This window comes from Methylobacterium sp. 174MFSha1.1 (genome assembly GCF_900116815.1).
Classification (GTDB): Bacteria; Pseudomonadota; Alphaproteobacteria; order Rhizobiales; family Beijerinckiaceae; genus Methylobacterium.
Window position 1 is genome coordinate 1 of sequence record NZ_FPCB01000036.1, and the last position, 54,890, is coordinate 54,890.

The window sequence follows — 54,890 nt, forward strand, 5'->3', positions numbered from 1 at the left end:
GACCAGTGATGGTGCGATCGGCTCGGCCTCCGGCAACCTCGCCATGACGCTGACCGCCGGCACCGGCTCCGCCACCCTGGACACCACCGCCAACATCGGTGCGATCTTCGGCAGTAACAACTCCACCACGGTCAGCCTCGACGGCGTCAACATCACCCTGACCAAGGGCATCGACGACGCCACTCCCGCTGCGCTGACGACCTCCATCAACAACCAGCTCAAGGCCGCCGGATCGAGCGTCGTCTTCTCGATCGCCAGCAACAAGGCCGTGCTCACTGGCACGAACGATGGTGGCGTGTTCCAGATCGGTACCGACACCGCGACGCAGTTGCTGATGGGCACCGCCCAGACGAAGGCGAACGGCACCTCGACCACGTTCGTGCCGACCGCCACGACACTCGCGACGGGCCTCGGCTTCGCTGTCGGCGACAGCTTCACCGTCAACGGTCAGATGGTGTCTGTTGGGCGGACCGACACGGTGACCTCGCTCGCACAGAAGGTCAGCACGGCCACTGGCGGCACGGTCAGCGCTACTTTCGATTCCTCCGCCCGCAAGTTCAACTTCACGGCGGCGGATTCCTCGACCGCGATTGTGCTTGGCGACGGCAGCACCTCGACCGCCAAGGTGTCCAACCTCGGCTTCTCGCTCCTCAAGAGCTTCGGCGCCGGCCAGGGAAACACGGTCGCGACGGCCGGCACCCCCCCGACCCAGACCTTCACCAAGAGTGCGCTGGACAGCAAGACGATCAGCGTCAAGGTCGCCGGCAGCAACACGATCAACCTGACGTTCGGCACCGCTGCGGGCCAGATCTCGACCCTCAATCAGCTCAACGCCGCCCTGGCCCCGGGCAATGCGATGGCGAGCATCGACAGCACGACCGGCGCGCTGAAGATCAGCACGACCAACGAGTCGGGCGCCGACAACCTGACCCTGTCGGCGAGCGGCACCGGTAACCCGTTCAGCTCTGCGACCTCGAGCGCAATCATCAGCGGTGACGGCGCGAACACCCGCAACAACCTGGTGAGCACCTACAACAACCTGCTCAACCAGATCGACCAGATGGCTGCGGATTCGGGCTTCAACGGCACGAACCTGCTGGCGGGCGACACGGTCAACGTCAGCTTCAACGAGAAGGGCACTTCCTCGCTCAAGATCTCCGGCACGCAGGTCTCCGCCTCGCTGCTCGGCATGGTCGCGGTCGGCCAGACCGACTTCCAGGACAGCAACTCGATCAACAGCGTGATCTCGACGATCAACAGCGCGTCGAGCCAGCTGAAGAACCAGGCCTCGACCCTGGGTGCCAACTTGGCGGTGGTGCAGAACCGGCAGGACTTCACCAAGCAGATGATCAACGTGCTCGATGCGGGCGCGGCGAACCTGACGAATGCCGACCTGAACGAGGAGGCGGCGAACTCGCAGGCTCTCTCGACCCGCAACTCGCTCGGCATCTCGGCCCTGTCCCTCGCCAACCAGTCGCAGCAGGGCATCCTGCAGCTCCTGCGCTGATCGGCGGGTTTCAGTCTCACCAAAGAAGCGGCCGGGGCTCACGCCCCGGCCGTTCCCTTTTGAGGCACGCTTCAGCCGAGGGCCGCCAGCCCCTCCGGCTTCTTCACCTCGATCTCCACGAAGGCGATCGGGTGGTCGGAGCCGTTCTGGACGTCGTGGCGGATGCCGGCCGGGCGGCGGTAGGACTGGCCGTGGGCGAGCGGCACCTCGGTGACCTGCATGCCGTCGTGGATCCGCAGCGTGCCCGCGGTGATCATCACCACGAAGTAGGGCCAGCCGTGCTCGTGCCAGCCGGTGACGGCGCCGGGCGGAAAATCCCAGCGGGTGATGCGGACGGTGTCGTCGTCGTGCTGGACGGTCGGGACCGCGGGAATCGTGCAGGCGAAGGCCATCGTACAAAAATCCTCAGCGGGCGGATTCGAAGCCGGCGAGCACGGCGGTCAGGTTCTCGCCGAGCAGGTCGGAGAGGTAGCCGCCCTCCTGCACCAGCACCGTCGGCAGGCGCAGAGCGGCGAGCACCGCGCCGATGCGGCGGAAGCCCTCCGTGGTGATGGCGAGACCCGCGAGCGGATCGTGCTCCGAGGCGTCGAGGCCGAGCGCCACCACCAGCGCCGTCGGGGCGAAGGACCGGATCGTGCGGGTGGCCGCGCCCTCCAGCACCGCCAGGTAGTCGTCGTCGCCGGTGCCGAGCGTCAGCGGCAGGTTGAGGTTGGCGCCGATCCCCTCGGCCTCCCCGCGCTCGTGGGCGTAGCCCCAGACGAAGGGGTAGAAGCCGCGCGGGTCGGCGTGGAGCGAGACCGTGAGCACGGAGGGATCGCGGTAGAAGATCCCTTGCGTGCCGTTGCCGTGATGCACGTCGACGTCGAGCACCGCGACCCGGGCGTGGCGCTGGCGCAAGTGCGCGGCGGCGACCGCGCTGTTGTTGAAGTAGCAATGGCCCCCGGCCCGGTCGCGATAGGCGTGGTGGCCGGGCGGGCGGCAGAGGGCGTAGACCGCGTCCTCGCCGTCGAGGACGGCTTGCGCCGCGCTCGCCGCGACGTCCGTCGCCGCTGAGGCCGCCGCATGGGTGCCCGGGCCGATCGGGCAGGCGGTGTCGACCGTGTGCCAGCCGAGCCGCCCGACGATGTGGGTCGGGTAGGTCGCGGCGTCCCGCACCGGGTGGATGTTGGCGATCATCTCGGCGCCGTGGTCGGGCAGGGCCTCCCAGGCCTCCCAGGCCTCGGCCATGAAGGCGAGGTAATCGGGGCTGTGCACCCGGGCCCGGGCGCCGGTGCCGTGGGCCTGCGGCGCCACGACCGTGTGATTGCCGGCCTTCAGCCCGGCGAGCAGGCGGTCGGCCCGCTCGGGCTGGTCGGCGGCGGGCTTCACCTGGCCGCGGACCAGGAAGAACTTCGGGTCGTGGCTGCGGTGGTCCTCGGAGTGGACGGCCTTCATGGGATCTCCAGGGTCAAGAGGCAGGGGTGAGGCTTCGCACCAGCCGGCCGACCTCGCGGCGCGCGACGCCGAGATGGTAGTCGACATGGGCGACGATCCGCTCCGGGTGGCCGGCCTCGATGGCCTCCAGCACCGGCTCGTGCGTGCGGGCGATTTCTTCGGGGTCGTCGTAGAGACGGCCGATCAGCCCGATCACGATCCGCAATTCCGAGGCCAGTCCGTCGAACAGGCGCAGCAGGCGGCCGTTGCCGGAGGCCGCGCAGATCAGCCGGTGGAACTCGTAATCGGCCTCGACGATCAGCGCAGGGTCGTCGTGCCGGGCGAGATCCCGCATCAGGGCGAGCTGGCGGCGCAGGCCGTCGCGGATCGCCGGCGTCAGGCGGCGCGCCGCCTCGACCGCGGCGTGGCGCTCGACGCAGAGGCGCAGGTCGTAGAGCTCGTCGACGTCCTGCGCGGAGAGTTCGCGCACGAAGAAGCCGCGCCGCGGCGAGGCCCTGAGCAGGCCCTGGCTCTCGAGCAGGCGCGCGGCCTCCCGCACCGGCGCCCGGCTGATGCCGAGCTCGCGGGCGACCGCCGCCTCCGCCACCTTGGCGCCGGGAGCGAGCCGCCCCTGCACGATCGCGTCGGTGAGCCGGCGCGCGACCTGGCGCACGAGATCGCTCTCGGCCAGCACCGGCAATCCGACGGGTTGGGACATCGCGCGCATCGCACCTCCGTGCCTCCATTGTGCAATGCGTAGGCGTCGATTGTCGACACTTTCAGCTTGATCGCCGCGCAAGGCCGGGTCAGTCTAGGCATATGCCGGGCGATGTCGTGTTCCGTCCCGCTCCTGCATCCGGTCGCCGGCGTGCGAGTTGTCGCGCCGCGCCGCTCACACACGCGAAGTCGTCGCGGCGCGCTCCGCCGCCGATACTCGCCCGCGAGGAGGTCCGATGCCGTCATCCGCTCATCCGCACGCCGACGAGGTGCAGCGCATCCGCGTCGATCTCGCGGCGGCCTACCGGCTGATCCACCGCCTCGGTCTCGACGACAGCATCTACACGCATATCTCGGCCCGGTTGCCGGGGCCGGAGCACCGTTTCCTGATCAATCCTTACGGATTGCGGTTCGAGGAGGTAAAGGCCGGCAACCTCGTCACCGTCGATCTCGAGGGCCGGGTGGTCGACGACCCCTGCGGCCTCGGCATCAACCCGGCGGGCTTCACCATCCACAGCGCGGTCCACGCCGCCCGCGAGGACGCGCTCTGCGTGCTCCACACCCACACGGTCGCGGGCGTCGCCGTGTCGTGCCAGGAGGAGGGGCTGCTGCCGCTCAACCAGTGGTCGATGCAGTTCCACGGCCGCCTCGCCTATCACGACTATGAGGGCATCGCCCTCGACCTCGACGAGCGCGAGCGCCTGGTGGCCGACCTCGGCGACAAGCCGGTGATGGTGCTGCGCAACCACGGCATGCTGACCTGCGGCCGCTCGGTCGCCGAGGCGTTCAAGCTGATGCACAACATCGAGCGCTCGTGCCGGGCGCAGCTCGCGCTGCAGGCCGCCGGCGCCCCGCTGATCCGCCCCCCGGCGGCGGTCGCCAGCAAGACCGCGGGCCAGTACGCCTCGTTCTACGACAAGATGGAGACGGGCCAGCTGCCCGACACCGAGTGGGACGCGTTCAAGCGCATGCTGGACCGCAGCGAGCCGGATTACAAAGAATAAACTGACAAAACACACCCGCTGCCGAGCAGAGCGCGGGCATCCTCCTCTCCCCGCGGGCGGGGAGAGGGCCGTGTTCCTGTTCAAGGAACACGGCAAGCCCGCAGGGCGAGGGTGAGGGGGGCTCGACGAGTGAGGCTCCTCCGGAAGCACCCCCTCACCCCCGGCTGCCGCCTCGCCGCGTCTCCTGAACGGAGACACGGCCCTCTCCCCGCCCGGCGGGGAGAGGAGGATGCGCGCGACCCAAAGCGTATGCACTTCTCAACGCCGCGACAGGGACCAAGGGAAACTCGACCGATGCTCAAGACGATTCTGGCCGGCACCGTGCTCTCCCTGGCGCTCGCCGGCACGGCTCTGGCTCAAGGCACGCCGAAGCCCGGCGGCATCGCCAACGCGGTGATCCAGCCCGAGCCGCCCGGCCTGATGCTGGCGATGGTGCAGAACGGCCCGACCCAGATGGTGGCCGGCAACATCTACGAGGGCCTGCTGCGCTACGACTTCGCCCTCAAGCCCCTGCCCGGCCTCGCCGAGAGCTGGAGCATGAGCGAAGACGGCAAGACCTACACCTTCAAGCTCGTCAAGAACGCCACCTGGCACGACGGCAAGCCGTTCACCGCCGACGACGTGGTCTTCTCGGTCGAGCTGCTGCGCCAGACCCATGCCCGCGCCCGCGGCAACCTCACCCGGGTGGCGAGCGTGACGGCGTCCGACCCCCACACGGTGGTGTTCACCCTCTCCGAGCCGTTCGGACCGTTCCTCGGCATCTTCGAGGTCGGCTCGCTGCCGATGATCCCGAAGCACATCTATGCCGGCACCGACTACAAGACCAACCCGGCCAACAACACGCCGATCGGCACCGGCCCCTACATGTTCAAGGAGTGGAAGAAGGGCTCCTACATCCGGCTGGTGAAGAACCCGAACTACCACGTCGCCGGAAAACCCTACCTCGACGAGATCTACTGGCACGTGATCCCCGACGCCGCCGCCCGGGCGGTAGCGTTCGAGACCGGCAAGGTCGACATCCTGCCCGGCGGCTCGGTCGAGAATTTCGACGTGCCGCGCCTGTCGAAGATCAAGGGCGCCTGCTCGACCACCAAGGGCTGGGAGTTCTTCAGCCCGCATTCCTGGCTCTGGCTCAACAACCGCAAGGGCCCGACCGCCAACAAGGCCTTCCGCCAGGCGGTGTCCTACGCCCTCGACCGGGACTTCGCCCGCGACGTGGTCTGGAACGGCCTCGGCAAGCCGGCCACCGGCCCGTTCTCCTCGACCGTGCGCTACCACGACCCGAAGGCCGCGAAGTATTCCTTCGACACCGCCAAGGCCAAGGCGCTCCTCAAGGAGGCCGGCTACAAGGGCGAGACCGTGCGCCTGCTGCCGCTGCCCTACGGCGAGACCTGGCAGCGCTGGGCCGAGGCCGTGAAGCAGAACCTCGAGGATGCCGGCATCAAGGTCGAGATGGTGGCCACCGACGTCGCCGGCTGGAACCAGAAGACCTCCGAGTGGGACTACGACATCGCCTTCACGTATCTCTACCAATACGGTGACCCGGCGCTCGGGGTCGGGCGCAACTACGTCTCGTCGCAGATCGCCAAGGGCTCGCCGTTCAACAACGTCGAGGGCTATTCGAATCCGAGCGTCGACGAGGCCTTCGCGAAGGGCGCGGTCGCGGTCGGCGACGGCGAGCGCCGGCCCATCTACGAGGCGGTGCAGAAGACCCTGGTCGAGGACGCGCCGATGGCCTGGCTGCTCGAACTGGAGTTCCCGACCATCACCCGCTGCAAGGTCCACGACCTCGTCACCACCGGCATCGGCGTCAACGACGGGTTCCGCGACGCCTGGATCGAACGCTGAGGAATAACGGCATGGTGGGCTTTCTCGCGCAGCGGGTGGCGAAGGGCGTCGTGGTGCTCCTCGCCATCGTGGTCCTGAACTTCTTCCTGATCCGCCTCGCCCCCGGCGATCCGGCCCTGGTGATGGCCGGCGAGGCGGGGGCCGGCGACGAGGCCTTCATCGCGCAGCTCAGGGAAAAGTTCGCCCTCGACCAGCCGCTGCCGAGCCAGCTCGGCGCGTATCTCGGCAACATCGTCAAACTCGATCTCGGCTACTCGGTGCGCCAGCAGATGCCGGTGGCGACGCTGATCGGCGAGCGGCTGCCGGCGACGTTGCTGCTCACCGGCAGCGCCTTCGCGGTCTCGCTCTCGCTCGGCGTGCTGCTCGGCGCGCTCGCCGCGCGGCGGGCCGGGACGCTGGCCGACACCGCGATCACCGGGCTCGCGCTCCTGTTCTACGCCACGCCGCTGTTCTGGGTGTCGCTGATGGCGATCATCCTGTTCTCGGTCAGGCTCGAATGGCTGCCGAGCTTCGGCTTCGAGACCGTCGGCGCCGGCTATACCGGGCTCGCCCGCGCCCTCGACATCGCCCACCACCTGGTGCTGCCGGCCCTCACGCTGGGGCTGTTCTTCATGGCGGTCTACGTGCGGATGACCCGCTCCTCGATGCTCGAGGTCTCGCGGCTCGACTTCGTGAAGACCGCCCGGGCCAAGGGCCTGACCGAGGGGGTGATCCAGCGCCGGCACATCCTGCGCAACGCGCTCCTGCCGGTGGTGACGCTGGCCGGCCTCCAGGCCGGGACGCTCGTCGGCGGCGCGGTGCTCACCGAGACGGTGTTCGCCTGGCCGGGGATCGGGCGCCTGATGTACGAGGCGCTGCTCCAGCGCGACTACAACCTGCTGCTCGGCGTCTTCGTGGTCTCCTCCGCGATGGTGCTGGTCTTCAACCTCGTCACCGACGTGGTCTACCGCGCGGTCGATCCCCGCATCGAGGTGGCGTGATGAGCAAGGCCGTTCCCCTGGCCGCCCCGGCCCGGTCGCGCCGCCGCGGACCGCTCGCCGCCTTCCTGCGCCATCCCGGCGCGGTGCTCGGCCTCGTGATCCTCTGCCTGGTCGTCGCCGCGGCGTTCCTCGCCCCGGTCCTCTACCCGACCTCGCCCTGGCGCATGGTGCAAAGACCCTTCGTGCCGCCCTTCACCCTGGAGCGGGTGCCGCTCGGCACCGACGCGCTCGGGCGCGACATCGCCGCCGGGCTGATGCACGGGGCCGGCGTCTCGCTGATCGTCGGCCTCGTCTCGACGCTGGCCGCACTCCTCATCGGCGTGCCGCTCGGGGCGCTCGCGGGCTATCTCGGCGGCCGGGTGGATGATGCCCTGATGCGCTTCACCGAGCTGTTCCAGACCGTGCCGAGCTTCGCGCTGGCCATCGTGCTCGTGGCGATCCTCCAGCCCTCGCTCTCCTCGATGATCCTCGCCATCGCGCTGGTCAGCTGGCCGCCGGTGACCCGGCTGGTCCGGGGCGAGGTGCTGTCGTTGCGCTCGCGCGAATACGTCCAGGCGGCGATCGTGACGGGGCAGACCACCTTCACCATCCTGCGCCGGGAGGTTCTGCCCAACACCCTGTCGCCGATCGTCGTCCTGGCCTCGCTGATGGTGGCGACCGCGATCCTCCTCGAATCCTCGCTCTCCTTCCTCGGCCTCGGCGATCCGAACCGGATGTCCTGGGGCTTCATGGTCGGGGCCGGCCGCACGGTGATCCGGCAGGCCTGGTGGATCACCGCCTTCCCGGGCCTCGTCATCCTGCTCACCGTGCTCGCCCTCAACCTGATCGGCGAGGGGCTGAACGACGCCCTCAACCCGCGCCTGTCCCGGGAGCGCTGACGATGAACGCCGTGAGCGACACCCGTCGGATCGCCGTCGCGGTCCGGAACTTGAGCCTCGCCCTGCCCGAGGGCGGCGACCGGGCGAACGCCGTCGACGGCGTCTCCTTCGATCTCGTCGCCGGCGAGATCCTGTGCCTCGTCGGCGAATCGGGCTCCGGCAAGTCGATGTGCGCCCACGCCCTGATGGGCCTGCTGCCGAAGGCGGTGCGGCCGGTCTCCGGCACGATCCGCCTCGGCGACACCGACCTGCTCGCGCAGGACGATGCCGCCTGGCGCGACACCCGCGGCCGGCGGATCGCAATGATCTTCCAGGAGCCGATGACGGCGCTGAACCCCCTGATGCGGATCGGCGACCAGATGGCCGAGATGTTCGAGGCCCACGGCCAGCTGACCCCGAAGGAGCGCCGCGCCCGCGCGGTCGCGCTCGCCGGGGAGGTCGGGCTGCCGAACCCGGAGCAGATCGTCCGCTCCTATCCCCACCAGGTCTCGGGAGGGCAGCGCCAGCGGGCGATGATCGCGATGGCGCTCGCTCTCGAACCCGCGGTGCTGGTGGCCGACGAGCCGACGACGGCCCTCGACGTCACGACCCAGGCCCAGATCCTGAAGCTGATCCGCGACCTCCAGCGCCGCCGCAATATGGCGGTCCTGTTCATCACCCACGATTTCGGCGTGGTGGCGGAGATCGCCGACCGGGTGCTGGTGCTGCGCCACGGACGGGTGGTGGAGGAGGGAGCGGCGCATGCCGTGCTCGGCCGGCCGCAGGCGCCCTATACCCGGACGCTGCTCGCCGCGGTGCCGACCATGGACCCGCCCTCCCGCCCGCCCCTCTCGGGGCCGAAGGCGGTCGAGGTGACGGGCCTGCAGAAGACCTACGTCACCGGCGGCGGGCTGTGGCGGGCCAAGAGGCGCACCGCGGCGGCCCGGGACGTGGCCTTCGCGCTCCATCGCGGCGAGACGCTCGGCCTCGTCGGCGAATCGGGTTCGGGCAAGTCGTCGGTCGCGCGCCTCGTCATGCGGCTGATCGAGCCCGATGCCGGCCGCGTGCGCCTCGGCGACACCGACCTGACCGGGCTCAGGGGCGAGGCCCTGCGCCAGGCCCGCAGCCGCATCCAGATGGTGTTTCAGGACCCCTTCGCCTCGCTCAACCCGCGCCGCAGCGTCGGGCGCATCATCGCCGACGGGCCGGTGGCGCACGGGGTGCCCCTGGCGGAGGCGATGGAACGGGCGCGCCGCCTCCTCGGTCTCGTCGGCCTCGACGAGAAGGCGCTGGAGCGCTTCCCGCACGAATTCTCCGGCGGCCAGCGCCAGCGCATCGGCATCGCCCGGGCGCTGGCGCTCGAACCCGAGGTCCTGGTCGCCGACGAGGCGGTCTCGGCCCTCGACGTCTCGGTCCAGGCGCAGGTGCTGGCGCTCCTCGAGGATCTGAAAGCACGGCTCGGGCTGTCGATGCTGTTCATCACCCACGACCTCCGGGTGGCGGCGCAGATCTGCGACCGGATCGCGGTGATGCGCCAGGGCGAGATCGTCGAGCTGAAGACCGCGAGTGCGCTCTTCGCCAATCCCGAGCATCCCTATACCCGTGCGCTGCTCGACGCGGTGCCGGGACGGGTGCGGCAGGCGGCGTGATGATGGACCGTCTGCCCTGCGTGCTGCTCAGCGCCACCACCGACATCCGCGGGCTGTACGGCGACGCGCTCGAGGCCATCGCCGACCGGGTCGAGATCCTCGACCATCCGGCGGAGAACCCCGAGCGGGTGCGCCTCGCGCTGGGCTGGCGCCCGCCCGCCGACGCGCTGCCGCGCTACCCCAACCTCGCGGCGCTCTGCTCGATCGCGGCGGGCGTCGACAACCTGCTCGCCTGCCCGGGCCGCCCGCCCGACCTGCCGGTGGTGCGCGTCGTCGATCCCGACCAGGCGCGGGCGATGTCGGGCTTCGTGCTCTGGCACGTCGTCGGCCACCAGCGCCGCTTCGATGCCTACATGCAGAACCAGCGCGACCGGGTCTGGCGCCGCCTCTGCCCGCGGGACGCGAGCGCGGTGCCGGTCGGGCTCCTCGGCTACGGCAAGATCGGCCGGCGCGTCGCGGCGGATCTGGCCGCCCTCGGCTTCCCGGTGCGGGCCTGGAGCCGGAACCCGCAGAGCCCGGATCCCGGCGTCACCCACTATCACGGGCCGGACGGGCTCCCGGCGATGCTCGGCGAGAGCGAGGTCCTGGTGAATCTGCTGCCGCTGACGCCGGAGACAAGCGGCATCCTCGATGCCCGGCTCCTGTCGCGCCTGCGCCCGGGCGGCTTCCTGATCCAGGTCGGCCGCGGCGAGCATCTGGTCGAGGCGGATCTCCTCGCCGCCCTCGATACCGGCCATCTCGCCGGCGCCGCCCTCGACGTGTTCGCGACCGAGCCGCTGCCGCCCGCGCATCCGTTCTGGGATCACCCAGCGATCCGCGTCACCCCGCACGAGGCCTGCGACGCGAGCCCCCAGGCCGTCGCCCGCACCCTGCTCGCCGCCGCCGAGGCGGTGCGGGAGGGGCGGGTGCCGCCGGATACGGTGAATGCGGCGCGGGGGTACTGACGGCGACTCGGGGTCGCGGAGAGGGGCTCGCGCCGATGCAGGTCCGATGAACATCGCCACCGGCCCGCACGGCCAAGCTACCCATCGTTAACCATTCGGCGCGCAGAGTCCCGGTGGCTGGGTTGACACGCCGCAGCGATATTTCGGGCGGGTGGCTTCGTTTCGCTGAGTTGCGGGGATAAGCTTCGCCATGGCGCTCCAGCCGAAGGGGGGATGGACATGCTCGGGACAGTGACGGCCTTCCTGGCAATCCTGATGGTTCTGGCCCTGCGCAACATCGCCAAGGCGGCGCTGCTGCCGGTCTATGCCGTGCGCGACATCCATCGCGGGCGCTACGTCCGCGGGCTGGTGCTGCTCTCCTGCTCGGGGCTGGCCGCCTGGTCGATCTGGGCGATGACCCACACGGCCCGGACCAAGCCCGCCCCGGTGGCGGCGGTGATGTATACCGGCTGATCGCCGGACCGCTTCACGGCTTCCCTGCACCCGCGAGGCGTCCTCGCGGCCGTCCTGCACGGCATCTGACGCAGTGCGGCATCGACGCTGGCGCTTCGCGCTGGCGTTCGGCGGCGTTCGGGCCCATATCCACGCATGCGTCGCGCGCCCGCCCCTCCGAGGCGGGCCCCCGACCGGGCGCCCGAAGGACCGCCATCACCTGATCGATCCTCCCCCTCGCGGCGCGGGCCGCACCGCAGCGTGGCTCCCAAGCCGCGCTTTCACGCCGTGTGCTCCGCCGCCAAGAAGAGTCAACGACCATGCTGCGTTCGAAGCAGAAGCCGAAGGTGCAGGATACGGGCTTCGTCCTGTTCGACGTCTACTACGAGGACGGCTCACGCCGCTCCAACCGGCGGGTCCCCCGCACCGCCACGATGGAGCATGACGTCGACGGCGCCGTCCGCCAGGTGATCGAGGAGCAGGACCGCGACATCGCGGAGAAGTCCGGCCGCCCGCCGCTCGCCATCACCAAGATCGTCCGCTCGGCCGACTGAGCGATCCGCTCCACGAGACCGGTGCCGGCCACGGGGGTCGGCACCCGCCTCAGACCCTACCGCGTCGCACCCGCCCTCGCGGCGGAGGGCTTCGACAGAGCGTGGTGGAGCCGCTTCAGGCCGGCATCGTCCCGCGCGCACAGGTCGTGGCGCGTCATCGCGTCGAGGAGATGCTGCGTCCGGGCGGTGGACGAGCCGGCATGGGCCTCGCTCACGGGCCACAGCAGGCTCAGCGCCGCCGCCAGACACGCCCCGATCCACCCGCACCGGAACAGCCAGACCATGCCGCCCTCCCTACCGCACGCTCCCGAGCGTCGGGCGAAGGCGTAAAGATTTGCCCGCTCAGGCCCGGAGCACCGCGTAGACATCCCCGGAATTCGCCGCCATCGGCAGCGCCATGAGATGCGCCGCCATCTCGTCCCGGCCGACGAGGCGCCCGAAGCTCAGGGCCTGGCTCTCGCCGAGCGCGACGTCGAACCCGTAAGCGCCCAAGGCCGCCAGCCGGTCGAGGCAGCGAAGCGCGGTGTCCCGCGCGATGGTGGTGAACTCGAAGGACAGGGCAGGGAGCGGCACCGAGAGCCCCGCCAGCACCCTGTCCTCGAATCCCTCGACGTCGATCTTCACGAAGGCCGGGCGGCCGTGCTCGGCCACCAGCCGGTCGAGGGTGGTGGCCGGCACCGTGATGCGCCGGTCCCAGACCTGTCCCTCCCAGCCCGGCGCGCCCGCCGCCCCCGCGACGAAATCGGCAGAGGCCGAGGAGACGGTGGGATTGGCCGAGTTCAGGTGGAACACGACCTCGCCGGGCGTGTCGCCCGCGGCGGCCGCCACCAGCATCACGTCCGGATCGCGACCGTGGAGCAGGCGCAGCGCCCGGGCCGGCCCGGGCTGCGGCTCCAGAGCCACGACCCGGGCGCCGAGGCGGCGGAAGGCCGCCACCCGATCGCCGACATGGGCGCCGACATCGAACACGAGGTCCCCCGGGCGCACGAAGCGGCGGTAGAGGGTGTCCATGGCGGCGTGGGGCGCGGCCTTCCCGCGATAGAGCCGCAGCGAGCGGCCGATCGCGGCGGCGGTGCCCTTCGGTCGGGTCATCGGGGAACTCCGGACGAATCTCGTCCGGAGCCGTATCAGTAGATCGCCGGCTCGGGCACCGGGGCGCCGTACTCGGTGCGCAGGAAGTCGAAGTCGCAGCCCTCGTCCGCCTGCTGGATGTGGCGCGAGAACATCACGCCGTAGCCGCGCTCGTAGCGCGGCGCCGGCGGGGTCCAGGCGGCGCGGCGCTGCTCCAGTTCCTCGTCCGAGACCTCCATGCGGATCGAGCGCGCCTCGACGTCGACGCTGACGATGTCGCCGGTGCGCAGCAGCGCCAGCGGCCCGCCGATGAAGGATTCCGGCGCGACGTGGAGCACGCAGGCGCCGTAGCTGGTGCCGCTCATCCGCGCATCCGACAGGCGCAGCATGTCGCGGTGGCCTTGCCTCAGCAGCTTCTTCGGCATCGGCAGCATGCCCCATTCGGGCATGCCGGGACCGCCCTGCGGCCCGGCATTGCGCAGCACCAGGACGTGGTCGGCGGTCACGTCGAGATTCTCGTCGTCGATCGCCGCCTTGAGGGAGGGGTAATCGTCGAAGACGAGGGCCGGGCCGGAATGCTTGAGGAAGCGCTGGTCCATCGCCGCCGGCTTGATGACGCAGCCGCTCGGGGCGAGGTTTCCTTTAAGCACCGCGAGCGAGCCCTGGCCGTAGACCGGGTTCGACAAGGGCCGGATCACGTCGGCATTGTAGACCTTCGCACCCTCGATCACCTCGCCGAGGGTCTGGCCGCTCACCGTCAGGCAGTCGAGATGCAGGTGCTCGCGGATCTCGTTCATCAGCGCGCGGATGCCGCCGGCGTAATAGAAGTCCTCCATCAGGTAGGCGTTGCCGCTCGGCCTGACATTGCCGATCACCGGCACCTGGCGGCTGTAGCGCTCGAAATCGTCGAGGCCGATGGCGTGGCCGGCGCGGCGCGCCATGGCGATCAGGTGGATGATCGCGTTGGTCGAGCAGCCCATCGCCATCGCGACCGCGATCGCGTTCTCGTAGGCCTCGCGTGTCTGGATCCGCTGCGGGGTCAGGTCCTCCCACACCATGTCGACGATGCGCCGGCCGGATTCCGAGCACATGCGAATGTGGCCGGCATCGGCCGCGGGGATCGACGAGCCGCCGGGCAGCACCATGCCGACGGCCTCGGCGATCGCCGTCATGGTCGAGGCGGTGCCCATGGTCATGCAGGTGCCGTAGGAGCGGGCGATGCCGCCCTCGATCCCGAGCCAGTCCTGGTCGGTGATCTTGCCGGCGCGCAATTCGTCCCAGTACTTCCAGCTGTCGGAGCCCGAGCCCAGCACCTTGCCCTGCCAGTTGCCGCGCAGCATCGGCCCGGCCGGGATGTAGATCGCCGGCAGGTTCATGCTGGTGGCGCCGAGCAGCAGGCCCGGGGTGGACTTGTCGCAGCCGCCCATCAGCACCGCGCCGTCGACCGGGTGGGAGCGCAGCAGCTCCTCGGTCTCCATCGCCAGCATGTTGCGGTAGAGCATGGTGGTCGGCTTGACGAAGCTCTCGGAGACCGAGATCGCCGGCAATTCGACCGGGAATCCCCCCGCCATCAGGATGCCGCGCTTCACGTCGTCGACGCGGTGCTTGAAATGGGCGTGGCAGGGCTGGAGGTCGGACCAGGTGTTGAGGATCGCGATGACCGGCTTCCCGGTCCATTCCTCGGGCGTGTAGCCCATCTGCATCGCCCGCGAGCGGTGCCCGAAGGAGCGCAGGTCCGCCGGGCCGAACCAGCGCGCGGAGCGCAAGGAGGCGGGCTCGCGGCGCAGGGCCTGCGGGCCGTCCGGAATGCTGCCGGGCTCGAGTTCGGGCGGGGTGAGCGGGTCGCGGGCCATGGTTTTCGGCTCCTGTTGGTTGTTGTCTTCTAGCTTGATCGGCCCCGCGACGCCCATTCCCTCCCCCTTCTGCGGGGGAGGGTGGCTCCTGCGTCAGCAGGGGCCGGGAGAGGGACGCCGCTTCCGGAAATGACTGAACCGTTCTGACGGGCGCCCTATGGACCAGCGTCGCGGTCCCCTCTCCCGGCCCGCTTCGCGGGCCACCCTCCCCCGCAGAGGGGGGAGGGTTTTTAAGTCAGTGCTGCAAGCCCCATTTCTGCACCGTCCGCCGCTCCAGCGTGCGGAAGATCAGGTTCTCGACCACGAGGCCGATGATGATCACGGTGAGCAGGCCCGCGAAGACGGCGGGGATGTCGAGGAGGTTGCGGTTCTCGAAGATGAACCAGCCGAGGCCACCCGCCCCCGACGACACGCCGAAGACCAGCTCCGCCGCGATCAGCGTGCGCCAGGCGAAGGCCCAGCCAATCTTGAGGCCGGTGAGGATGCTCGGAAACGCCGCCGGGATCAGGATCTTGGTGACGTAGGGAATGCCCTTCAGGCCGTAATTGCGCCCGACCATCCGCAGGGTGTTCGAGACGCCGCGGAAGCCCGAATGGGTGTTGAGCGCCACCGCCCACAGGACCGAGTGGATCAGCACGAAGACCAGGCTGCCGTTGCCGAGGCCGAACCAGATCAGCGCCAGCGGCAGGAGCGCGATGGCCGGCAGCGGGTTGAACATCGCCGTCATCGTCTCGAGGAAGTCGGTGCCGATGCGGGTCGAGATCGCCACCATGGTGAGCGTCGCGGCGAGCAGGATGCCGGCGGCGTAGCCCATCAGCAGCACCTTGATCGACGTGAAGGCACGGTTCGGGATCGTGCCGTCGAGGGTCTGCTGCCACAGCGTCGTGACGGTGTCGGAGAAGGTCGGAAACAGGAGCGGGTTGTCGAGGAAGCGGGCGTAGATCTCCCAGATCAGCGCCAGCACGATGATGATCGCGGTCTTGCGGACGAAGCCGCTGTTCCACAGGATCTCGGCGGTGCCGAGCTGGCGCTCGACCGCGCCGTCGGCGGCGGGGGCCGCATCGCTCATGATGATGCGGGCCGGCATGGTGGCGCTCATGGCTTGTGCCTCCTCTCGGGCGCGGCGATCAATGGTGATGGGCGGGCTCGTCGGTGAACAGCAGGTCGTGGATCTGCTGCTCGAGCTGGCCGGCGCTGCCGTCATGCGCCGAGACCTTGTCGACGTCGCGCACCTCGGCCTTGACCCGGCCCGGATGGGGCGAGAGCAGGAGGATGCGGTTGCCGATCTTGATCGCCTCGGCGATCGAGTGGGTGACGAAGAGCACCGTGAACTTCGTCTCCTCCCACAGCTGCAGCAGCTCGTCCTGGCAGGTGCGCCGGGTGAGCGCGTCGAGCGCCGCGAAGGGCTCGTCCATCAGGAGGATGTCGGGCTCCATCGCCATGCCGCGGGCGATCGCCACGCGCTGCTTCATGCCGCCCGACAGGGTGTGGGGGTAACTGTCGATGGCCCGCGTCAGGCTGACCTTCTCGATATAGGCCCGCGCCCGCTCCTCCGCCTCGCGGCGGGGCATCTTTCGGGCGTTGAGGAGCGGGAACATGACGTTCTCGAGCACCGTCTTCCAGGGCAGGAGCTGGTCGAATTCCTGGAAGACCATCATCCGGTCGGCGCCGGGCTCCTTGACCACCCGGTCCTTGATGCGGATCTCGCCCTCGGTCGGGTGCATGTAGCCGCCCACCGCCTTGAGCAGGGTGGACTTGCCGCAGCCGGACGGCCCGAGCAGCACGAAGCGGTCGGAGGTGTCGACCTTGAAGCTGACGCGCTCGGTCGCGGTGACGAGCACGTTGGGAGTCTTGTAGCGCAAGGTGACGCCGCGGACGTCGAGGAGCGCGGTCATGATGGCGTGTCCCTTCTCGGCGAGGTCGCGTCAGTTGCCGCTCAGGTCGTGGGCGACCGGCAGGTAGTAATCGGTCCAGGCCTTCGGCTTATTCCGAAGAGTGCCGATCCGGCCGAGATGCTCGGCGAAGCGCATCGTGCCCTGAGGCTGGAGGTTGAACTCCATCATGCCGGGCTCCTTGAGATAGCTCAGCAGATCCTCGACGCTGGTCTTGTCGCCGGTCACCTCGCGGTAGATCTCGACCGCCTTGCGCGTGTCCGAACGGATCAGGGCCTGTGCCTCTTCCGACGCGGAGCGAACCGCCTGGATGATCTTCGGGTTCGCGTCGGCGAACTTGGTGGTGGTGAAGAACTGGCCCTGCGTCAGCGGCCCGCCGATGATGTCGGGCGAGCGGGCGACGATGTGCGCGCCGGGCACGTTGCGCAGCTCGACATACTGGAACGGCGGCGCGGCGAAGTGGGTCTTGATCTCGTGGGTGGGGTTGGCGAGCGCGATCGCCGCGTCCGGATGCCCGAGCTGCACGGTGTTCGCGTCGAGCCGGCCCGACTGGTCGGCGCCCCAGATCTCGCCTGCCGCCATCTGCAGCAGGATCGCCTGCGTCGAGACCTTGACGGTCGGCACCGCGATCTTGTCGCCGGGCGCGATGTCCTTGATCGTCTTGATCTTCGGGTCGCGGCTGACGAGCAGCAGCGGCAGCGCCGAGGTGGCGACGATGCCCTTCACCCCGCCCCGGGTGCGGTCCCACAGCAGCAGCAGGTTGCCGGTGCCGGTATTGACGATGTCGACCCCGCCGGCGAGCAGCGCGTCGGTCTGGCTGCCGCCGCCCGAGAAGGTGATCCACTTCGTCTTCACGCCCGGCACGCCGAGCTTCTCGGCGTGCTTCTCGATCAGCCCCTGCTTCTCGATGATGTGGGTCGGCAGGTAGATGATGCCGGGCTGGCGCGTGATCGCGATCTCGCTCTTCTGCTGCGCGACGGCCGGGCCGAGGCCGGCCATGAGCGCGCTGACGGCAAGGAGGCCCGCCGCGAAGGCGCGGCGCGCGGGCGAGTGGATCATGAGCGTTCTCCCGGGGCCGCATCTCAGGGCGGCGCGTGCCGGCCGCTGTGGTTCTGGATCGTCGGCCTGACCTCCTCACTAAAATGGTAATGCATTAGTATGTCAACCGGGAACGGGCCGTGCTAGGCTGTCTCCGGGGCCGCTTCGGCGACTCCGTGCCGCTGTTAGAGTTCTGACCGTCATGAACGCCGTCTTCGCCGGTGCGCAGCGTCTGCGCGACCGCTCGCGCCACGCCGCCCCGCAGGTCTTCGATCTTATTCGCGAGAAGATCGTCGCGCTCGACCTCGCGCCCGGCACGGTGCTGTCGCGGCCCGAATTGCAGGCGAGCTTCGGCCTCAGTGCCACCCCGATCCGCGACGCGCTGCTGCGCCTGCAGGAGGAAGGCCTGGTCGACATCTTCCCGCAATCGGCGACGGTGGTGAGCCGCATCGACCTCGCGGCGGCCCGCCAGGCGCAGTTCCTGCGCCGCGCCGTCGAGCAGGAGGTGGTGCGCACCCTGGCGCTCGCGCCCGACCGGGCGCTCGTCGCGCGGCTCCAGGCCTTCGTGACCGAGCAGGAGATTTTTGCGGACCAGGGCGACTTCGCCCGCCTGTCGGCCAGCGACGAGGCCTTCCACCGTGCCCTGTGCGACGCGGCGGACGTGCCCGACCTGTGGGACCTGATCCGCAGCCGCAGCGGCCACATCGACCGCCTGCGCCGCCTGCACCTGCCGGTCGAGGGCAAGGCGCAGCAGATCGTGGCCGATCACCGGCGGATCGTGGCGGCGCTCGCCGAGGGCGCGGCGGAGGCGGCGCAGGAGGCGGTGCGCGACCATCTCTCGAAGTCAATCGCGCTCGGCGACGAGATCCGGGCGCGGTGGCCGGCGTATTTCGCGTGATCCGCGCGCTCAGAAGAAGGTTGCCGGACTGACGCCGAAGCGTTCCGACAGGCGCGCGATCTGGTTTTTGTTCAGCTCGCGCTTGCCGCTCAGCAACTCCGAGACGACGCCCTGGCTGCCGATCTCGGGCAGGTCGCCCTGCTTGAGCCCGTGCTGCTCCATCAGCAGGCGCAAAACCTCGGCAGGCGGTGCATCAGGCCAAGGCATCTCGGACGCCTCGTAATCGGCGACGAATTCGCCGAGGAGGCCGAGGAGTGGGGCCAGAGGGTGCGCTTCATCACCCGCGCCAGCGTCGATGAGGCCGTTCATCGCGACGATCGCCGTCTTGTACTGCGTCGCGTCGGCGATGGGATGCATAGGAGCCCGTGGCGTGAACACCTTGAACAAGGCGACGAGCATAGCATCTCACTGAAGGTAACCAAACAAAAATTTGCAACTCTCTGCGTCATCCCGGGGCTCGCCGCAGGCGAGAACCCGGGATCCATAACCGCTAACGCTGGAGTCAAGGGCGACCAGCCCTCCGCTTCATCCTGAAGCGTTGGCGGTTATGGATCCCGGGTTCCGCTGCGCGGCCCCGGGATGACGTTGGAGGATGTCAGTTCTGTCATGTGTCATGAACGATAGCCCTCGACCGTTCCTACCCCCGCCCCACCACCGTCCGGATCGCGAAGCTCGACTGGATCCGCGCCACGCCGGGCAGGCGCGACAGCACCTCCTTGTGCAGGCGTTCGTAATCGCCCGCATCCGAGACCTCGATCCGCATCAGGTAATCCGACAGGCCGGTCATCAGGTAGCAGTCGCGCACCTCCGGGCAGCGGCGCACCGCGGCCTCGAAGCGGTTGAGCGATTCCTCGGTCTGCCGCTCCAGGGTGATCTGGGTCAGCACCACCATGTGATGCTCGCGCTCGTCGGCCTCGATCAGGGCGGTGTAGCCGCGGATCGTCCCGTTCGATTCGAGCAGCCGCAGGCGGCGCAGGCAGGCCGAGGGCGACAGGCCGACCCTGGCGGCGAGATCCGCGTTGCTGATGCGCCCGTCGTCGCGCAGGACGCGCAGGATGCGCGCGTCGATCTCGTCCCGCCCGGCCACTGCGCAATCTCCTGTCGTCGCGTCGCAGAATGATGCGTGTCGTAGCATAATCTCGCATGCGATGCGCCGATCCGGCGGGAAATTCGGCGATCCTTGCGCGACACTCTCTCCATCGACCAGGCGCCGGGTCGGGCAGCGAGGCTCAAGGCGCGACAGAAGGTTTTGCGGCGATGCGCGTTCTGATCCTCGGCGGCGGCGTGGTCGGCGTCACCTCGGCCTACTATCTCGCCAAGGCCGGCCACGAGGTCACGGTGCTCGACCGCCAGCCGGGCGCCGGCCTCGAGACCAGCTTCGCCAATGCCGGCCAGGTCTCGCCCGGCTACTCGGCGCCCTGGGCCGCCCCCGGCATCCCAGTCAAGGCGATGAAGTGGCTGATGATGCGCCATCGCCCGCTGGTGCTGTGGCCGAGCCTGGAGCCCAAGCTCTACGGCTGGCTCGCGCAGATGCTGGCGAACTGCACCGAGGACGCGTACCGCCGCAACAAGGGCCGGATGGTGCGGCTCGCCGAGTACAGCCGCGACGTGCTGCGCGACCTGCGCACCGAGACCGGGATCGCCTACGATCACCGGGAGAAGGGCACGCTCCAGCTCTTCCGCACCCAGAAGCAGCTCGACCATGTCGGCGACGACACCGGCGTGCTCGACGAGTATGGCGTGCCCTACGAGGTGCTGGACCCGGCGGGCTGCATCGCGGCCGAGCCGGCGCTCGCCCGGGTCGCCGGCACCTTCGTCGGCGGCCTGCGGCTCCCCGGCGACGAGACCGGCGACGCGCATCTCTTCACCAAGCGCCTCGCGGCGATCTGCGAGCGCATGGGCGTGACGATCCGCTACGGCGCCACCATCACCAGCCTTCGCCAGGAGGGCGGCCGGATCGCCGGCGTTGGTCTGGCCGGAGGAGAGGTGCTGACGGCGGACACGTACGTCGCCGCCATGGGCAGCTACACCCCGGCGATGGTGAAGCCGCTGGGCATCGATCTGCCGGTCTACCCGGTCAAGGGCTACTCCCTGACCCTGCCGATCACCGATGCCGAGGCCGCCCCGGTCTCGACCGTGATGGACGAGACCTTCAAGGTGGCGATCACGCGGCTCGGCGACCGCATCCGCGTCGGCGGCACGGCGGAGCTCGCCGGCTTCAGCCAGGCTTTGCGCGGCCCGCGCCGGGCGACGCTGGAGCGCTCGGTCCTCGATCTCTTCCCGCAGGGCGGCGACGTTTCCCAGGCGAAGTTCTGGACGGGCCTGCGCCCGATGACCCCAGACGGCACCCCGATCGTCGGCGCGACCGCCTACCCCAACCTCTACACCAATACCGGCCACGGCACGCTCGGCTGGACCATGGCCTGCGGCTCAGGGAGGCTGCTCGCCGACCTGATCGGCGGCCGGGCGCCGGAGATCGCGCATGGGGATCTCGCGGAGTCGCGCTACGCCAAGGCGGCGTGAGGCGTCTCACCACAGTGACTGATACCCTCCTGGTCATCCCGGGGCTCGGCGCAGCCGAGAACCCGGGATCCATAACCAGTGACGGTGCCGAATAAGGCGGAACGCGATCCGCTCAATCCTGAAGCGTTGGCGGTTATGGATCCCGGGTTCCGCTGCGCGGCCCCGGGACGACATTGTGCGTTTGCAACGCCGATGCAGGTCCGGCCTGCCGTCACCATCGAGCAGGCGTCGCCCGCGACAAACGATCTCCGGACGCTACATCTCCGCCCCAGCGGAGAACGGCGCATGGGAAACCGCGCATGACGTGGGTCGCAGGGGTGGACGGGTGCCCGGGCGGCTGGGTCGCGGTCTCCGGCCCGCGCGACGGGCCGTCCGACACCCTCCGCGCCCGCGTCCTGCCGAACCTCTCAGCCGTCTGCGACGCAGCCGAAGCGCCCGCGATCGTCGCCGTCGACATCCCGATCGGCCTGCCCGACCGGGTCGGGCCGGGCGGCCGCGCGGCGGAAGTGCTGGTCCGCGCCCTCCTCGGGCCGCGGCGCGCCTCGGTCTTCCCGACCTCGTCCCGCCGCGTCGTCTACGCGCCCGACTACACCGCGGCCATCGCCCTGTCGCGCCGGCCCGAGACCCAGCCCTTCGCCCCCTCGCCGCCCGCCAACGCGATCTTTCCCCGCATCCGCGAGGCGGATGAGTTGCTGCGCGCCCGGCCGGAGCTGCAAGACCGGGTCTACGAGGTGCACCCCGAACTCGCCTTCCTCTGCCTCAACGGCGGCACCCCGCTCCCCGAGCCGAAGCGCAAGCCCGCCGGCGCGGCCCTGCGGCGCGATCTCCTGGCGAGAGCCGGCCTGCCGGCCGACCTCGCGGCCCCGCGCGGCGCAAAGCCCGACGACCTCCTCGACGCGCTGGCGGCGTTCGCCGTCGCGCGGGCCATCGCCAACGGGCGCGGGGTGCCGTATCCCGATCCGCCGGAGCGCGACGCCCACGGCCTGCCGGCCGCGATCTGGACGCTTCCCCACAGCGAGGCACCCGCATGACCGAAGCTCCGACTGATCTCGCGACCCGCGACATCGCCCGCGCCCTGGTGCTCGACCCGGCGGGCCGGCTCCTGCTGATCGCCTACGAGGCCTCCCGCGACGTCGATCCGGGCCGGCCGGGGGACCGGACCTTCTGGTTCATGCCCGGCGGCGGCATCGAGCCCGGCGAGACGCCGGAAGAAGCCTGTCGGCGCGAGCTGGAGGAGGAGATCGGCGTCAAGGACGTAGCCCTCGGGCCCCAGGTCGCCCGCTGCGACGGGCCGTTCACGCTGTTCAACAAGTCGCGCTTCGCCCGCGAGCGCTACTTCGTGGTCCGGCTGCCCGATGACAAGGTGGATACCAGCCGCCTCGCCGAGACCGAGGACAACCCGGTCTACGGCACCCGCTGGTGGCCCCTCGACGAGCTCGCCGCGACCCACGAGCGGGTCGAGCCGCAGGGGCTCGCGGACCTGGCGAAGCGCCTCGTCGCCGGCGAGACGCCGGAGGTGGTGACGTTGTCGTGGGGGCCGGGCGCAGCGTAAGCCGGATTCTTCCGAGAGGAGCACGATCATGACCGACGCGACCCCCTTCCCCCCGGCGCTGACGGAGGGCTACCGCGCCTTCCTCGACGACCGCTTCGTGCGCGAGCAGGACCGCTACGCCAGCCTCGCCGAGGGGCAGAGCCCCGAGATCCTGATCATCAGCTGCTGCGACAGCCGGGTCTCGCCGGAGGTGATCTTCGACGCGCGGCCGGGCGAATTGTTCGTGGTGCGCAACGTCGCCAACCTCGTCCCGCCCTTCGAGACCGGCGGCGAGTATCACGGCACCTCGGCGGCGCTCGAATTCGCCGTGCAGGCGCTCAAGGTGAAGCACATCGTGGTTCTGGGCCATGCCCGCTGCGGCGGCGTGCGGGCCTTCGCGGACGATGCCGCGCCCCTCTCGCCGGGCGACTTCATCGGCCGCTGGGTCTCGCTGATCCGCCCGGCGGCGGAGGCGCTCGGCGACGAGCCGCGCGGGCCGGACTACCTGGAGCAGCTCGAATACGCCACGGTGACGAACAGCCTCAGGAACCTGATGACGTTCCCCTGCGTGCGCATCCTGGTCGAGCGCGGCAAGCTGCAGCTCCACGGCGCGCATTTCGGCATCGCCACCGGGCAATTGCGCATCCGCGACCCCGAGACCGGCGAGTTCCGCCTCGCCGAGCCCGACCGGGCCGCCGGCGCGACGAAGCTGATCCGGTGCCAGGACGAGGCGGGCAGCGGGGGCTGAGCGCGGATCGACCGGGGCCCGGGCCGCGAAAGGGCCTGGGCGACGCTTGGCCGGTCGATGCAGGGCGAGGAGAGGGAGCAAGGGGCGGCCCCGTGCCGGATCCGCGGCCGCCCATCGTGCCCGGCCCCGGTCCGCACGGTTTTGGGATGAAGATTCGAACGAAGCGAGCGGTCTCGCTTACCGCCGCAGCCGCTCCGCCACCGCCAGCAGCTCCGCCGCGCGGTGCGCGCAGGTGTGCCGCGCCCGGATCGTCCGCAGGCCGTGAGCCACGAGTTCGGCCCGCAAGCCCGCATCGCGTGCCAGGTCGCGCAGGTGCCGTTCCATCGCCGCGCCGTCCGGGGCCACCAGGAAATCGCTCCCCGGCGTGAACAGGCCCTCGCTGTCGCGCCACGGCGCCGAGACCAGGGGGATGCCGCAGGCCAGCGCCTCGAACACCCGGATCGTCGGGATGCCCGGCAGGGCCTCGACGTAGAAGCGCCGCGGCACGTGCACGGTGGCGAGGTGGCGGGCGAACACCTCCGGGGCGCGGGCATTGGGCAGCCAGCCGCGGTAGCGCGCGCCGTGGCGCTCCAGCGTCGCGAGCGCGGCGTCCGGATAGCGCACGCCCCAGACGTCGAGGGGCAGGCCCGCCCGCTGCGCCGGCCCGAACAGGAAGTGCTCCAGCTCGGCGCTGCGCTCGCCGTCGCCCCAGTTGCCGATCCAGACCAGCCCCGCGCGGGGGCCTTCCGACGCCGGCGGCTGGAACAGGCGGGTATCGGCGGCCTCGTGCCAGACGACAACGCGGTTCCCCCAGCCCCAGCCGCGATAGACCTCGGCCAGCGTCTCGCCGAAGGCCAGCACGCCGTCATACCCCGAGAGGTCGTAGGCCCGCATCGCGTCGGGCTCGCTCACCGCGCGGTGGTGGGTGTCGTGGAAGAGCAGGGTGAACCGGCCGCCGTTCCGCCGCGCCGCGCCGATGCGGGCGACGAGGGCCGGCTCGTTCCATTCGTGCACCAGCACGAGGTCGGCGCCGTCGAGCGCGGCGTCGAGGTCGAAGCCCGGCGGGTCGACCGTGGCTCTCAGCTCCGGGTAGGGCGCCAGCGACGAGGCGAGGCCCGCCTCGCCGTGGTCGCGACGGAGATTCTCGACGCTCCAGGCGCCCGCCGGCTCGTGGGCGGCGACCGCGTGGCCGAGGGCCTGCAGCTCGCGCAGCACGCCGCGCAGGAAATGGGCGTTGCCGTGGTTCCAGCACGAGCGCAGGGAATGCGTGAAGGCGACGATCCTCACGCCGGCATCCCGGCCCGCAGGGGCGGAGCCTCGAGCACGGCCCGGTAGGCGTCGAGTACGCCCGCCGTCATCGCCTCGACCGTGAACGCCTCGGCCCGCATCCGCGCCTCGGCGCCGAGCCGCGCCCGGATGGCGGGGTCGGCCGCCACCATCTCGATGGCGTGGGCGAAGCCCGCCTCGTCGTCGGGCGCGATGAAGATCGCCGCCTCGTCCCACAGCTCGCGGAAGGTCGGGATGTCGGAGAGCACGAGGGCGCATCCGGCGCTCGCCGCCTCCAGCACGCCGAGGCCGAAGGGCTCGTAGCGCGAGGCGGAGGCGTAGATCGGGCTGCCGGCGAGCCAGCGCGCCACGTCCTGGTCGCTCAAGCGGCCGAGCGGCCGCAGGTGCTCGGGGGTAAACTGTGCCGCGTTCGGGCCTTTCAGGTCGCCGGCGGCGAGCAGCGGCAGCTGCATCCGGGCGGCGGCCCGGTCGAGGGTGCGGGCGTTCTTGCCCTCGTCCCAGAGCCGGCCGGCGGTGAAGGCGAAGGGCGAGGCGGCCGTGCCCGCCGGGGTGCGGTGCCCGCGGGAGGCGGGCGTGCGCCGGCCGTTCCGCACCACCCGGGGCGGGGCGATGCCGTAGGTCGCGGCGGTGGCCTCCGCGAAGGCGCGGGTCGGGCTGAGCAACGCGTCGACCCGGCGGTAGCCCTCCGCCGTGAGGCTCGCCCGCCAGGCGAGGTCCGGCGGCAGCGGGCCCGGGCGCATCGCCGCCCACCAGGTCGCCACGCAGGAATGCGCCACCGCCACCACGGGAGCGCAGAACTCGGTGAGCGCCGCGAGCGCCGGGCTGTTGAGGTGGATCAGGTCGGCGCCGGCCCGCTCGGCCTCGCGGGCGACCATCGCGGCGGCGGCCTCGACCTCGCCGGGGGTCAGCGCCGTCCAGTCGAGGCTCGCCCCGAGGGGGCAGAGGGCGAGGCCGCGGATGGCGCGGGCGGCGCGGAGCTGGTCCTGGCTCGGCTCGGGCCCCAGCACAGCCAGCGTCACCCCGACGCCCTGGCGGGTCAGCTCCTCGGCGAGGTCGAGCCCGTATTGCCAGACGCCGCCGACCGCATCGACGGTCATGAACAGGTTGAGAGCCGGCGCCCCCCGGTAGGGGAGGGGACGTCCGGCCGGGACCGTCAGGCTGGGCAGCATGCCGCCTCCAACTCGCGCAACGGGGCCGGCCGCTCCTCTTGGATGTCGCTGAAGCGGTCGAACTGGCCGAGGTAATGGGCGTGCGCCCGCTCCCAGGCCTCGCCGTCCGGCTCGCCCCAGAGGCGGCGGTAATCCGGCGAGGACGGATAGGGGTAGAGCGGCACGGGATCGTTGGCCCAGACGCCGGCGGCGCGCAGGCGGTCCCGCCAGGCCGCCACCAACTCCGGATCGTCGCCCGCGACCTTGATGAGGTTCGCCTGCACGAACGGCACCGAGCGGCGGGCATGGATCAGGCGCTCGGCGAGGTCGTCGGTCGAGGCGCGGCACTTCTTGTCGAGCAGCGCGCGGCCGGCTTCCGTCAGGCTCTCGACGCCCGCCTCGATCGAGACGCAGCCCGCAGCCCCGAGCAGGTCGAGCATGTCGGGCTTCCACAGGTCGATCCGCGTCTGCACCCCGAACTCCACCTTGCGTGCGGCGAGGGCCTCCAGCAGCGGCTTCTGCGGCAGGAAGATCTCGTCGATGAAGTAGAGGTAGGTCGTCCCTTGCGCGATCAAGCGGTCGACCTCCTCCAGGACATGCGGCAGCGCGCGCCGCCGATACGCGTCCCGGAAGTCGATCTTGGCGCAAAAGGTGCAGGAATAAGGGCAGCCGCGCGAGGCCTCGATCTCGGCGCCCGGCCCCTCCGGCGCCCGGTCGAAGCGGTGGTGGTGGTGGGTGTGGCGCGCCACCCAGGCGTCGGGCCAGGACAGGGCCGGGAGATCGACGAAGCGCGTCGCCGCCGGTCCGCCGGTGACGACCGTTTCCCCGCGATCGCGGAAGGCGAGGGCCGGCACGGCATCGAGCCGGGCAAGGCCGCCCTCGGCCAATCGCGTCACCACCTCCTCGCACTCGCCGCGCACCACGATGTCGCAGGCGAGCTTGGCGAGCGTCGTCTCCGGCGTGACCGAGCCGTGCGGGCCGACTGCGACGGTGCGGCCGCCGCGATCCCCGAGCGCGTCGAGGAAGGCGCGGGGCACCCGCAATTCGGGCTGGGCGCAGCGCCAGAACAGGTAGGTCGGGGCGGTGGTCACCACCGTCATGTCGGGGGCGAACTCCGCCACCCGCTCGGCCAGGGCCGCCAGCGAGAGCCCGTCGAGGGCCCCGTCCAGCATCAGCACCGCGTGGCCCGCCCGTTCCAGCAGAACCTTGCAGGCCCCGAGCTCGATCGGCAGGTGCGGGGAACGGCACCCGAAATAGATGCTGTTCTCGAAGCTCCAGGTCGGGTTGACGAGGGCGATTCTCAAAGCGGCTGTCCTGGACCGGGAACGGGCATCGCAGATACTGGGGGCGACTATTGAGAAGTGGCGGGGCCGCTCCGGACGACAAGGGCTTTTCGCCCGAATGCGGTTAAGCGATTGATACCAATGGGCCGACTGGCATGCCGCAGGCGCATGGCGCGTCGGGCGCCATGCCGTTTTCGCAGGCTCGAGGCGGGAACCGGATCGCCTCTCGCGCGTGGCTCAGGCCGGCACCGCCCGGGGATTGAGGCGCAGGCCCCGGCTCTCGGCGAGCCATTCCGCCAGCCGCGTCAGCCCCCGGTGCCAGGGCAGCGGCGCCCCGAGCCCAAGATCGGCGGCGGCGCGGCGGGTGTCGGAGACGTAGTAGCGCTGGTCGCCGGCGCGCCACTCCTCGAAGCCCAGGTCGAGGGGATGGCCGACGAGGCCCTCGATGGCCGCGAGCACCCGGCGCAGCGACACCGCGTTGGCCGGGCCCCCGCCGAGATTGTAGGCCCGGCCCGTCACCTGCCCGATCCGCGCCAGCGCCGCCCGGTAGGCCGCGACGGCGTCTCCAACATCGAGCACGTCGCGCACCTGGCAGCCGTCGCCGTAGACCGTGATCCGCTCGCGCTCCAGCGCCCGGATCAGGAAATGCGCGACCCAGCCCTGGTCCTCGGTGCCCATCTGGCGCGGGCCGTAGATGCAGCTCATCCGCAGGACGCAGGTCGGCACCGAGAAGCTGCGGGCGTAGTCGAGCACGTACTGGTCGGCCCCGCCCTTCGAGCAGCCATAGGGCGTGTGGAAATCGAGGGGGCGGTCCTCGCCGACGCCGTGGGCCAGGATCGCCGGATCCTCCGGCGCGTAGGCGTCTCCCACCCGTCGGTAGGTCAGGTCGGCGAGGTCGCCGTAGACCTTATTGGTCGAGGCGAAGACGAGCGGCGCCGGGTCGGGGCGCCGGCGCAGGGCCTCGAGCAGGCTCAGCGTCCCGCCGAGATTGACGGCGAAATCCGCCGCCGGATCGGTCAGGCTCGTCGTCACGGCGACCTGGGCGGCGAGGTGGACCACCGAGGAGGCCTCCGCCGCCGCGGCCGCGAGGGAGCCGGCATCGCGCAGATCCGCCGTCACGGCGGAGATCCGCTGCGGGTGGCGCTCCTTCAGCCAGGCGAGGTTGGCCTCGACGCCCGGGCGCAACAGGGCGTCGTAGACGAGCACGTCCCGCCCCTCCGCCGCGAGGGCATCGGCGAGGTTCGAGCCGATGAAGCCGGCGCCGCCGGTGATCAGGACCGGGCGCCGTCCGGTGACGGCGGGAGGGGTCGTGGTGTGACCCGTCATCACGCCACCAGCCCGCGCCGGTCGAGCTCGCGGCGCGCCTCCTCGACCCGGTCGCGGGCCTCCTCCTGCTCCGCCACCCAGGCGGCGAGTTCCCTGAGCCCGTCCGCGAAGTCGCGGGCCGGGCGGTAGCCCAGCTCCTCGCGCGCCTTGGTGATGTCCGGGATGCAGTGGCGGATGTCGCCGGCCCGGGCCTTGCCGGCGATCTCCGGCGTCAGCTCCGGCCGGCCCATCGCCTGGGCCAGAAGCGCCGCGACCTCGCGCACCGACCGGTCCTCGCCCGAGCCGATGTTGTAGACCTGGCCGGCGGCCCTGGGCCGGTCGAGGGCGAGCAGGAAGGCCTGGGCCACGTCGTCGACCTGCACGAAGTCGCGCCGCTGGTGCCCGTCCTCGAAGATCACCGGGCTCGCGCCGTTGTGCAGGCGCGAGGCGAAGATGGCCAGCACCCCGGTATAGGGGTTCGAGAGTGCCTGGCCCGGCCCGTAGGCGTTCCAGAGGCGCAGGGCCACGCCCTCCATGCCGTAGGCCGGGGCCAGCATCAGGGTCAGGCGCTCCTGGGCGTACTTGCCCAGCGCGTAGACCGAGGCCAGGGCCGGGCGCTTCCATTCCGGGGTCGGCACCGGCACGAGCGGCCGCCCCTCCTCGTCGAGGGGGTCCCAGGGCGCGTCGGGGCCGGAGCGGGGCTGGCGCACGACCTCCTCGCGCACCCGCTCGTCGGCGCCGCGATACAGCCCCTCGCCGTAGACGCTCATCGAGGAGGCGACCACCACCCGCCGCACCGGACGCTCGATCAGGGCCTGGAACAGGATCGCGGTGCCGTGCTCGTTGACCGCGACGTAGCGGTCGACGTCGTACATGCTCTGGCCGACCCCGACCTCGGCGGCGAGGTGGATCACCGCGTCGACGCCGGCCACGGCATCGGCCACCGCGCGCCCGTCGCGGATGTCGCCGCGGCGCAGCTCGACCGCGTCCGGCAGCCCCTCGGGCCTCGCCCGTGTCCCGTGCACCTGCTCGATCAGGCTGTCGAGCACGCGCACCCGGTCGCCCCGGGCGACGAGGGCCCGCGCCACGGCCCGGCCGATGAAGCCGGCCCCGCCGGTGATCAGGATGGTCTGCGGCACAAGTCGCGCTCCTTTCGCTGCCGGCCTGGGGCGGCCGATACCTCCCTCCCGTATCTATGGGGCGCGAACGCCGCGAACAGGTGTCATCGTTCTGGCGTCATTCAGCCCGATTGCTCCAAGAGATGTCAGCGGGATAGCGCCTGGACGGCGCTCGACCGGCGTCCCGCTTCGGCTCCCCTCCACCGAGTTCACGCGACCCCTCCATGCCCCTCGTTCCCTCGTCGCACGATGCGGTGCCGGCTGCGCCCGGCGCGGAATTCACCCAACGGCAGGACGTCCAGGAAGACGCCCGGCGGGAGGCCGCGTCCCTGCGCCGCCGCCGCCTGGCCCTCTTCGTGCCGACCGTCGCGACGGCGCTCGCCCTCGCCCTCGCGGCGCTCGCCGCGACCGGCGTGCCGGACGGGCCGCTCGAAGCGGCCGTGCTCGCGCTGTTCTGCCTGGCGATGGCCTGGCAATCCTACATCGCCTGGACCTACCTCTACGGCGCGCTCGCCGCCGGCCTCGGGGCCCGGGTGATGTCGCGGGTCGAGCGGCAGGCGGCCGTCCTGCCGCCGGTGGCGAGCGGCCGCAGCCGCACCGCCGCCGTCGTGGCGATCCACGCCGAGGACGCGGCCGCGGTCTTCGCGGCGATCCGCGTGATGGCGCGGTCGCTCGCCCGCACCGGCGGCGACGGGCGCGACCTCGACATCTTCGTCCTCAGCGACACACGCGACCCGGAGATCGCAGCGGCCGAGGAGCGCGAATTCGCCCGCATCCAGACATGGCGTGAGGAGGCTTGGCGCGAGAAAGCCGGGTCCGGCCTGCCGGCGATCCGCTACCGGCGCCGGCGGGAGAATACCGGCCGCAAGGCCGGCAATATCGGCGAGTTCTGCGCCACCTACGGCCACGAGTACGACTTCATGATCGTGCTCGACGCCGACAGCCTGATGACCGGTGCGGCCATGCGCCGCCTGGTGCGGCTGATGGAGGAGAATCCGCGCACCGGCCTGATCCAGACGGTCAGCTACGCCGCCGGGCGCGACACTTTGTTCGCCCGCATCCAGCAATTCGCCGTGCGGCTCTACGCTCCGCTCTCGATCCGGGCGCTGGAGACCTGGCAGGGGCCGGACGGCGGCTACTGGGGCCACAACGCCATCCTGCGCGTCAAAGCCTTCGCGGCCAATGCCGACCTGCCGGTGCTGCCCGGCCGCGCGCCGCTCGGCGGCGAGATCCTGTGCCACGACACGGTCGAGGGGGCGTTCCTGCGCCGGGCCGGTTGGGAGCTGCGCCTCCTGCCGGAGGAGCCCGGCACCTGGGAGGAGATGCCCACCAACCTCACCGACCTGCTCGGCCGCGAGCGGCGCTGGTGCCAGGGCAACCTGCAGCATCTCGGCATCATCGGCTTGCCCGGCCTCACCGCCGGCAGCCGTTGGCACCTCGGCGCGGGCATCCTGTCCTACCTCGCCTCGCCGGTCTGGGTCGCGTTCTTAGGCCTCGGGACCTGGCTGGCGATCCGCGACGGCGATCTCGGGCTCCTCGCCTACGGGCTCGCCGGCGAGGGTCCGGCGGCGGCGATCCTGGCGGCCTTGAGCCTCGCCGCGCTGGCGGCCCCGAAGCTCTTGAGCCTCGGCCACGTCCTCATGTCCCCTCAGCGCCGCGCCGCCTTCGGGGGCACGCGGAGCCTGCTCGTGAGCGCCGCCCTCGAACAGGCCCTGTGGGTGCTGCTCTGGCCGGTCATGACCCTGTTCAATGCCGGTGCGGTCGCGACCACCTTCGCCGGGAGGGTGGTGCGCTGGGACACCCAGGTGCGCGACGACCGCCGGGTGCCGTGGTCCGAGGCCTGCCGGCTCCAGGCCGATTCGCTGGTCGCCGGCATCCTGCTGGCGGCGGCCGTGGCCTACGCCTCCGACCCGCTGCTGACGCTCTGGATGGCGCCGCTGGTCCTCGCCCTGCTGGCGAGCCCGGCCCTCAGCGTGCTGACCAGCCGGGCCGATCTCGGCCAGGCGGCCCGCCGGCGCGGCCTGTTCCTCACGGTCGACGACACCGCCCAGGCGCTGGAGCTGCGCGACCTCGCCGCCGCCCGCGCCGCGCCATCGGTCCCGGCCCGGTCGCAGCCGGTGCGCGGCGAGGCTCCGGTCTGGCTCGCCACGGCGACCGACGACGCGAAGGCGCTGCCGTCAAGGGACATCTGAGCGGCCGGAACGCCTCTCACGATCCCCGCGTTTCGACTGTTGCGTTCGTTGCGATTGTTGCGAATAGTGGGGTCGCTTCGGTTCGGAAAGAGGGGGCCTTCATGACTGCGCCGGCCTACGTCGAACCTCTTGGTCGTCGCCTTCCCTCGGACGACGAGCGGGCGGCGGCCAACCAGCTCCGCACGATCCTGGCAAGTCACGCGACCGACCGAACGAGCCTGCGCATCCTCGACCAGGCCAAAACCCCGGTCGAGGTGACGCTCACTCCCGCCTTGTCGAACTTGCTGATCGACCTGCTGCGGCATGTCGGCAGCGGCCATGCGGTGACGCTGGTGCCGGTCGGGCAGATGCTCTCCACCCAGCAGGCGGCCGACCTGCTGAACGTCTCGCGGCCGTTCCTCATCTCCTTGCTCGACCGGCAGGAGATCCCCCACACGCTGGTCGGGCGGCACCGCCGGATCAAGGCGGAGCATCTGTTCGACTACAAGCGAGCGCGGGATGCCAAGCGGGGCGAGGCGTTGTCCGCCCTGGCGGAGATGGATGCCGAGCATCTCTGAGCGATGTTCGCCAGCCGTTTCACTGCCTTCATCGATGCCTGTGCACTCGCCGGTGCCCTGAAGCGGAACCTGCTGCTGACTCTGGCGGAAGCCGAGTTTTTCCGCGTCCGATGGTCAGACCCCGTCTTGACGGAGACGGAGCGCGCCATCGCCGAGATCCTGTCAGGCAAAGGCGTTCCCGACGCTGATGCCCATGCAACGCGCGCACGAGCCAACATGGAGGCAGCGTTCGAGGAGGCCATGGTCACAGGCTTCACGGATCTCCTGATCCACGGTGAAAGCCTGCCGGACAAGGACGATGCCCACGTCCTGGCTGCGGCTATCAAGACGCGAGCGTCCGTCATCGTGACGGACAACCTGAAGGATTTTCCGGCTGAGATTCTTCTGCCTTTGGATCTCGAGGCTCGTTCCACCGACGGCTTTCTCGCCGATACGATCGCGCTCGACATGGGTCGGGCGACTGCTGCAATCCGTACGATGCGGCTACGGTTCAAGCGGCCCGAGAAGCACCCCGAGGCGCTTCTCGTCGACATGGACGCTGCCGGCCTCATCGAGACAGTCGACGTGCTCCGCCCCTACGCTGCCGTGCTGTAGCGCCGGCCCTTACTGCGCCGGCTTGCCCAGCACCTTGATCGGATCGGTGCGCTGGCTGGGCGCCGGCTCGGCGGTGAGGCTGTCGGCGCGCTCGTTCGCGCGGCCGCGGACGCTGCCGGTGGTGGCGGGGCTGCCCTGGCCGGCGGTGGCGCCGTTGCGCGGGCTCGTCACCGGAACGCTGCCGCTGGCGAGTTCGAGGCAGGTCAGCATCTCGACGTAGCTCGGGAAGCCGCCGGCGGTCGATTGCTGCGAGCACTGGGTCTTGGCCGAGCCGGAGAACTGGCCCCAGCGCTTGCGCAGCTCGTCGCCCGCCGAGCGCTCGGAGCGCAGGCAGCCGTCCGAGCCGGCTTCCTGGCTGACCGAGGCGCGGCCGGGGGAGTTGCAGGTGCCTTCGATGTCGAGCCGCGGCGGACCATCCGCCGCGACGAGGACGAGGTGGGCGCCGAGGAGCGCGAAGGGCAGGGCGGCGGGCATGGTGGGTCTCCCGTGAACCGGAGAAGAAAAAGCTTCGCCGGTTCAACGCGCGGACAGTGCCGGAAGCTCCCGCGGCCGGATTGTCCGGCCCGTCACTCCTGTTGCAGGGCCTGGTCCAGGTCGGCGTAGAGGTCGTCCGCATCCTCGATGCCGACCGAGAGCCGCAGCAGGTCCGGCGGGCAGGGGGTGCTCGGGCCCTCGATCGAGGCGCGGTGCTCGATCAGGCTCTCGACGCCGCCGAGCGACGTCGCGCGCTTCCACAAGCCCACCCGGGCCGCCGTCCGGATCGCCGCCGCCTCGCCCGCCGCCACACGGATCGACAGCATGGTGCCGAAGCCGCCGGTCATCTGGCGCGCCGCCACCGCGTGGCCGGGATGCTGGGCCAAGCCCGGATAAAGCACCTGGGCCACCGCCGGATGGGCCGAGAGCCGCCGGGCCAGCTCCCCGGCATTCGCCATCTGGGCTGCGATGCGCACGTGCAGGGTGCGCATGCCGCGCATCAGGAGGTAGGCCTCGAAGGGCCCCAGGATCGCGCCGTTGCCGGAGCGGATGCGCTGGATCCGGGCCCAGAACTCGTCGGATTTCGCGCCGGCGAGTGCCCCGGCGATCACGTCGGAATGGCCGTTGAGCACCTTGGTGGCGGCGTGCATCACCACGTCGGCGCCGAGCATCAGGGGCCGGGTCACCACCGGCGAGCTCGCGGTCGAATCGACGGCGAGCCGCGCCCCGGCCGCGTGGGCGATCCCGGCGGCCCCCGCGATGTCGGTGACGGTCCAGAGCGGGTTCGAGGGCGTCTCGAGCCAGACGAGCTTGGTCTCGCCGGGCCGCACCGCCGCCTTCAACGCATCGAGATCGTCGGTCGCGACGAAATCGACCCTCAAACCCCAGCGGGTCGCCTCTTCGGACAGCCAGCGGCGCAAAGCCCAGTACATCACGGTCGGCGCCACGATGTGGTCGCCGGGGTCGAGGGCGCCGAACACCGCCGTGGCGGCGGCCATGCCGGAGGAGAACAGGAGCGCGCCGGCCTCGGCCTCCTCCAGCATCGCGATCACGGCTTCCGCCTCGCGCACCGTGGCGTTGTCGGGCCGGCCGTAGACGTAGCCGGAGGAATACTGGTTGTCGGGATCGCGGATATAGGTGGTGGCGACGTGGATCGGCGGCACCACCGCCTTCGTGACCGGGTCGACGTGGCCGAGCGCCTGGGCGGCGAGGCTCTTCTTCGACCATTGGCGCGGGGCGCTGCTCATGCCGGACTCCAGGATATGACGGGGATCTTTTTGCTCCCCCGCCGCCCTTGCAGAACCGGTGCCGGCGCGCAACCTCCATCCCGGTATAGCGCACCTCACAAAACTCCCGTTGCGCTGACGTCGCCAGAGCGAGCGACGACGGTGATCGGGAGTTTCGTGAGAGACACACAGCACCCGAGCCCGAGATGCCGCCGACCGCAACGCTTCACCGTCCCGCCCGGCCCGTCCTCTCGCCCGTGCCGCGCCTCCTCGCGGCGATCGCCCCCGTCGCCGCGGTGGCGGTCGTGGGAAGTCTCGCGACGACGCCGAACATCCCGACCTGGTACGCGGGCCTCGCCAAGCCCGGCTTCACGCCGCCGAACTGGCTGTTTCCGGTCGCCTGGACGATCCTCTACACGCTGATCGCCTTTTCGGGCTGGCGGGTGCTCGGCACCGCCCCGGCGACGGGGTCCTTGCGGCGCACCCGGACGCTCGCGCTGTGGGCGTTCTTCGTCCAGCTCGCCCTCAACGGCGCCTGGACCCCGGTCTTCTTCGCCCGGCACGACCTCGGCGGCGGCCTCGTCGTGGTGGTCGCCCTGCTGGTGATGATCCTGTGGACGATCCGGCTGTTCCTGCCGCTCGACCGCCTCGCCGCCCTCGTCCTCGTGCCCTACGCCGCCTGGGTGGCCTATGCGAGCGCGCTCAACGCGGCGATCTGGTGGATGAACTGAGAGCGGACCATTTGAGGGGCGGCCCGTCGAGAGCCGCCCGAATTGCCAACTCACAGGGTCATCCCGGGGCCGCGATAGCGGAGCCCGGGATCCAGAATCGCGGATCGTTCAGAATAGAGCGAAAAGCGTGCCGCTCTATTCTCTGCCACTTGCGTGTCTGGATCCCGGGCTCCGCTATCGCGGCCCCGGGATGACGCGGAGGGTTAAGAAATTCGTTGAGCGATCCGAGTTTTCCGCCCGCCTCACGGCACCAGCACGATCGCCCCGGTCACCGTCCGCGCCTCCGCCGCCTCGTGCGCCTCCACCACCCGGTCGAGGGGGAAGCGGGCCCCGATATCGACCGCGACGTGGCCGCGGCCGATCGCGTCGAACAGGTCGGCGGCGTTGGCCCGGAAGGTGGCCGGGTCGGCGTTGTGCGGGAAGACCGAGGGGCGGGTGAGGAACAGGCAGCCCTTCTTGTTCAGAAGCTCCGGGTCGATCGCCGGGGCAGGCCCCGACGCCGCGCCGTAGGAGACGACGAGCCCGAACGGGGCGGCGCAGTCGAGCGACTTCAGCAGGGTGTCCTTGCCGACCGCGTCGTAGACGACCCGGGCCTTGGCGCCGCCGGTCGCCTCCAGGAAGGCCTTGGGCCAGTCACCGTCGATGTCGATCACGGCCTTGCATCCGGCGGCGAGCGCGGCGTCGCGCTTGGCCGCGGAGCCGGTGGTGCCGATGACCGTGGCGCCGAGCGCCGTGGCCCAGCGGGTCAGGATCTGGCCGACGCCGCCGGCGGCCGAATGGACCAGCAGCAGGTCGCCCGCCTGGACCGCATGGGTCTTGCGCAGCAGGTACTGCGCCGTCATGCCCTTGAACAGCAGGGCGGCGGCGGTCTCGTCGCCGACGCCGTCGGGCAGCCGCACGAGCTTCCCCGCCGGCACGTTGCGCCGGTCGGCATAGGCGCCGACGCCGGCATTCATATACGCCACGCGGTCGCCGGGCGTCACGTCCATCACGCCGGGCCCCACCGCCTCGACCACGCCCGCCGCCTCGAAGCCGAGCCCGGTCGGCCGCTCGAGCGGGTAGATGCCCCGGCGCTGGTAGATGTCGATGAAGTTGAAGCCGATCGCGGTCTGGCGCAGGCACACCTCGCCCGGTCCGGGCGCGGCCAACTCCCCGCTCTGCAGCGTCATGACCTCTGGCGGGCCGAACTCGGTGATCACCACGCGGCGTTGGGTCGTCATGCCCTCTCCTCTGATCCGCTCCGCTCGTGGTCCCGGTATGAACCCGCCGGGGACCGTGATAAATCCGGGCCCGCATTCAAAATTCGAAACGCCGGGTTTGCAATCGATGGACCGTCTCGCGGGCATGGAGGCCTTCGCCCGGGCCGTCGAGACCGGCTCGTTCTCGGCGGCGGGCGACCTGCTCGGGCTCTCGCCGCAGGCGGTCGGCAAGCAGGTGCGCCTGCTGGAGGAGCATCTCGGCGTCCGGCTGATCCACCGCACGACCCGCCGGCAGAGCCTGACCGAGGCGGGGCGCGACCTCTACGAGCGGGTGCGCGTCATCCTGGCGGAGGTCGAGGCGGCGGAGGCGGTGGCGGCGCGCAGCCAGGCGGTGCCGCGGGGCCAGATCCGCGTGAACGCCCCGGTCACCTTCGGCGCCTACGACCTCGCCCGGGCGCTGCCCGCCTATCTGGCGGCCTACCCGCAGGTCGACGTCGAATTGACCCTCTCGGACCGGAAGGCCGACCTGATCGAAGAGGGCTACGAGGTGATCTTCCGCGTCGGTCCGCCGGCCGGGAACGGCCTGATCGCCCGCCCCTTGCGCCCGATGGACTTCGCCCTCTGCGCCGCCCCGTCCTACCTCGCGGCGCGGGGCGCGCCGCGCGCGCCGGCCGACCTCCGGCAGCACGAATGCCTGGGTTTCGCCTACATGGCGACGGGGGATCAGTGGCGCTTCGTCGGGCCGGAGGGCCCGGAGACGGTCGAGGTGTCGTACCGGCTCCTGGTCAATAACGGACAGGCGCTCCTGACCGCGGCGCTCGCCGGCCTCGGCCTTCTGCTGCAACCCACCGCCCTGGTGCGGGACGCCGTGGCGGCGGGCCATCTGGTGCCGGTGCTGCCGGATCATCGGCCCGTCTCCCGGCCGATGCACCTGCTCTACGCGCCCGACCGGCGGATCACCCCGAAGCTGCGGTCCTTCATCGATTTCGCGCTCGCCCGCTTCGCCGGCCCGGCTCCCGCGGAGTGAAGCAGGTCAGCGTGCCGCCACCGCCCCGGCGCCGCGCAGGGTGCGGGACACGGTGGCGCGCATGTCGGCGAGGGTGAAGGGCTTGGTCAGCACGTCGGCGACGATCGCGTCGAGGCCGCGGGCGCGCTCGCGCTGGTCGGCGAAGCCCGTCATCAGCAGGATCGTCAGGTCCGGATAGTCGCGCTTGGCGGCGAGCGCCAGGGCGATGCCGTCCATCAGCGGCATGCGGATGTCGGTCAGCATCAGGTCGAACGCGGTCTCGGACAGGCGGTCGAGACCGTCGCTGCCGTCGACCGCCGTCACGACCGTGTGGCCGTCCATCTCCAGCCCGCGCTTCAGGAAGCCGCGGATCGGTTCCTCGTCGTCGACCAGCAGGATGCGCGCCATGTCCTCTCGTCTCTCGTCCTCTCGTCGCTCCGGGCCGGAGAACCACGCGGACGCGGCAAGTGTGACGGGGCCGGCAGCACCGGGTCAAGCCGTTGCGGCAGCTACGGTTCCGAATTCGTGCCGCTTTCCGGAGCGCGGCGCGCCGGCGTTGCAAACGCGCACCGCTCCGGGCCCTGACACTGCGGTCCGAACCCCCGAAACCCTATACCTTGTCGAACAGGTCCGGGCCGCCGTCGCCGTAATCGACGAGGCCGACATAGGGCAGTTGCCGGAAGGCGTGGGCGACGTCCATCCCGTAGCCGACCACGAACACGTCCGGGCAGGTGAAGCCGACGTAATCCGCATCCATCGTCACCGCGCGCTTGCCGGGTTTTTCCAGCAGCACGGTGGTGAGCACGCGGCGTGCGCCGCGGGCCATCAGGAGGTCCTTGGCGTAGACGAGGGTGCGACCGGATTCGAGGATGTCGTCGATCAGGAGCACGTCGCGCCCGCGCACCTCGCTCTCGACGTCGCGCAGGATCGCCACCTGTCCCGACGACACCGTGGCGGCGCGGTAGCTCGACAGGTGGATGAACTCGACCTGTGGCGCGAGACCCGCCCGGTGCAGCGCCCGGATCAGGTCGGCGGCGAACATGAAGCTGCCCTTGAGCACCGCCACCACCAGGAGGTTCTCCAGCGGCTGGCTCGCGATGGCGCGGGCGATCTCCTCGTTGCGCTGCGCGATGGCGGATTCGTCGAACAGGACGCGGACGCGGGGCAGGGGCGGGTTCATCGATCTCGGCTGGGTCACTTGGGGTTCGTCGGAGCCCTCAGGCTGACGGCAGAATCCCCGCTGTCAACCGCGGCAAAGCGGACCAGCACGTCGCGGCCCCTGGCCGGCGCGTTCGGCAGCTCCGCCCGGAAGCGGGCGGTCTCCTCGGGTTCGAGCCGGTCCCGCGGCGCCGGGGCGGTCCAGCGGTAGACGACCTGGCCGTGCTCGTCGCGCAGTTCGAGGCGCAGCGGCGGCACCGCCACCGCCTCCTTCGCGGCGCTCACCAGGTCGCCCTCGACCACGACGCGGCCGCTGCCGGAGGTGTCCGGCACCTGGTAGGCGGCGACGTCCCGGAAGGCGAGGCCGCGCAGGTTCACCGGCAGGCCGAGCCCCGCATAGAGCCGGGCGGTCTGGGGCAGGGCGCGCACGATCCCGGCCCGGCCCGCCGGGACCAGGGCGAGCACGACGGCAACGAAGCCCGCGGCCGCCAGCGCCGCCCCGGCGAGGTGCCGGCGCGACGGCCGCCCGGTGGCGACTGCCTTCGCGGCCCGCGCCCCGGCGCGGCGGGGCGGGGCGGTCCCGGCGGCGGAGAACACCGCCTCGCCCGGGGGCGAGAGGTCGGGCCCCGGCTCCGCGGCGGGGGCGGAGACGAACCAGGGTTCGCGGCAGGCGGCGCAGCGCACGGTGCGCCCGGCCGGGCCGATCTGCTCGGGATCGAGCGTATATTCGCTTGCGCAGGCGGGACAGACGATCAGCATGGCGAATCAGTCGGGCGCGGCACCGAGGCCGGATCACGACTCCTCCCGCGTCAGCCTTAATGCGTGGTAAAGCGGGGCGGATCGCCGGGGCGCCCGCGGCGGCTTGGCGGGCGACTTGGCGGCTGACTTGGCGCTCGCGCCGGGCGGGCCCGGGCAGGCGACGCGGGATATCGAGCGACGCGGAACGTGAGGACCGGTCGGACATGGGGACCGGCGCGCAGGGAGACCGGATGGACGCGAGAAAGGACCGGGGGACCGGGGGCAGCCTGCTCGGCGGGATGGACGAGCCGGTGGTCCGGTTCGAGAATGTCGGCATGCGCTACGGGGTCGGCCCCGAGATCCTGAGCGACATCAGCTTCACCATCGCGCCGCACTCGTTCCAGTTCCTCACCGGCCCCTCGGGCGCCGGCAAGACGACGCTGCTGCGGCTGATCCTGCTCTCGGTGCGGCCGAGCCGGGGCCTCGTCTCGGTGTTCGGCGAGGAGGTGAGCGGCATCTCGAGCGGCGCGCTGACGAGCTTGCGCCGGCGCATGGGCGTGGTGTTCCAGGATTTCCGCCTGCTCGACCACCTGACGACCTACGAGAACGTCGCCCTGCCCCTGCGGGTCCAGGGCCGGGCCGAGACGAGCTACCGGGCCGAGGTGGTGGAGCTCCTGCGCTGGGTGGGCTTAGGGGAGCGCATGCACGTGCTGCCGCCGCTCCTGTCCGGCGGCGAGAAGCAGCGCGCGGCGATCGCCCGGGCGCTGATCGCCCGGCCGGAACTGCTGCTCGCCGACGAGCCGACCGGCAACGTCGACCCCCAGCTCGGCCGGCGCCTGCTGCGCCTGTTCGTCGAGCTCAACCGCCTCGGCACCTCGGTGCTGATCGCCACCCACGACTTCGCCCTGATGGACCTCGTCGACGCGCGCCGGTTCGTCCTGGGCAACAACCGCCTGCGGATCGAGGGATGAGCCGCGGGGAGGCAGATCATGTCTGAAGGAGCCACCCTGGAGCGGCCGCCGCGGCGCGAGGCGCCCGGCCCCGACCTGCCGCCCACCTTGCGCCGCAACGCGGCGCTGGTGCCGACCGACACCAGCGCCGGCCGGGCGCTCGCCGCGGTGATCGCGATCCTGACCTTCCTCGCCGCCCTCTGCGCCGGGGGCGCCGAGATCGTCGCCTCGAGCGCGGCGCAGTGGCAGGGCTCGGTGGCGCAGGAGGTGACGATCCAGGTCCGGCCGGGGCCGGGCCGCGACACCGATGCCGACGTCGCCAAAGCGGCCTCGCTCGCCGCCAGCACCCCGGGCATCGCCTCGACGCGGCCCTTCACCAAGGCGGAATCCGAGCGCCTGCTCGAACCCTGGCTCGGCAGCGGCCTCGATCTCGGCGACCTGCCGGTGCCGCGGCTCATCACGGTGCGGTTGGGGTCGAGCACCCCCGATCTCGGCGCCTTGCGCCAGCGCCTCGCCGAGGCCCTGCCGGGGGTGGCGAGCCTCGACGACCACGCGCTGTGGCTCTCGCGCCTCTCGACCATGGCGAACACGGTCGTGGGCGTCGGCGTGGCGGTCGTGGCCCTGGTGCTGCTCGCCACTGGGCTCGCCGTCACCTTCGCGACCCGCGGCGCGATGGCGGGCAACCGCGAGGTGGTGGAGGTGCTGCACTTCGTCGGCGCCGACGCCGACTTCATCGCCCGGGAATTCCAGCGCCGCTTCTTCCGCCTGGGGTTGCGCGGCGGGGCGATCGGCGCCGTCGCGGCGCTCGCGGTGATCGGGGCCGGCGGCGCGCTCGCGCGGGTGTGGCGCGCCGGGCCCGCGGGCGACGAGCTCGAGGCGCTGTTCGGCGGCTTCGCGATCGGCTGGCGCGGCTATGCCAGCGTGGTGCTGATCGGGGTCATCGCCTCGGTCGTCACCGCGGTCGTCTCGCGCCTGACCGTGCGGCGGTTCCTGGACTAATCAAGCAGGATCATCCCCGCAAGCTCCTCCCCCTTTCCCGGACGACTGCAGCGAAGCGGAAGGAGATCCGGGATCCAGGAGAGGATTGCCGCGAAGCGGCTCTGCTCTTGCAGCGTTGCAGACAAGCAAACGCTTCGCGGATTCTCGCGCTGGATCCCGGATCTCCTTCCGCTGACGCTGCAGTCGTCCGGGAAAGGGCGTGCTGATGAAAGATGTTTTGCCCGTTTGATCCGACGGCATTCACTGTCCGCGTCGCGGCATTCCGTCATGGCAGCCTTGATGCCCACGCGATCCCGGAGCGTCACGCCGCCTGCCGCAGCCCCGGCAGGTTCAGCTCCGGCAGGGCCGCGACCGTCGGCTGGGCGAAGAGGTAGCCCTGGAACAGGGTGATGCCGGCCTCGCGCAATGCCCCGAGTTCCTCGGGCGTCTCGATCCCCTCGGCGATCACCGCGACGCCGAGCGCCCGGGCGATGCCGATCACCCCCGACACGATCGCCTGTCGGGCCGGCGATCCGGCGATGCCGCGGATCAGCTCCATGTCGAGCTTGATCAGGTCAGGCTGGAAGCGCGCCAGCAGGCCGAGGCCCGCATAGCCGGCGCCGAAATCGTCCAGCGCCGTGAGGAAGCCGCGCTGGCGGTAATCCGTGACGATGCGCTGGACGTGGGCGACGTCGGTCATGCGCTCGTTCTCGGTGAACTCGAACATGATCCGCTGGTGCGCGAATCCGATGCGCCGCGCCGCCTCCAGGGTCGCCCGGATGCAGGCCGCCGGCTCGTAGACGGCGTTCGGCAGGAAATTGATCGACAGCCGCAGGTCGCCGGCCGGAAACAGCCCGCCCGCGAGCTCGATCGCCTTGGTGCGGCAGGCCTGGTCGAAGCGGTAGCGGTTGCCGTCGTCGACCTGGTCGAGGATGTACCCTGCGCCCTGACCCTCGGTGCCGCGCACCAGGGCCTCGTAGCCCCAGACGGCGCCCCGCGCGAGGTCGACGATCGGGTGGAACGCCATCGTGAAGGCGAAGGGCAGCGGCTCGCCGCTCCTGCACTGCTCGCACCCGCTGCGCTTCGTCATGGCACTGGTCCGGCTCCGTCTCCGGATACCCTCCCACCGTTGTCTTCACGCAAGATGAAGGCGGTCGCCCGGATCAGGATGATATTCCTTGCGCGTCACTCCCCCGCCCGCGGCACGGCGTTGACCCACAGCACTACGGCGATCCGGTCGGGGGACGGGTTGCGGTAGCGGTGCGGGCGCCGGCTGGCGAAGCGGAAGCTGTCGCCGGGCCCGAGCTCCGCCGTCGTCTCCTCCACCGTGAGGACGAGGGCGCCCTCCATCACCAGGCCGGCCTCCTCGCCGTCATGGACCAGGGCCTCGTCGCCGGTCCCGGAAGCGGGCGCGAGCTGCATCAGGAACAGGCTCAAGCGCCCGTCGCCCTGCGTCAGCAGCTGCTTGGTGATGCCGGCGCGCCAGAGCGTGAGCGCCGCCCGCTCGCCGGCCCGGGTGACGATCCCATCGGCCCCGGCCCCCTCGGGCCCGCCGAACAGCGCACCGATCCCGACCCCGAGGAGGTCGGCCACCTGCGTCAGCGCCCGCAGGGACGGCGAGGACAGGCCGCGCTCGACCTGGCTAAGATAGCCAATCGACAGCCCGGTCGATGCCGCTACCGCCTTCAGCGACAGGCCGCGCGCCTGCCGCAAGGAGCGCAGCCGCTGCCCGACCGCGAGATCGGCCGCCACTGGGCCGCCGGCAAGCTTGCTCACTTGCCCGCTCCCTTGCCCGTTTGATGGTCGATCTGCCGCCTGTTTCATGCGCATGAAATTCGATTGCGAGAAGCAGCGAAATATGGCCTGATGTTCATGTCAATGAAATTCGAGCGGTGAACCGCCGAAGAGCCGAACGAAGCCGGCAGGGGAGAACAGGATGAAGCGTCTCGTTCGGGCCGCAGGGGCGGCCCTGGTGCTGCTCGCAGGGAGTGCCCTCGCCCGTCCCGCCCTGGCGCAGGAGACGGTCCGGGTCGGCTCGACGCCGACGGGCGTCCCCTTCACCTTCCTCGACACCAAGACCAACACCATCCAGGGCGTGATGGTGGACGTGATCACCGCCATCGGCAAGCAGGCCGGCTTCTCGGTGCAGATCGAGCCGTTCCAGTTCTCGACCCTGATCGCGGCGCTCACCGCCAAGAAGATCGACGCGATCTCGGCCGCGATGTTCATCACGCCGCCGCGCCAGGAGGTGATCGCGTTCTCCGGCTCGGTCTATTCCTACGGCGAGGGGATGGTGGTGCCGAAGGCCGACACCAAGGCCTACACCACTTTCTCCGACCTCAAGGGCGAGACGGTGGGCGCGCAGGTCGGCACCGCCTTCGTCGATGCGCTCAAGAAGTCGGGCCAGTTCGCCGACGTGAAGGTCTACGACACGTTCCCGGACATGCTGCGCGACGTCAATGCCGGCCGGGTCAAGGCGATCTTTGCCGATTCGCCGATCATCGCCTACAACCTCAAGAGCGGAAACTTCCCCAATGCCCACCTCGTCGCCTCGTACAAGCCGGTGGTCGTCGGCTCGGTCGGCATCGGCGTGCGCAAGGACGACACCGCGCTGCTGGCGAAGATCAACGCAGGCCTCGCCAAGATCAAGGAGAACGGCGAGCTCGCCAAGATCCTGGAGAAGTGGGGCCTGCAGCCCTCCGTGAACCCGTCCTGAGCGGATCGCCGGTTCCATGGACGGCTTCCTGTCTGACGCCCGCGAGTTCGTGCCGATCCTGCTCCAGGGCGTGTGGCTGACGATCCTGATCACGGTCGGCTCGCTCGTGGTCTCGACCGCGCTCGGCCTCGTCTGGGCGATGATGCGGGTCTCAGGGATACGGGCGCTCTCGTTCTTCGCCGCGACCTTCATCAACGTGATCCGGGGCATCCCGATCATCGTGCAGCTGTTCTACATCTACTTCGTGCTGCCGGATTTCGGGCTGTCGCTCTCGGCGGTGCAGGCGGGCGTGCTGGGCCTCGGCCTCGCCTACTCGGCCTACCAGGCCGAGAATTTCCGCGCCGCCATCGAGGCGATCGACAAGGGCCAGGTCGAGGCGGCGCAGACCATCGGCATGGGCTGGGGGCTGACCATGCGGCGGGTGCTGCTGCCGCAGGCCTTCCGCACCGCACTGCCGCCCTTCGGCAACGTGATGATCATGATGCTGAAGGACTCCTCGCAGGCCTCGACCATCACGGTCGCGGAGCTGGCACTCCAGGGCAAGCTCATCGCCTCGGCGACCTTCAAGAACACCAGCGTGTTCACCCTCGTCGCGCTGATGTACCTGACCTTGAGCCTGCCGCTGATCCTGATCGTGCGCCACTTCGAGAAGCAGGCCGGCCGGCGATGATCGTGCTCGACGACGTCCGCAAGTCCTTCGGGGCGCTGCAGGTCCTGAAGGGCATCACCGCGCAGGTCTCGAAGGGCGAGGTGGTCTGCGTGATCGGGCCGTCGGGCTCGGGCAAGTCGACGGTGCTGCGCTGCATCAACGGCCTCGAGTCCTACGAATCCGGGACGATCACGGTGAACGGCCGCAAGGTCGACCGCAGCCATCACTCGATCCGCACTGTCCGGGTCCAGGTCTCGATGGTCTTCCAGCGCTTCAACCTGTTTCCCCACCGCACGGCGCTCGAGAACGTCGTCGAGGGGCCGGTCTACGTGAAGGGCGAGGACCGGAAGGAAGCCACCGAGCGCGGCCGGGCGCTGCTCGCCCGGGTCGGGCTCTCCGGCAAGGAGGAGGCCCACCCGCAACAGCTCTCGGGCGGGCAGCAGCAGCGGGTCGCCATCGCCCGGGCGCTCGCCATGCGGCCCGACGCGATCCTGTTCGACGAGCCGACCTCGGCCCTCGACCCGGAGCTCGTCGGCGAGGTCTTGAGCGTCATGCGCGGGCTCGCCGAGGAGGGGATGACCATGGTGGTCGTCACCCACGAGATGAGCTTCGCCCGCGAGGTCGCCGACCGGGTGCTCTTCCTCGACGGCGGCGTGATCGTCGAGGAGGGTCCGGCCCGCGAGGTGCTCGGCCGCCCGCAGCAGCCCCGCACCCAGGACTTTTTGAGGCGGGTGCTGAACCCGCTGTGACGAGTGTCCCATGACCGAACCCTTCCCCCTCGGGCCCGCCCTCTGGGCCACCACCGCCGCGCCCGCGCCCGCGACGACCCCGCTCGCCGAATCCGGCCGGGCCGACGTGGTGGTGATCGGCGGCGGCTTCTGCGGCCTGTCGACGGCGCTCCACCTCGCGGAAGGAGGCCTCAAGCCCGTGGTGCTGGAGGCGCGCGAGATCGGCTTCGGCGGCTCGGGCCGCAACGGCGGCCAGGTGATCCCGGGCCTCAAGCACGATCCCGACGAACTGGTGCAGCTGTTCGGGCCTGAGCGCGGCGAGCGCCTCGCCGCCTTCGGGGCCGGCACCGCCGACGCGGTGTTCGACCTCATCGCGAAGCACCGCATGGACGTGCCCCACACCCGCACCGGCTGGATCCAGGGCGCGCATACCGACGAGGGGCTGGTCCAGGCCGAGCGCCGGGCCGAGCAATGGGCGCGGCGCGGCGCCCCGGCGCGCCTCCTCGACAAGGCCGAGACCGACCGGCTGATCGGCTCGGAGCGCTACCGCGGCGGCTGGCTCGACGGGCGCGGCGGCGCGGTGCAGCCGCTCTCCTACGCCCGCGGCCTCGCCCGCGCCGCGCTGGCGGCCGGGGCCCGCATCCACACCGACACGCCCGTCACCGGCCTGTCGCGGCAGGGCGCGACCTGGACGGTGCGGACGAAGGCCGGCCCGAGCCTGACCACCGAGCGGGTGGTGCTCTGCACCAACGGCTATTCGGGCGACCTGTGGCCGAACCTGCGCCAGACCATCATCGCCGCGAACTCGTTCCAGGTCGCGACCACGCCGCTCTCCGACAACCTGCGCCGCAGCGTGCTGCCGGAGGGCCAGGTCTCCTCCGACACCCGCAAGCTCCTGCTCTACTTCCGCCTCGACCATACCGGCCGGCTGCTGCTCGGCGGGCGCGGGCCGTTCCGCGAGCCGAGGGGCCAGGGCGACTGGGCGCATCTGGAGCGGATCGTCCCAAAGCTGTTTCCGCAGCTCGCCGGCATCGGCTTCGACCACCGCTGGTGCGGCCGGGTCGCGGTCACCCGGGACTACCTGCCCCACCTGCACGCGCCCGAGCCCGGCCTCCTCATCGATATCGGCTGCCAGGGCCGGGGCGTCGGCCTCCAGACCCGCATGGGCCAGGCGATCGCCGCCTATCTCGCCCGGGGCGACGCCGACGCGCTGCCCCTCGCCCCCACGCCGATCACGCCGCTGCCGCTGCACCGGCTGCACCGGCTCTACGCCTCGGCGGTGGTCGCCTGGTACCGGTTCCGCGACGGAGGGCTGTAGCCGGGGCGGCAAGTGGAGGGGCGTCGCGGCACGGCGCCGAGCGTTCTTGGGGCTGCATCGCGGGTCTCACGCCGCTGTCCCGGTTCCGCCGGAACGCAGAGGAACCGTCGTCCTGGTGCCGGATTGTTTCCCGGTTTTCTTGCGACTTCCACGCGTCTCCGGCCGGCCGGGCACGAAGCCGCCGGATCCGTGGCGCCGCGTCGTATTCTCTCGGGCCTGCACGATCATCCCGTCCCGCCCGCCGCCGTCCGGGGGCGATCGTGGCGAAACGATCCGCCTGCCCTTGAAATCGAAACCCGGTCCTATACTCGGCCTCTCTCTCGGCGAGGCGCGATTTCGGCCTGCGGCTTCATCGCTCCTTAAGTCCCCTGGCGCATACACGTCGCATCTGCGCGTTCGCTTCGACCAGACGAGAGCTGTGGACCCGACGACTCCGATCTTGCGGCCCACCGGGGCCCCGCGCCGCCGCTCCTTCCGGATGGTGGCGGCCTCCGCCGGCCTGCTGGCGGCGCTGATCGCCGCCGCGGCGGGGCTGCTGGTCCACAACCTGCACGAGCAGGCGGTCGCGGAGACCGAGCGCAGCCTCGTCGGCCTCTCCACGATCCTCGCCGACCAGGCCGACCGGGCCCTGCAATCGATCGAGCTGGTCCAGGAGACGGTGATCGCCGAGGCCCGGACCGCTCAGGTGACGAGCGAGGAGGACTACGCCGCCTTCGCGGGCCGGGAGGCGCTGCACGAGGCGCTCAAGACCCGCATCACCGCCCTGCCGCAGGTCAACGCCGTCACGGTGATCGACCGCCGTGGCAACCTCCTGAACTTCAGCCGCTACTGGCCGATCCCGACGGTCAACATCGCCGACCGGGACTACTTCAAGGCCCTGGCGGCCGATCCCGCCCTCGACCGCTTCATTGGCCGGCCGGTGCAGAACCGCGGCGACGGGGTGTGGACGATCTACATCGCCCGCAAGGTCCGCGCCCCGGACGGGACCTTCCTCGGCCTGGTGCTCGGCGCGGTCGAGCTCGGCTATTTCGAGCGGCTCTACGGGACGATCGCCCCGACGCCGAACGACGTGATCGCTGTGTTCCGCGACGACGGGACGCTCCTGGTGCGCCATCCCCGGCACGACGGCAGCGTCGGGCAGATCTTCACGAAGGTCGGCGCGTCCAACGTCGCGCTCAAGAAGATGGCCAGCGGCGTGATCCGCACCACCAGCCCGATCGACGGGCACGACCGCATCATCGCCAGCCGGACGCTGATGCGCTACCCGATGCTCCTGAGCGTCAGCCGCACGGCGGAGGCGAGCCTCGCCGGGTGGCGCCGGCAGGCCTCGCTCGTCGGCGCTGCCGCTTTGCTGCTCGATCTCGGCCTCGGCGGGCTGGTGCTCCTCGCCTTCCGCCAGGCGCGGGCGCAGGCGCAGCTGGTGCAGGCCGAGGCCGCCCGCGCCGCCGCCGAGATGCGGGCGCGGGCCGATCGGGAGCTCAGCACCCAGCACGCCCAGTTCGGCATCGCCCTCGACCACATGACCCAGGGCCTGTGCCTGTTCGACCGCGACGACCGGCTGATCGTGATGAACGCGCGCTACGCCCAGATGCACGCCGTGCCGGCGGCCCTGCGCCGGCCGGGCGTGCCGCTCTCCGCGCTGATCGGCCATCTCGGCGCGGCCGGGCGGCTGGCAATGCCCCTGGTGGAGGCCTGCACCCGCATCGCCGCCGGCGGGACGCCGGCGAGCTTCACCTGCGACCTCGCCGATGGGCGCGCCATCGCGGTCGTGCACGTGCCGATCCCCGGCGGCGGCTGGGTCTGCACCCACGAGGACGTGACCGAGCGCCGCCGCAACGAGGCGCGCATCGCCCATATGGCCGGCCACGACGCGCTGACCGGGCTGCCGAACCGCACGCAGCTTCAGGAGCGCCTCGACGCGGTCCTGGCGGAGCGCGGTGCTGACGAAGCGGTGAGCGTGCTCTGTCTCGACCTCGATGGCTTCAAGGAGGTCAACGACACCCACGGCCACCCGGTCGGCGACGAACTCCTGCGCCTCGTGGCGCAGCGGCTCCAGGAGGCGGTCGGCGCCACGGCGCTGGTCGGGCGCCTGGGCGGCGACGAGTTCGCGGTGATCCGCTGCGCGCCCTCGCATCCGGCCGGCGTGGCGGCGCTCGCCGAGCGGATCGTGCAGCTGCTGCGCCGGCCCTTCGAGGTCCAGGGCCACGAGGTCGGCATCGGCACCTCGATCGGCCTCGCGATGACGGACGAGTCCGGCCTCACCACCGCCGAGCTCCTGCGCCGGGCCGACGTCGCCCTCTATCAGGCGAAATCCTCGGGGCGGAACGGCTGGCGCTTCTTCGACCCGGCGATGGATGCCGACCTGCAGCGCCGCCGCCAGCTCGGCATGGACCTGCGCGTCGCCCTCGCCGAAGGGCAGCTCGACCTCCACTACCAGCCGATCGTCGCCGCCGACGGGTCGGCCCTGCGCGCCCGCGAGGCGCTCCTGCGCTGGCGCCACCCGCGCGAGGGGTTCGTCAGCCCGGGCGAGTTCATCCCGATCGCCGAGGCGACCGGGCAGATCCGCCGGCTCGGCGCCTGGGCCCTCGCCCGGGCCTGTGCCGACGCCGTGTCCTGGCCGGCGGAGGTCAAGGTCGCGGTGAACCTCTCCCCGGCGCAGTTCGTCGGCGACGGCCTCGTCGAGGAGGTGACCGGCGCGCTCAAGGCCGCCGGCCTGCCGCCCGGGCGGCTCGAGCTCGAGATCACCGAATCGGTGCTGCTGCAGGACGACGAGGCCACGCTCGCCATCCTGCACCGCCTGCGGGCGCTCGGGATCGGCACGGCGATGGACGATTTCGGCACCGGCTATTCGTCCTTGAGCTACCTGCGCCGCTTCCCCTTCGACAAGATCAAGATCGACCGCTGCTTCGTGCAGGGCCTCGGGCAGGAGGCGGGCGAGGAGACCGGCAGCATCGAGATCGTGCGCGCCACGGTCGGCCTCGGCAAGGCGCTCGGCATGATCGTACTGGCCGAGGGCGTCGAGACCGAGGCGCAGGCGGCGATCCTGCGCGAGGCGGGCTGCGACGAATTGCAGGGCTACCTGTTCGGCCGGCCCTGCCCGGTGGGCGCGCTGCCGGGGGCCGCAGCGGCCGGCGGAGGGGTGTCGGCGGCGGCGTGACTTGCGCTGCGCGTGACGTTCTCGTGATCTCGGAGTCTTTGGATCGGATCCCCCAGAATTGATACTCTGCATGTCATCCCGGGGCCGCGAAAGCGGAACCCGGGATCCGTAACCGCCGACGGTGGAGGATGAAACGGGACGTATCGAGCCGGGTCTTGCACCGTCGGCGGTTATGGATCCCGGGTTCTCGACTTCGTCGAGCCCCGGAATGACCCTGTGAGGTGGGATCGCGGGCGAAGAAACGAGGTCCGCAGCCAGGTCGACTTCGGCGGCGTGGGCCTTATGCCCGCAACGCCCGCTCGATCAGCCCCGCCGCCGCGAGCGCCCGTCCGTCGTCGCCGAACCGGGCGATCACCTGCACCCCGACCGGCAGGCCGGCGGAGGTCCGGTCGACCGGCAGGGTGACGCAGGGCACCCCCATCAGGGTCCAGAGCCGGTTGAAGCGCGAATCGCCCGTCTGGTCGAGGCCAGCCGGTGCGGGGCCCGGAGCCGCGTAGGTCAGGAGCACGTCGAAGCCGTTCTCGGAAAAAACGTCCTTCAGGCCGCGGCGGGCGTGGTGGGCGGTGCGGCGGGCGGCGTCGTAGGCGGGGGTCTCGATGGCTTGCGCCGCGTCGAGGGCAGCGCGCAGGCGCGGCGGCAGCGCGTCGCGGTGGGCGGCGTATTCCCAGGCGAGCGCCTGGCGCGCCTCGTAGTCCTGGATCGTCCCGTGGGCAGCGTACGCCTCGCCGAACGGCGCCGGCAGGGCGAGGTCGCGGACCGTCGCGCCGGCCCCCTCGACCGCGCGCGCCGCCCGGGCCAGCGCCGCCTCCGCCTCCGGCTCGGGGGCGGCGCAGAAGTCCTGGCGCAGGATCCCGATCCGGGGCGTGCCGGCGTCGCCGGTGCGCGCGATGGCCGGCCGGTCGGCGAGCAGCGCGAGCGCGCAGGCCGCGTCGGCGACGCTGCCTGCGAACAGGCCGAGCGTGTCGAGGGCCCAGGAATAGCACTTCACCCCCACCGTCGGCAGCAGCCGGAACGACGGCTTGACCCCGACGACGCCGCAGAACGCCGCCGGGCGGATGATCGAGCCGCCGGTCTGGGTGCCGAGCGCCAGCGGCAGCATCCCGGCCGCCACCGCGGCGGCCGATCCCGCCGAGGAGCCGCCGGGTGTGTGCCCGGGATTGTGCGGGTTGCGGGTCGCGGTGGGGTCGAGGAAGGCGAAGGGCGTGGTGGTGGTCTTGGCCAGCGGCACCGCGCCGAGGGTCTTCAGCCGCGCCACCACCGGCGCGTCGGCGCGCGGGCGCCAGCCGTCGTAGATCGCCGAGCCCATCCGGGTCGGCAGGTCGGCGGTGTCGATGATGTCCTTGATCCCGACCGCGATGCCGGCGAGCGGGCCCGCGGCCGGGATGGCAGGGGCGGGATCGACGCAAACCAGGGCGCCGACCTCCGGCTCGCGGGACGCGATCGCCTCGCGCACGAGGCCGACCGCCCCCTCGGGCGTCAGACGGCCGGCATCGATTCGGGCGCAGAGGTCGAGGAGCGAGAGCATCGGGCCGTCCGGGCGGGAGGAGTCGGATGAACGACTTTGTAAGCGCATTGTGGCTGTGTGTTCCAGAACACGAAGTGGATCTCGCGCGCGTTGCGGCCGGGGCCCGGCTTCGGCTAAACCGGCGCCGTTCACCCGCCGCACGGCCGCCTGGGGCGGATCAGGCCGACGCGGCGGGGCGCCGGGGACCCGGCATCCTTCGCGAGTGAGCCCGTGACCTTTCCCTCCGCCCTGCCCCTGCAAGCGCACGCAACCCAGACGCCTGCCATGCCCGCCCCCCGGGCCGTCTCGCGCCTCGGGCGCCTGTTCGGCCGCGGGCGCCGGGCCGACGCCCTGGCGATGGAGCAGGACGGCGCCGCCGACGGGTTCGGCGGGCCCGGCATCCTGGCGGTGGCCGGGCTCAAGAAGAGCTACGGCGCCCGCACCGTCGTGCACGATGCCGGCCTGACCGTGCGCAACGGCGAGGCGGTGGGCCTGCTCGGCCCCAACGGCGCCGGTAAGACGACGATCTTCTACATGATCACCGGCCTCGTCTCGGCCGATCGCGGCACGATCAGCCTCGACGGCCAGGAGATCACCCGGCTGCCGATGTACCAGCGGGCGCGGCTCGGCATCGGCTACCTGCCGCAGGAGGCCTCGATCTTCCGCGGCCTCAACGTCGAGGACAACATCCGGGCGGTGCTCGAAGTGGTCGAGCCCGACCGCAAGACCCGCGAGCGCAAGCTCGATGCGCTCCTCGAGGAGTTCAACATCACCCGCCTGCGCAAGTCGCCCTCGATCGCGCTCTCGGGCGGCGAGCGGCGGCGCTGCGAGATCGCCCGGGCGCTCGCCTCCTCGCCCTCCTTCATGCTGCTCGACGAGCCCTTCGCGGGCATCGACCCGATCGCGGTCGGCGACATCCAGGAACTGGTGATGCACCTCAAGGGCCGCGGCATCGGCGTGCTCATCACCGACCACAACGTGCGCGAGACGCTCGGCCTGATCGACCGGGCCTACATCGTCCATTCCGGCCGTATCCTCACCGAGGGCACGCCCGACGAGATCGTGGCGAACGAGGACGTGCGGCGGCTGTACCTGGGTGAGGATTTCCGGCTGTAGGGCGGGGAGCGCGTGCGGGAGTGCGGTCTGCCCGTCGCGCCTCTCTCGGCGTGTATGACATCCACTTGGTCATCCCGGGGCCGCGCAGCGGAACCCGGGATCCATAACCGCTGACGTTGGAGAATGAAGCGGATCGCGCTCCGCCTTGTCCTGCACCCTCAGCGATTATGGATCCCGGGTTCTCGCCTCCGGCGAGCCCCGGGATGACGTCGAGATAGGACGATGTCCGCTGGTCTTCCGCCGGGTGCGAGGCAAGTCCGAGGGCCGCAACGAAACCCCGCTGGGTTCGTAGTGCAGCCTGCCGTTCGGTGATCGCCTCCGTAGGCGTCTCTTCCTCTGCGTCCCGGTGCCGGTGAGTCGTTTTTCCACTGGCACCCGTTGCGATCCTGCCCCACCCTCGCGCGCAACCAGCCGAGCCCTCACGATCGCTTTGACGCGTGCCACGCTTCGGTTTAAAGCTGCTGTCAGATGTCTGAAGCAAGACTTGTGCCGACCCCGGCGAGACCCGGGGCGTCGCATGGCGGGGCTGGCTGATGGGATTGCTGCAACGGCTCGAGATGCGCCAGGGCCAGGCCCTGGTGATGACGCCGCAACTCCTGCAGGCGATCAAGCTTCTGCAACTGTCCCACCTCGACCTCGCGACCTACGTCGATGCCGAGCTGGAGCGCAACCCGCTCCTGGAGCGGGCCGAGACCGAGGCGCCGGAGCCGGGCGAGTCCCGCGGCGAGGCCTCCGATTCGGGGGGCGACGGCGACGGGTTCGACGGCGCAGGATACGACGGAGACTCGGCGGCCGAGCCGTGGCTCGCCCACGACCTCAATCCGAGCCGCAGCGAGATCGAGAGCGACCTCGGCACCCGCCTCGACAACGTATTTCCCGATGACGGCCCGGTCGGCCGCGAGGCGCCGGCGGCGGGCGGGGAGGGGCTGTCGCTCACCCCGGCGCCCTGGAGCGGCAGCGGCGGCAGCTTCGACGGCGAGGCGCCGGATTTCGAGGCGACGCTCACCGCCGAATCCTCGTTGCACGACCACCTCGCGGCCCAGCTCGACATCGCCACCCGCGATCCCGTCGAGCGCCTGGTCGGCGGCTTCCTGGTCGATGCCATCGATGAGGCCGGCTACCTGCGCGAGGACCTCCCCGCCCTCGCCGAGCGCCTCGGCGTCGCCTTGGCCGTCGTCGAGCGGGTGCTGGGCCTCGTCCAGGGCTTCGATCCCTCCGGCGTCGGCGCCCGCGACCTCGCCGAGTGCCTGGCGATCCAGCTGCGCGAGCAGGACCGGTTCGATCCGGCGATGCAGGCGCTGGTCTCCCGCCTCGACCTCGTCGCCAAGCGCGATTTCTCGGGGTTGCGCCGCCTGTGCGGCGTCGACGACGAGGACCTCGCCGACATGCTGGCGGAGCTGCGCCGCCTCGATCCCAAGCCCGGCCGCGCCTTCGGCGCCGGCCCGGTCGAGGTGCTGGTGCCGGACGTGTTCGTGCGCCCGGCCCCCGACGGCTCCTGGCTCGTCGAGCTCAACAGCGAGGCGCTGCCGCGAGTTCTGGTCAACCAGAGCTACTACGCCACCGTCTCGCGCGGGGCGGCGACCGACACCGACAAGGCCTTCCTGTCGGAATGCCTCCAGACCGCCAACTGGCTCACCCGCAGCCTCGAGCAGCGCGCCCGCACCATCCTGAAGGTGGCGAGCGAGATCGTGCGCCAGCAGGACGGATTCTTCGTCAACGGCGTCGCCCATCTGCGGCCGCTCAACCTGAAGACCGTCGCCGACGCCATCGGCATGCACGAATCCACCGTCTCGCGGGTGACCTCGAACAAGTCGATCGGCACCAGCCGCGGCACCTTCGAGATGAAGTACTTCTTCACCGCCGCGATCCCCGGGGCGGCGGGCGCGGCGGCCCATTCGTCGGAGGCCGTGCGCCACCGCATCAAGCAGCTCATCGACGGCGAGACCGCCGACGACGTCCTGTCGGACGACGCCCTGGTGCAGCGCCTGCGCGGCGAGGGCGTCGACATCGCCCGCCGCACCGTGGCGAAGTACCGGGAATCCCTGCGCATCCCGTCCTCGATCGAGCGCCGGCGCGAGCGCGCGGCGATGCCGGCGCGCTGAACGTCGCGGCCACGCCCTCCTTCCGCAACTGAGCCGGCTTCGTTGACTTCGCGTCCCGGCGTTCTTAGCTCTTGAGGGCTGGCCCTGGCGCCGGAGACGTCCCCGGAGCAAGGGCCGACGAACGACGAGACCGGAGGGAGCTGATGGCAGCGTTGCGCGTGTCGGGTCGTGGCGTGGATCTCGGGGAAGCCCTGAGAACCCGGGTGGAGGAGCGGATT

At 71.1% G+C, this 54,890-nt stretch carries 54 protein-coding genes (1 of these 54 running past the window's edge); 29 read left to right on the top strand and 25 right to left on the bottom strand.

Annotation, left to right across the window (positions count from 1 at the left end; genetic code table 11):
- On the top strand, window positions 1-1,507 hold a 1,507-nt coding region (locus tag BM430_RS26355), incomplete at its 5' end, for a flagellin (protein ID WP_143132137.1).
- Between the two features lie 71 nt (window positions 1,508-1,578).
- Here the strand turns inward: BM430_RS26355 and BM430_RS26360 are convergent.
- The 3 genes from BM430_RS26360 to BM430_RS26370 are packed head-to-tail and all read right to left on the bottom strand — an operon-like array spanning window position 1,579 to window position 3,638.
- Window positions 1,579-1,899, bottom strand: coding sequence for a cupin domain-containing protein (locus BM430_RS26360; protein WP_093570207.1), 321 nt, complete (start codon window positions 1,897-1,899; stop codon window positions 1,579-1,581).
- A 13-nt stretch (window positions 1,900-1,912) separates the two neighbouring features.
- Window positions 1,913-2,941, bottom strand: coding sequence for a histone deacetylase family protein (locus BM430_RS26365; protein ID WP_093570208.1), 1,029 nt, complete (start codon window positions 2,939-2,941; stop codon window positions 1,913-1,915).
- 13 nt (window positions 2,942-2,954) lie between these two features.
- Window positions 2,955-3,638: a GntR family transcriptional regulator gene (locus BM430_RS26370; protein WP_244539671.1), complete on the bottom strand. Its 684-nt coding sequence runs from the start codon at window positions 3,636-3,638 to the stop codon at window positions 2,955-2,957.
- Between the two features lie 235 nt (window positions 3,639-3,873).
- Between BM430_RS26370 and BM430_RS26375 the strand changes: the two genes are divergently transcribed.
- The 8 genes from BM430_RS26375 (at window position 3,874) to BM430_RS26410 (ending at window position 11,905) form a co-directional block, all read left to right on the top strand.
- Complete coding sequence (locus BM430_RS26375) at window positions 3,874-4,641, top strand: class II aldolase/adducin family protein (protein WP_093570210.1); 768 nt, start codon at window positions 3,874-3,876, stop codon at window positions 4,639-4,641.
- A 294-nt stretch (window positions 4,642-4,935) separates the two neighbouring features.
- A complete protein-coding gene (locus tag BM430_RS26380) occupies window positions 4,936-6,489 on the top strand; it encodes an ABC transporter substrate-binding protein (protein WP_093570211.1) in 1,554 nt (517 codons plus the stop codon).
- A gap of 11 nt (window positions 6,490-6,500) precedes the next feature.
- Window positions 6,501-7,469, top strand: a complete 969-nt coding sequence (locus BM430_RS26385; RefSeq protein WP_093570212.1) for an ABC transporter permease — start codon at window positions 6,501-6,503, stop codon at window positions 7,467-7,469.
- Entirely contained in the window at window positions 7,469-8,347 is an 879-nt protein-coding gene (locus tag BM430_RS26390; RefSeq protein WP_244539672.1) for an ABC transporter permease, read from the top strand. The genes BM430_RS26385 and BM430_RS26390 overlap by 1 nt, the downstream gene beginning before the upstream one ends.
- 2 nt (window positions 8,348-8,349) lie before the next feature.
- Window positions 8,350-9,975 (top strand): ABC transporter ATP-binding protein, encoded by a 1,626-nt coding sequence (locus BM430_RS26395; RefSeq protein ID WP_093570213.1) that lies wholly within the window; start codon window positions 8,350-8,352, stop codon window positions 9,973-9,975.
- Window positions 9,975-10,919, top strand: coding sequence for a 2-hydroxyacid dehydrogenase (locus BM430_RS26400; RefSeq protein ID WP_093570214.1), 945 nt, complete (start codon window positions 9,975-9,977; stop codon window positions 10,917-10,919). The genes BM430_RS26395 and BM430_RS26400 overlap by 1 nt, the downstream gene beginning before the upstream one ends.
- A 219-nt stretch (window positions 10,920-11,138) precedes the next feature.
- A complete protein-coding gene (locus BM430_RS26405) occupies window positions 11,139-11,372 on the top strand; it encodes a hypothetical protein (RefSeq protein ID WP_093570273.1) in 234 nt (77 codons plus the stop codon).
- 299 nt (window positions 11,373-11,671) lie between these two features.
- A complete protein-coding gene (locus BM430_RS26410) occupies window positions 11,672-11,905 on the top strand; it encodes a hypothetical protein (RefSeq protein WP_093570215.1) in 234 nt (77 codons plus the stop codon).
- 56 nt (window positions 11,906-11,961) lie between these two features.
- Here BM430_RS26410 and BM430_RS26415 read toward each other — a convergent pair whose 3' ends face one another.
- From BM430_RS26415 to BM430_RS26440, 6 genes are all read right to left on the bottom strand, one after another.
- On the bottom strand, window positions 11,962-12,189 hold the full coding sequence (locus BM430_RS26415; RefSeq protein WP_093570216.1) for a hypothetical protein: 228 nt from the start codon (window positions 12,187-12,189) through the stop codon (window positions 11,962-11,964).
- A 58-nt stretch (window positions 12,190-12,247) separates the two neighbouring features.
- The gene (locus BM430_RS26420; RefSeq protein ID WP_093570217.1) at window positions 12,248-12,997 is read right to left on the bottom strand and encodes an FkbM family methyltransferase; all 750 of its coding nucleotides are present in this window, start codon (window positions 12,995-12,997) and stop codon (window positions 12,248-12,250) included.
- Between the two features lie 35 nt (window positions 12,998-13,032).
- Complete coding sequence (gene araD, locus BM430_RS26425) at window positions 13,033-14,829, bottom strand: L-arabinonate dehydratase (RefSeq protein WP_093570218.1); 1,797 nt, start codon at window positions 14,827-14,829, stop codon at window positions 13,033-13,035.
- Between the two features lie 235 nt (window positions 14,830-15,064).
- Window positions 15,065-15,928, bottom strand: a complete 864-nt coding sequence (locus tag BM430_RS26430) for an ABC transporter permease (protein WP_210188460.1) — start codon at window positions 15,926-15,928, stop codon at window positions 15,065-15,067.
- Between the two features lie 28 nt (window positions 15,929-15,956).
- Window positions 15,957-16,724 (bottom strand): ABC transporter ATP-binding protein, encoded by a 768-nt coding sequence (locus tag BM430_RS26435; RefSeq protein WP_093570219.1) that lies wholly within the window; start codon window positions 16,722-16,724, stop codon window positions 15,957-15,959.
- A 30-nt stretch (window positions 16,725-16,754) separates the two neighbouring features.
- On the bottom strand, window positions 16,755-17,780 hold the full coding sequence (locus BM430_RS26440; RefSeq protein WP_093570220.1) for an ABC transporter substrate-binding protein: 1,026 nt from the start codon (window positions 17,778-17,780) through the stop codon (window positions 16,755-16,757).
- 181 nt (window positions 17,781-17,961) lie between these two features.
- Between BM430_RS26440 and BM430_RS26445 the strand changes: the two genes are divergently transcribed.
- On the top strand, window positions 17,962-18,657 hold the full coding sequence (locus BM430_RS26445) for a GntR family transcriptional regulator (protein ID WP_093570221.1): 696 nt from the start codon (window positions 17,962-17,964) through the stop codon (window positions 18,655-18,657).
- Window positions 18,658-18,666: 9 nt separating this feature from the next.
- On the opposite strand, the gene BM430_RS26450 is transcribed toward BM430_RS26445, so the two are convergent.
- Together BM430_RS26450 and BM430_RS26455 are read right to left on the bottom strand one after the other, a co-directional pair.
- Window positions 18,667-19,056: a helix-turn-helix domain-containing protein gene (locus BM430_RS26450; RefSeq protein ID WP_093570222.1), complete on the bottom strand. Its 390-nt coding sequence runs from the start codon at window positions 19,054-19,056 to the stop codon at window positions 18,667-18,669.
- Window positions 19,057-19,294: 238 nt separating this feature from the next.
- On the bottom strand, window positions 19,295-19,744 hold the full coding sequence (locus BM430_RS26455) for an Lrp/AsnC family transcriptional regulator (protein ID WP_244539673.1): 450 nt from the start codon (window positions 19,742-19,744) through the stop codon (window positions 19,295-19,297).
- 56 nt (window positions 19,745-19,800) lie between these two features.
- Between BM430_RS26455 and BM430_RS26460 the strand changes: the two genes are divergently transcribed.
- The 4 genes from BM430_RS26460 (at window position 19,801) to BM430_RS26475 (ending at window position 23,459) form a co-directional block, all read left to right on the top strand.
- Window positions 19,801-21,180 carry a D-amino acid dehydrogenase gene (locus BM430_RS26460; RefSeq protein WP_143132138.1) on the top strand — a complete coding sequence of 460 codons (1,380 nt, stop codon included), beginning with the start codon at window positions 19,801-19,803 and terminating at the stop codon, window positions 21,178-21,180.
- Between the two features lie 299 nt (window positions 21,181-21,479).
- Entirely contained in the window at window positions 21,480-22,211 is a 732-nt protein-coding gene (locus BM430_RS26465) for a DUF429 domain-containing protein (RefSeq protein ID WP_093570225.1), read from the top strand.
- Entirely contained in the window at window positions 22,208-22,732 is a 525-nt protein-coding gene (locus BM430_RS26470) for an NUDIX hydrolase (RefSeq protein ID WP_093570226.1), read from the top strand. The genes BM430_RS26465 and BM430_RS26470 overlap by 4 nt, the downstream gene beginning before the upstream one ends.
- 28 nt (window positions 22,733-22,760) lie before the next feature.
- Complete coding sequence (locus BM430_RS26475; RefSeq protein WP_093570227.1) at window positions 22,761-23,459, top strand: carbonic anhydrase; 699 nt, start codon at window positions 22,761-22,763, stop codon at window positions 23,457-23,459.
- Between the two features lie 177 nt (window positions 23,460-23,636).
- On the opposite strand, the gene BM430_RS26480 is transcribed toward BM430_RS26475, so the two are convergent.
- The 5 genes from BM430_RS26480 to BM430_RS26500 all read right to left on the bottom strand — a co-directional run bounded on the left by BM430_RS26480 (window position 23,637) and on the right by BM430_RS26500 (window position 29,600).
- The gene (locus BM430_RS26480; RefSeq protein ID WP_093570228.1) at window positions 23,637-24,725 is read right to left on the bottom strand and encodes a CgeB family protein; all 1,089 of its coding nucleotides are present in this window, start codon (window positions 24,723-24,725) and stop codon (window positions 23,637-23,639) included.
- A complete protein-coding gene (locus BM430_RS26485) occupies window positions 24,722-25,894 on the bottom strand; it encodes a glycosyltransferase family 4 protein (protein ID WP_093570229.1) in 1,173 nt (390 codons plus the stop codon). The genes BM430_RS26480 and BM430_RS26485 overlap by 4 nt, the downstream gene beginning before the upstream one ends.
- Complete coding sequence (locus tag BM430_RS26490; RefSeq protein WP_093570230.1) at window positions 25,879-27,177, bottom strand: TIGR04295 family B12-binding domain-containing radical SAM protein; 1,299 nt, start codon at window positions 27,175-27,177, stop codon at window positions 25,879-25,881. Before BM430_RS26490 ends, BM430_RS26485 begins: the two co-directional genes overlap by 16 nt.
- 216 nt (window positions 27,178-27,393) lie before the next feature.
- On the bottom strand, window positions 27,394-28,482 hold the full coding sequence (locus BM430_RS26495) for an NAD-dependent epimerase/dehydratase family protein (protein WP_093570231.1): 1,089 nt from the start codon (window positions 28,480-28,482) through the stop codon (window positions 27,394-27,396).
- Window positions 28,482-29,600: an NAD-dependent epimerase/dehydratase family protein gene (locus BM430_RS26500; protein ID WP_093570232.1), complete on the bottom strand. Its 1,119-nt coding sequence runs from the start codon at window positions 29,598-29,600 to the stop codon at window positions 28,482-28,484. The genes BM430_RS26495 and BM430_RS26500 overlap by 1 nt, the downstream gene beginning before the upstream one ends.
- 203 nt (window positions 29,601-29,803) lie before the next feature.
- Here BM430_RS26500 and mdoH point away from each other — a divergent pair, with 203 nt between their 5' ends.
- The 3 genes from mdoH to BM430_RS26515 all read left to right on the top strand — a co-directional run bounded on the left by mdoH (window position 29,804) and on the right by BM430_RS26515 (window position 32,922).
- Complete coding sequence (mdoH, locus tag BM430_RS26505; RefSeq protein ID WP_093570233.1) at window positions 29,804-31,771, top strand: glucans biosynthesis glucosyltransferase MdoH; 1,968 nt, start codon at window positions 29,804-29,806, stop codon at window positions 31,769-31,771.
- A 101-nt stretch (window positions 31,772-31,872) separates the two neighbouring features.
- Complete coding sequence (locus BM430_RS26510; RefSeq protein WP_093570234.1) at window positions 31,873-32,328, top strand: helix-turn-helix domain-containing protein; 456 nt, start codon at window positions 31,873-31,875, stop codon at window positions 32,326-32,328.
- Window positions 32,329-32,331: 3 nt separating this feature from the next.
- Entirely contained in the window at window positions 32,332-32,922 is a 591-nt protein-coding gene (locus BM430_RS26515) for a PIN domain-containing protein (protein WP_093570235.1), read from the top strand.
- A gap of 9 nt (window positions 32,923-32,931) precedes the next feature.
- Here BM430_RS26515 and BM430_RS26520 read toward each other — a convergent pair whose 3' ends face one another.
- Window positions 32,932-33,396: a hypothetical protein gene (locus BM430_RS26520; protein ID WP_093570236.1), complete on the bottom strand. Its 465-nt coding sequence runs from the start codon at window positions 33,394-33,396 to the stop codon at window positions 32,932-32,934.
- Between the two features lie 92 nt (window positions 33,397-33,488).
- Complete coding sequence (locus BM430_RS26525) at window positions 33,489-34,643, bottom strand: trans-sulfuration enzyme family protein (protein ID WP_093570237.1); 1,155 nt, start codon at window positions 34,641-34,643, stop codon at window positions 33,489-33,491.
- Between the two features lie 185 nt (window positions 34,644-34,828).
- On the opposite strand from BM430_RS26525, the gene BM430_RS26530 reads away from it, so the two are divergent.
- Complete coding sequence (locus BM430_RS26530) at window positions 34,829-35,353, top strand: TspO/MBR family protein (protein WP_093570238.1); 525 nt, start codon at window positions 34,829-34,831, stop codon at window positions 35,351-35,353.
- 242 nt (window positions 35,354-35,595) lie between these two features.
- Here BM430_RS26530 and BM430_RS26535 read toward each other — a convergent pair whose 3' ends face one another.
- Window positions 35,596-36,573, bottom strand: coding sequence for a quinone oxidoreductase family protein (locus tag BM430_RS26535; protein WP_093570239.1), 978 nt, complete (start codon window positions 36,571-36,573; stop codon window positions 35,596-35,598).
- A gap of 106 nt (window positions 36,574-36,679) precedes the next feature.
- Here BM430_RS26535 and BM430_RS26540 point away from each other — a divergent pair, with 106 nt between their 5' ends.
- The gene (locus tag BM430_RS26540) at window positions 36,680-37,579 is read left to right on the top strand and encodes a LysR family transcriptional regulator (RefSeq protein ID WP_093570240.1); all 900 of its coding nucleotides are present in this window, start codon (window positions 36,680-36,682) and stop codon (window positions 37,577-37,579) included.
- A gap of 6 nt (window positions 37,580-37,585) precedes the next feature.
- Here the strand turns inward: BM430_RS26540 and BM430_RS26545 are convergent, their stop codons facing one another.
- The 3 genes from BM430_RS26545 to BM430_RS26555 form a co-directional block, all read right to left on the bottom strand.
- Window positions 37,586-37,966 carry a response regulator gene (locus tag BM430_RS26545; protein WP_093570241.1) on the bottom strand — a complete coding sequence of 127 codons (381 nt, stop codon included), beginning with the start codon at window positions 37,964-37,966 and terminating at the stop codon, window positions 37,586-37,588.
- Between the two features lie 202 nt (window positions 37,967-38,168).
- Window positions 38,169-38,738 (bottom strand): hypoxanthine phosphoribosyltransferase, encoded by a 570-nt coding sequence (gene hpt, locus BM430_RS26550; RefSeq protein WP_093570242.1) that lies wholly within the window; start codon window positions 38,736-38,738, stop codon window positions 38,169-38,171.
- 14 nt (window positions 38,739-38,752) lie between these two features.
- The gene (locus tag BM430_RS26555; RefSeq protein WP_093570243.1) at window positions 38,753-39,475 is read right to left on the bottom strand and encodes a zinc-ribbon domain-containing protein; all 723 of its coding nucleotides are present in this window, start codon (window positions 39,473-39,475) and stop codon (window positions 38,753-38,755) included.
- Between the two features lie 230 nt (window positions 39,476-39,705).
- On the opposite strand from BM430_RS26555, the gene ftsE reads away from it, so the two are divergent.
- Complete coding sequence (gene ftsE / locus BM430_RS26560) at window positions 39,706-40,425, top strand: cell division ATP-binding protein FtsE (protein WP_093570244.1); 720 nt, start codon at window positions 39,706-39,708, stop codon at window positions 40,423-40,425.
- Between the two features lie 18 nt (window positions 40,426-40,443).
- Window positions 40,444-41,403 carry a cell division protein FtsX gene (locus BM430_RS26565; protein ID WP_093570245.1) on the top strand — a complete coding sequence of 320 codons (960 nt, stop codon included), beginning with the start codon at window positions 40,444-40,446 and terminating at the stop codon, window positions 41,401-41,403.
- A gap of 301 nt (window positions 41,404-41,704) precedes the next feature.
- Here the strand turns inward: BM430_RS26565 and BM430_RS26570 are convergent, their stop codons facing one another.
- Window positions 41,705-42,472, bottom strand: coding sequence for an EAL domain-containing protein (locus BM430_RS26570; RefSeq protein ID WP_093570246.1), 768 nt, complete (start codon window positions 42,470-42,472; stop codon window positions 41,705-41,707).
- 95 nt (window positions 42,473-42,567) lie between these two features.
- The gene (locus tag BM430_RS26575; RefSeq protein WP_093570275.1) at window positions 42,568-43,206 is read right to left on the bottom strand and encodes a cupin domain-containing protein; all 639 of its coding nucleotides are present in this window, start codon (window positions 43,204-43,206) and stop codon (window positions 42,568-42,570) included.
- A 112-nt stretch (window positions 43,207-43,318) separates the two neighbouring features.
- Between BM430_RS26575 and BM430_RS26580 the strand changes: the two genes are divergently transcribed.
- The 5 genes from BM430_RS26580 (at window position 43,319) to BM430_RS26600 (ending at window position 49,950) form a co-directional block, all read left to right on the top strand.
- A complete protein-coding gene (locus BM430_RS26580; protein ID WP_093570247.1) occupies window positions 43,319-44,098 on the top strand; it encodes an ABC transporter substrate-binding protein in 780 nt (259 codons plus the stop codon).
- A 16-nt stretch (window positions 44,099-44,114) separates the two neighbouring features.
- Window positions 44,115-44,768, top strand: a complete 654-nt coding sequence (locus BM430_RS26585; protein ID WP_093570248.1) for an amino acid ABC transporter permease — start codon at window positions 44,115-44,117, stop codon at window positions 44,766-44,768.
- Entirely contained in the window at window positions 44,765-45,496 is a 732-nt protein-coding gene (locus BM430_RS26590; RefSeq protein ID WP_093570249.1) for an amino acid ABC transporter ATP-binding protein, read from the top strand. Before BM430_RS26585 ends, BM430_RS26590 begins: the two co-directional genes overlap by 4 nt.
- 10 nt (window positions 45,497-45,506) lie before the next feature.
- Window positions 45,507-46,793 carry an NAD(P)/FAD-dependent oxidoreductase gene (locus BM430_RS26595; protein ID WP_093570250.1) on the top strand — a complete coding sequence of 429 codons (1,287 nt, stop codon included), beginning with the start codon at window positions 45,507-45,509 and terminating at the stop codon, window positions 46,791-46,793.
- Between the two features lie 439 nt (window positions 46,794-47,232).
- The gene (locus BM430_RS26600) at window positions 47,233-49,950 is read left to right on the top strand and encodes a bifunctional diguanylate cyclase/phosphodiesterase (RefSeq protein ID WP_244539674.1); all 2,718 of its coding nucleotides are present in this window, start codon (window positions 47,233-47,235) and stop codon (window positions 49,948-49,950) included.
- 280 nt (window positions 49,951-50,230) lie between these two features.
- On the opposite strand, the gene BM430_RS26605 is transcribed toward BM430_RS26600, so the two are convergent.
- On the bottom strand, window positions 50,231-51,475 hold the full coding sequence (locus tag BM430_RS26605; protein WP_093570251.1) for an amidase: 1,245 nt from the start codon (window positions 51,473-51,475) through the stop codon (window positions 50,231-50,233).
- 264 nt (window positions 51,476-51,739) lie between these two features.
- Between BM430_RS26605 and lptB the strand changes: the two genes are divergently transcribed.
- The 3 genes from lptB to raiA form a co-directional block, all read left to right on the top strand.
- Window positions 51,740-52,570, top strand: coding sequence for an LPS export ABC transporter ATP-binding protein (lptB, locus tag BM430_RS26610; protein ID WP_093570252.1), 831 nt, complete (start codon window positions 51,740-51,742; stop codon window positions 52,568-52,570).
- A gap of 533 nt (window positions 52,571-53,103) precedes the next feature.
- Window positions 53,104-54,672: an RNA polymerase factor sigma-54 gene (rpoN, locus tag BM430_RS26615; protein ID WP_093570253.1), complete on the top strand. Its 1,569-nt coding sequence runs from the start codon at window positions 53,104-53,106 to the stop codon at window positions 54,670-54,672.
- Between the two features lie 143 nt (window positions 54,673-54,815).
- A protein-coding gene (gene raiA / locus BM430_RS26620) for a ribosome hibernation-promoting factor, HPF/YfiA family (RefSeq protein ID WP_093570254.1) crosses the window boundary here: on the top strand, window positions 54,816-54,890 show its beginning. 543 nt of this gene lie beyond the right edge of the window; only the first 75 of its 618 coding nucleotides appear in the window; its start codon is at window positions 54,816-54,818; the stop codon falls past the right edge of the window.

What these genes read in the sequence shown, in the direction of transcription:
- BM430_RS26360 (WP_093570207.1), bottom strand. Translation starts at nt 1,899, where the DNA reads ATGGCCTTCGCCTGCACGATTCCCGCGGTCCCGACCGTCCAGCACGAC.
- BM430_RS26365 (WP_093570208.1), bottom strand. Translation starts at nt 2,941, where the DNA reads ATGAAGGCCGTCCACTCCGAGGACCACCGCAGCCACGACCCGAAGTTC.
- BM430_RS26370 (WP_244539671.1), bottom strand. Translation starts at nt 3,638, where the DNA reads ATGTCCCAACCCGTCGGATTGCCGGTGCTGGCCGAGAGCGATCTCGTG.
- BM430_RS26375 (WP_093570210.1), top strand. Translation starts at nt 3,874, where the DNA reads ATGCCGTCATCCGCTCATCCGCACGCCGACGAGGTGCAGCGCATCCGC.
- BM430_RS26380 (WP_093570211.1), top strand. Translation starts at nt 4,936, where the DNA reads ATGCTCAAGACGATTCTGGCCGGCACCGTGCTCTCCCTGGCGCTCGCC.
- BM430_RS26385 (WP_093570212.1), top strand. Translation starts at nt 6,501, where the DNA reads ATGGTGGGCTTTCTCGCGCAGCGGGTGGCGAAGGGCGTCGTGGTGCTC.
- BM430_RS26390 (WP_244539672.1), top strand. Translation starts at nt 7,469, where the DNA reads ATGAGCAAGGCCGTTCCCCTGGCCGCCCCGGCCCGGTCGCGCCGCCGC.
- BM430_RS26395 (WP_093570213.1), top strand. Translation starts at nt 8,350, where the DNA reads ATGAACGCCGTGAGCGACACCCGTCGGATCGCCGTCGCGGTCCGGAAC.
- BM430_RS26400 (WP_093570214.1), top strand. Translation starts at nt 9,975, where the DNA reads ATGATGGACCGTCTGCCCTGCGTGCTGCTCAGCGCCACCACCGACATC.
- BM430_RS26405 (WP_093570273.1), top strand. Translation starts at nt 11,139, where the DNA reads ATGCTCGGGACAGTGACGGCCTTCCTGGCAATCCTGATGGTTCTGGCC.
- BM430_RS26410 (WP_093570215.1), top strand. Translation starts at nt 11,672, where the DNA reads ATGCTGCGTTCGAAGCAGAAGCCGAAGGTGCAGGATACGGGCTTCGTC.
- BM430_RS26415 (WP_093570216.1), bottom strand. Translation starts at nt 12,189, where the DNA reads ATGGTCTGGCTGTTCCGGTGCGGGTGGATCGGGGCGTGTCTGGCGGCG.
- BM430_RS26420 (WP_093570217.1), bottom strand. Translation starts at nt 12,997, where the DNA reads ATGACCCGACCGAAGGGCACCGCCGCCGCGATCGGCCGCTCGCTGCGG.
- araD (WP_093570218.1), bottom strand. Translation starts at nt 14,829, where the DNA reads ATGGCCCGCGACCCGCTCACCCCGCCCGAACTCGAGCCCGGCAGCATT.
- BM430_RS26430 (WP_210188460.1), bottom strand. Translation starts at nt 15,928, where the DNA reads ATGAGCGCCACCATGCCGGCCCGCATCATCATGAGCGATGCGGCCCCC.
- BM430_RS26435 (WP_093570219.1), bottom strand. Translation starts at nt 16,724, where the DNA reads ATGACCGCGCTCCTCGACGTCCGCGGCGTCACCTTGCGCTACAAGACT.
- BM430_RS26440 (WP_093570220.1), bottom strand. Translation starts at nt 17,780, where the DNA reads ATGATCCACTCGCCCGCGCGCCGCGCCTTCGCGGCGGGCCTCCTTGCC.
- BM430_RS26445 (WP_093570221.1), top strand. Translation starts at nt 17,962, where the DNA reads ATGAACGCCGTCTTCGCCGGTGCGCAGCGTCTGCGCGACCGCTCGCGC.
- BM430_RS26450 (WP_093570222.1), bottom strand. Translation starts at nt 19,056, where the DNA reads ATGCTCGTCGCCTTGTTCAAGGTGTTCACGCCACGGGCTCCTATGCAT.
- BM430_RS26460 (WP_143132138.1), top strand. Translation starts at nt 19,801, where the DNA reads ATGCGATGCGCCGATCCGGCGGGAAATTCGGCGATCCTTGCGCGACAC.
- BM430_RS26465 (WP_093570225.1), top strand. Translation starts at nt 21,480, where the DNA reads ATGACGTGGGTCGCAGGGGTGGACGGGTGCCCGGGCGGCTGGGTCGCG.
- BM430_RS26470 (WP_093570226.1), top strand. Translation starts at nt 22,208, where the DNA reads ATGACCGAAGCTCCGACTGATCTCGCGACCCGCGACATCGCCCGCGCC.
- BM430_RS26475 (WP_093570227.1), top strand. Translation starts at nt 22,761, where the DNA reads ATGACCGACGCGACCCCCTTCCCCCCGGCGCTGACGGAGGGCTACCGC.
- BM430_RS26485 (WP_093570229.1), bottom strand. Translation starts at nt 25,894, where the DNA reads ATGCTGCCCAGCCTGACGGTCCCGGCCGGACGTCCCCTCCCCTACCGG.
- BM430_RS26495 (WP_093570231.1), bottom strand. Translation starts at nt 28,482, where the DNA reads ATGACGGGTCACACCACGACCCCTCCCGCCGTCACCGGACGGCGCCCG.
- mdoH (WP_093570233.1), top strand. Translation starts at nt 29,804, where the DNA reads ATGCCCCTCGTTCCCTCGTCGCACGATGCGGTGCCGGCTGCGCCCGGC.
- BM430_RS26510 (WP_093570234.1), top strand. Translation starts at nt 31,873, where the DNA reads ATGACTGCGCCGGCCTACGTCGAACCTCTTGGTCGTCGCCTTCCCTCG.
- BM430_RS26515 (WP_093570235.1), top strand. Translation starts at nt 32,332, where the DNA reads ATGTTCGCCAGCCGTTTCACTGCCTTCATCGATGCCTGTGCACTCGCC.
- BM430_RS26520 (WP_093570236.1), bottom strand. Translation starts at nt 33,396, where the DNA reads ATGCCCGCCGCCCTGCCCTTCGCGCTCCTCGGCGCCCACCTCGTCCTC.
- BM430_RS26525 (WP_093570237.1), bottom strand. Translation starts at nt 34,643, where the DNA reads ATGAGCAGCGCCCCGCGCCAATGGTCGAAGAAGAGCCTCGCCGCCCAG.
- BM430_RS26530 (WP_093570238.1), top strand. Translation starts at nt 34,829, where the DNA reads ATGCCGCCGACCGCAACGCTTCACCGTCCCGCCCGGCCCGTCCTCTCG.
- BM430_RS26535 (WP_093570239.1), bottom strand. Translation starts at nt 36,573, where the DNA reads ATGACGACCCAACGCCGCGTGGTGATCACCGAGTTCGGCCCGCCAGAG.
- BM430_RS26540 (WP_093570240.1), top strand. Translation starts at nt 36,680, where the DNA reads ATGGACCGTCTCGCGGGCATGGAGGCCTTCGCCCGGGCCGTCGAGACC.
- BM430_RS26545 (WP_093570241.1), bottom strand. Translation starts at nt 37,966, where the DNA reads ATGGCGCGCATCCTGCTGGTCGACGACGAGGAACCGATCCGCGGCTTC.
- hpt (WP_093570242.1), bottom strand. Translation starts at nt 38,738, where the DNA reads ATGAACCCGCCCCTGCCCCGCGTCCGCGTCCTGTTCGACGAATCCGCC.
- BM430_RS26555 (WP_093570243.1), bottom strand. Translation starts at nt 39,475, where the DNA reads ATGCTGATCGTCTGTCCCGCCTGCGCAAGCGAATATACGCTCGATCCC.
- ftsE (WP_093570244.1), top strand. Translation starts at nt 39,706, where the DNA reads ATGGACGCGAGAAAGGACCGGGGGACCGGGGGCAGCCTGCTCGGCGGG.
- BM430_RS26565 (WP_093570245.1), top strand. Translation starts at nt 40,444, where the DNA reads ATGTCTGAAGGAGCCACCCTGGAGCGGCCGCCGCGGCGCGAGGCGCCC.
- BM430_RS26570 (WP_093570246.1), bottom strand. Translation starts at nt 42,472, where the DNA reads ATGACGAAGCGCAGCGGGTGCGAGCAGTGCAGGAGCGGCGAGCCGCTG.
- BM430_RS26575 (WP_093570275.1), bottom strand. Translation starts at nt 43,206, where the DNA reads ATGAAACAGGCGGCAGATCGACCATCAAACGGGCAAGGGAGCGGGCAA.
- BM430_RS26580 (WP_093570247.1), top strand. Translation starts at nt 43,319, where the DNA reads ATGAAGCGTCTCGTTCGGGCCGCAGGGGCGGCCCTGGTGCTGCTCGCA.
- BM430_RS26585 (WP_093570248.1), top strand. Translation starts at nt 44,115, where the DNA reads ATGGACGGCTTCCTGTCTGACGCCCGCGAGTTCGTGCCGATCCTGCTC.
- BM430_RS26590 (WP_093570249.1), top strand. Translation starts at nt 44,765, where the DNA reads ATGATCGTGCTCGACGACGTCCGCAAGTCCTTCGGGGCGCTGCAGGTC.
- BM430_RS26595 (WP_093570250.1), top strand. Translation starts at nt 45,507, where the DNA reads ATGACCGAACCCTTCCCCCTCGGGCCCGCCCTCTGGGCCACCACCGCC.
- BM430_RS26605 (WP_093570251.1), bottom strand. Translation starts at nt 51,475, where the DNA reads ATGCTCTCGCTCCTCGACCTCTGCGCCCGAATCGATGCCGGCCGTCTG.
- lptB (WP_093570252.1), top strand. Translation starts at nt 51,740, where the DNA reads ATGCCCGCCCCCCGGGCCGTCTCGCGCCTCGGGCGCCTGTTCGGCCGC.
- rpoN (WP_093570253.1), top strand. Translation starts at nt 53,104, where the DNA reads ATGGGATTGCTGCAACGGCTCGAGATGCGCCAGGGCCAGGCCCTGGTG.